Origin of the sequence: Modestobacter excelsi, from assembly GCF_005930495.1 — a bacterium.
Taxonomy (GTDB): Bacteria; Actinomycetota; Actinomycetes; order Mycobacteriales; family Geodermatophilaceae; genus Modestobacter; species Modestobacter excelsi.
In genome coordinates, this window is the sequence record NZ_SJEX01000021.1 from 1 (window position 1) to 56,760 (window position 56,760).

Annotated in this window: 57 protein-coding genes, 1 tRNA gene and 3 pseudogenes (1 of these 61 only partly in view); 24 read left to right on the forward strand and 37 right to left on the reverse strand. The window is 71.8% G+C overall.

Annotated features, from left to right (window positions below):
• Positions 1–367 (reverse strand): annotated as a pseudogene (locus FHL80_RS09500) (hypothetical protein); the annotation flags it as partial.
• Positions 368–739: 372 nt separating this feature from the next.
• A complete protein-coding gene (locus FHL80_RS09505) occupies positions 740–982 on the reverse strand; it encodes a hypothetical protein (RefSeq protein ID WP_138733185.1) in 243 nt (80 codons plus the stop codon).
• A 213-nt stretch (positions 983–1,195) separates the two neighbouring features.
• On the opposite strand from FHL80_RS09505, the gene FHL80_RS09510 reads away from it, so the two are divergent.
• Entirely contained in the window at positions 1,196–1,513 is a 318-nt protein-coding gene (locus FHL80_RS09510; RefSeq protein ID WP_246078575.1) for a DUF4190 domain-containing protein, read from the forward strand.
• Positions 1,514–1,536: 23 nt separating this feature from the next.
• Complete coding sequence (locus FHL80_RS09515) at positions 1,537–2,337, forward strand: CPBP family intramembrane glutamic endopeptidase (protein ID WP_138733187.1); 801 nt, start codon at positions 1,537–1,539, stop codon at positions 2,335–2,337.
• Between the two features lie 47 nt (positions 2,338–2,384).
• Here the strand turns inward: FHL80_RS09515 and FHL80_RS09520 are convergent, their stop codons facing one another.
• The 6 genes from FHL80_RS09520 to FHL80_RS25375 form a co-directional block, all read right to left on the reverse strand.
• The gene (locus FHL80_RS09520) at positions 2,385–3,236 is read right to left on the reverse strand and encodes a mycofactocin-coupled SDR family oxidoreductase (protein WP_138733188.1); all 852 of its coding nucleotides are present in this window, start codon (positions 3,234–3,236) and stop codon (positions 2,385–2,387) included.
• Positions 3,237–3,318: 82 nt separating this feature from the next.
• Entirely contained in the window at positions 3,319–5,268 is a 1,950-nt protein-coding gene (locus FHL80_RS09525) for a potassium transporter Kup (protein ID WP_138733189.1), read from the reverse strand.
• A gap of 144 nt (positions 5,269–5,412) precedes the next feature.
• Complete coding sequence (locus tag FHL80_RS09530; RefSeq protein WP_138733190.1) at positions 5,413–6,621, reverse strand: HNH endonuclease signature motif containing protein; 1,209 nt, start codon at positions 6,619–6,621, stop codon at positions 5,413–5,415.
• A 203-nt stretch (positions 6,622–6,824) separates the two neighbouring features.
• Positions 6,825–7,934, reverse strand: a complete 1,110-nt coding sequence (locus FHL80_RS09535; RefSeq protein ID WP_138733191.1) for an NAD(P)/FAD-dependent oxidoreductase — start codon at positions 7,932–7,934, stop codon at positions 6,825–6,827.
• Positions 7,935–7,986: 52 nt separating this feature from the next.
• The gene (locus FHL80_RS25370; protein WP_216870563.1) at positions 7,987–8,130 is read right to left on the reverse strand and encodes a hypothetical protein; all 144 of its coding nucleotides are present in this window, start codon (positions 8,128–8,130) and stop codon (positions 7,987–7,989) included.
• Positions 8,131–8,249: 119 nt separating this feature from the next.
• Positions 8,250–8,993, reverse strand: coding sequence for a response regulator (locus FHL80_RS25375; protein ID WP_216870564.1), 744 nt, complete (start codon positions 8,991–8,993; stop codon positions 8,250–8,252).
• Between the two features lie 754 nt (positions 8,994–9,747).
• On the opposite strand from FHL80_RS25375, the gene FHL80_RS25380 reads away from it, so the two are divergent.
• Genes FHL80_RS25380 through FHL80_RS09550 form a run of 3 tightly spaced genes read left to right on the forward strand, consistent with a single transcriptional unit; the run spans position 9,748 to position 12,093 of the window.
• On the forward strand, positions 9,748–10,008 hold the full coding sequence (locus tag FHL80_RS25380; protein ID WP_216870565.1) for a glycosyltransferase: 261 nt from the start codon (positions 9,748–9,750) through the stop codon (positions 10,006–10,008).
• On the forward strand, positions 10,005–10,994 hold the full coding sequence (locus FHL80_RS09545; protein WP_216870566.1) for a Gfo/Idh/MocA family protein: 990 nt from the start codon (positions 10,005–10,007) through the stop codon (positions 10,992–10,994). The genes FHL80_RS25380 and FHL80_RS09545 overlap by 4 nt, the downstream gene beginning before the upstream one ends.
• A complete protein-coding gene (locus FHL80_RS09550; RefSeq protein WP_138733194.1) occupies positions 10,987–12,093 on the forward strand; it encodes a zinc-binding dehydrogenase in 1,107 nt (368 codons plus the stop codon). Before FHL80_RS09545 ends, FHL80_RS09550 begins: the two co-directional genes overlap by 8 nt.
• Before the next feature lie 316 nt (positions 12,094–12,409).
• Here FHL80_RS09550 and FHL80_RS09555 read toward each other — a convergent pair whose 3' ends face one another.
• The 8 genes and pseudogenes from FHL80_RS09555 to FHL80_RS09590 form a co-directional block, all read right to left on the reverse strand.
• A complete protein-coding gene (locus tag FHL80_RS09555) occupies positions 12,410–13,108 on the reverse strand; it encodes an acetate uptake transporter (RefSeq protein WP_246078576.1) in 699 nt (232 codons plus the stop codon).
• 645 nt (positions 13,109–13,753) lie between these two features.
• Entirely contained in the window at positions 13,754–14,572 is an 819-nt protein-coding gene (locus FHL80_RS09560; RefSeq protein WP_246078577.1) for an alpha/beta hydrolase, read from the reverse strand.
• A 99-nt stretch (positions 14,573–14,671) separates the two neighbouring features.
• The gene (locus FHL80_RS09565) at positions 14,672–15,424 is read right to left on the reverse strand and encodes an alpha/beta fold hydrolase (protein WP_138733195.1); all 753 of its coding nucleotides are present in this window, start codon (positions 15,422–15,424) and stop codon (positions 14,672–14,674) included.
• Positions 15,425–15,583: 159 nt separating this feature from the next.
• The gene (locus FHL80_RS09570; RefSeq protein ID WP_138733196.1) at positions 15,584–16,180 is read right to left on the reverse strand and encodes a maleylpyruvate isomerase family mycothiol-dependent enzyme; all 597 of its coding nucleotides are present in this window, start codon (positions 16,178–16,180) and stop codon (positions 15,584–15,586) included.
• Positions 16,177–16,617, reverse strand: coding sequence for an SRPBCC family protein (locus tag FHL80_RS09575; RefSeq protein WP_138733197.1), 441 nt, complete (start codon positions 16,615–16,617; stop codon positions 16,177–16,179). The genes FHL80_RS09570 and FHL80_RS09575 overlap by 4 nt, the downstream gene beginning before the upstream one ends.
• Positions 16,614–16,973 carry an ArsR/SmtB family transcription factor gene (locus FHL80_RS09580; RefSeq protein WP_246078578.1) on the reverse strand — a complete coding sequence of 120 codons (360 nt, stop codon included), beginning with the start codon at positions 16,971–16,973 and terminating at the stop codon, positions 16,614–16,616. Before FHL80_RS09580 ends, FHL80_RS09575 begins: the two co-directional genes overlap by 4 nt.
• A gap of 239 nt (positions 16,974–17,212) precedes the next feature.
• Positions 17,213–17,741 (reverse strand): annotated as a pseudogene (locus tag FHL80_RS09585) (transposase); the annotation flags it as partial.
• A gap of 788 nt (positions 17,742–18,529) precedes the next feature.
• Positions 18,530–18,886 (reverse strand): winged helix-turn-helix transcriptional regulator, encoded by a 357-nt coding sequence (locus FHL80_RS09590; protein WP_246078579.1) that lies wholly within the window; start codon positions 18,884–18,886, stop codon positions 18,530–18,532.
• Between the two features lie 131 nt (positions 18,887–19,017).
• On the opposite strand from FHL80_RS09590, the gene FHL80_RS09595 reads away from it, so the two are divergent.
• Positions 19,018–19,884 carry an SDR family oxidoreductase gene (locus FHL80_RS09595; protein WP_138733201.1) on the forward strand — a complete coding sequence of 289 codons (867 nt, stop codon included), beginning with the start codon at positions 19,018–19,020 and terminating at the stop codon, positions 19,882–19,884.
• Positions 19,885–21,105: 1,221 nt separating this feature from the next.
• Here the strand turns inward: FHL80_RS09595 and FHL80_RS09600 are convergent.
• The 3 genes from FHL80_RS09600 to FHL80_RS09610 form a co-directional block, all read right to left on the reverse strand.
• Entirely contained in the window at positions 21,106–21,915 is an 810-nt protein-coding gene (locus FHL80_RS09600; RefSeq protein WP_216870567.1) for an alpha/beta fold hydrolase, read from the reverse strand.
• Between the two features lie 192 nt (positions 21,916–22,107).
• On the reverse strand, positions 22,108–22,932 hold the full coding sequence (locus FHL80_RS09605; RefSeq protein ID WP_138733203.1) for an SDR family NAD(P)-dependent oxidoreductase: 825 nt from the start codon (positions 22,930–22,932) through the stop codon (positions 22,108–22,110).
• A gap of 159 nt (positions 22,933–23,091) precedes the next feature.
• The gene (locus FHL80_RS09610) at positions 23,092–23,706 is read right to left on the reverse strand and encodes a TetR/AcrR family transcriptional regulator (RefSeq protein WP_138733204.1); all 615 of its coding nucleotides are present in this window, start codon (positions 23,704–23,706) and stop codon (positions 23,092–23,094) included.
• A gap of 103 nt (positions 23,707–23,809) precedes the next feature.
• Here FHL80_RS09610 and FHL80_RS09615 point away from each other — a divergent pair, with 103 nt between their 5' ends.
• The 8 genes from FHL80_RS09615 (at position 23,810) to FHL80_RS09650 (ending at position 32,227) form a co-directional block, all read left to right on the forward strand.
• Complete coding sequence (locus FHL80_RS09615) at positions 23,810–24,643, forward strand: SDR family NAD(P)-dependent oxidoreductase (RefSeq protein WP_138733205.1); 834 nt, start codon at positions 23,810–23,812, stop codon at positions 24,641–24,643.
• 203 nt (positions 24,644–24,846) lie between these two features.
• Positions 24,847–25,206: a DoxX family protein gene (locus tag FHL80_RS09620; RefSeq protein ID WP_138733206.1), complete on the forward strand. Its 360-nt coding sequence runs from the start codon at positions 24,847–24,849 to the stop codon at positions 25,204–25,206.
• 337 nt (positions 25,207–25,543) lie between these two features.
• Entirely contained in the window at positions 25,544–27,157 is a 1,614-nt protein-coding gene (locus FHL80_RS09625) for a family 43 glycosylhydrolase (RefSeq protein ID WP_138733207.1), read from the forward strand.
• A 605-nt stretch (positions 27,158–27,762) separates the two neighbouring features.
• Complete coding sequence (locus FHL80_RS09630; RefSeq protein WP_281283453.1) at positions 27,763–27,852, forward strand: hypothetical protein; 90 nt, start codon at positions 27,763–27,765, stop codon at positions 27,850–27,852.
• 405 nt (positions 27,853–28,257) lie between these two features.
• Positions 28,258–29,436, forward strand: a complete 1,179-nt coding sequence (locus FHL80_RS09635) for an FAD-dependent monooxygenase (RefSeq protein ID WP_138733208.1) — start codon at positions 28,258–28,260, stop codon at positions 29,434–29,436.
• Positions 29,436–30,419 (forward strand): quinone oxidoreductase family protein, encoded by a 984-nt coding sequence (locus FHL80_RS09640; RefSeq protein ID WP_138733209.1) that lies wholly within the window; start codon positions 29,436–29,438, stop codon positions 30,417–30,419. The genes FHL80_RS09635 and FHL80_RS09640 overlap by 1 nt, the downstream gene beginning before the upstream one ends.
• The gene (locus FHL80_RS09645) at positions 30,416–31,747 is read left to right on the forward strand and encodes an aminomethyltransferase family protein (protein WP_138733210.1); all 1,332 of its coding nucleotides are present in this window, start codon (positions 30,416–30,418) and stop codon (positions 31,745–31,747) included. The genes FHL80_RS09640 and FHL80_RS09645 overlap by 4 nt, the downstream gene beginning before the upstream one ends.
• Before the next feature lie 144 nt (positions 31,748–31,891).
• Complete coding sequence (locus FHL80_RS09650) at positions 31,892–32,227, forward strand: FAD-dependent monooxygenase (RefSeq protein ID WP_138733211.1); 336 nt, start codon at positions 31,892–31,894, stop codon at positions 32,225–32,227.
• A gap of 523 nt (positions 32,228–32,750) precedes the next feature.
• On the opposite strand, the gene FHL80_RS25385 is transcribed toward FHL80_RS09650, so the two are convergent.
• From FHL80_RS25385 to FHL80_RS09670, 5 genes are all read right to left on the reverse strand, one after another.
• Entirely contained in the window at positions 32,751–32,897 is a 147-nt protein-coding gene (locus FHL80_RS25385) for an SRPBCC family protein (protein ID WP_216870568.1), read from the reverse strand.
• Between the two features lie 535 nt (positions 32,898–33,432).
• Entirely contained in the window at positions 33,433–33,555 is a 123-nt protein-coding gene (locus FHL80_RS26705) for a hypothetical protein (RefSeq protein WP_281283454.1), read from the reverse strand.
• Between the two features lie 88 nt (positions 33,556–33,643).
• Positions 33,644–34,171 (reverse strand): Pycsar system effector family protein, encoded by a 528-nt coding sequence (locus tag FHL80_RS09660; RefSeq protein WP_138733212.1) that lies wholly within the window; start codon positions 34,169–34,171, stop codon positions 33,644–33,646.
• The gene (locus FHL80_RS09665) at positions 34,171–34,863 is read right to left on the reverse strand and encodes an adenylate/guanylate cyclase domain-containing protein (RefSeq protein ID WP_216870569.1); all 693 of its coding nucleotides are present in this window, start codon (positions 34,861–34,863) and stop codon (positions 34,171–34,173) included. Before FHL80_RS09665 ends, FHL80_RS09660 begins: the two co-directional genes overlap by 1 nt.
• Positions 34,864–35,197: 334 nt before the next feature.
• On the reverse strand, positions 35,198–35,734 hold the full coding sequence (locus FHL80_RS09670) for an adenylate/guanylate cyclase domain-containing protein (RefSeq protein ID WP_138733213.1): 537 nt from the start codon (positions 35,732–35,734) through the stop codon (positions 35,198–35,200).
• A gap of 1,087 nt (positions 35,735–36,821) precedes the next feature.
• Between FHL80_RS09670 and FHL80_RS09680 the strand changes: the two genes are divergently transcribed.
• Complete coding sequence (locus FHL80_RS09680) at positions 36,822–37,064, forward strand: helix-turn-helix domain-containing protein (protein ID WP_216870570.1); 243 nt, start codon at positions 36,822–36,824, stop codon at positions 37,062–37,064.
• 197 nt (positions 37,065–37,261) lie between these two features.
• A pseudogene (locus FHL80_RS27060) lies at positions 37,262–38,167 on the forward strand (site-specific integrase); the annotation flags it as partial.
• Positions 38,168–38,364: 197 nt separating this feature from the next.
• Here FHL80_RS27060 and FHL80_RS09690 read toward each other — a convergent pair.
• Positions 38,365–38,437: transfer RNA gene (locus FHL80_RS09690), tRNA-Ala, on the reverse strand.
• A 337-nt stretch (positions 38,438–38,774) separates the two neighbouring features.
• Between FHL80_RS09690 and FHL80_RS09700 the strand changes: the two genes are divergently transcribed.
• Positions 38,775–39,389, forward strand: a complete 615-nt coding sequence (locus tag FHL80_RS09700; RefSeq protein WP_138733215.1) for an SNARE-associated domain-containing protein — start codon at positions 38,775–38,777, stop codon at positions 39,387–39,389.
• A gap of 34 nt (positions 39,390–39,423) precedes the next feature.
• On the opposite strand, the gene FHL80_RS09705 is transcribed toward FHL80_RS09700, so the two are convergent.
• The 7 genes from FHL80_RS09705 to FHL80_RS09735 all read right to left on the reverse strand — a co-directional run bounded on the left by FHL80_RS09705 (position 39,424) and on the right by FHL80_RS09735 (position 45,277).
• Positions 39,424–39,846: a VOC family protein gene (locus tag FHL80_RS09705; RefSeq protein ID WP_138733216.1), complete on the reverse strand. Its 423-nt coding sequence runs from the start codon at positions 39,844–39,846 to the stop codon at positions 39,424–39,426.
• Between the two features lie 10 nt (positions 39,847–39,856).
• Positions 39,857–40,291, reverse strand: coding sequence for a helix-turn-helix domain-containing protein (locus FHL80_RS09710; protein WP_138733217.1), 435 nt, complete (start codon positions 40,289–40,291; stop codon positions 39,857–39,859).
• Between the two features lie 251 nt (positions 40,292–40,542).
• Positions 40,543–41,379, reverse strand: a complete 837-nt coding sequence (locus tag FHL80_RS09715) for a M23 family metallopeptidase (RefSeq protein WP_138733218.1) — start codon at positions 41,377–41,379, stop codon at positions 40,543–40,545.
• A 165-nt stretch (positions 41,380–41,544) separates the two neighbouring features.
• A complete protein-coding gene (locus FHL80_RS09720) occupies positions 41,545–41,856 on the reverse strand; it encodes a hypothetical protein (RefSeq protein WP_138733219.1) in 312 nt (103 codons plus the stop codon).
• Between the two features lie 284 nt (positions 41,857–42,140).
• A complete protein-coding gene (locus FHL80_RS09725; RefSeq protein WP_138733220.1) occupies positions 42,141–42,803 on the reverse strand; it encodes an SCO family protein in 663 nt (220 codons plus the stop codon).
• The gene (locus FHL80_RS09730; protein WP_246078581.1) at positions 42,800–43,486 is read right to left on the reverse strand and encodes a YcnI family protein; all 687 of its coding nucleotides are present in this window, start codon (positions 43,484–43,486) and stop codon (positions 42,800–42,802) included. Before FHL80_RS09730 ends, FHL80_RS09725 begins: the two co-directional genes overlap by 4 nt.
• Positions 43,487–43,543: 57 nt before the next feature.
• Positions 43,544–45,277, reverse strand: a complete 1,734-nt coding sequence (locus tag FHL80_RS09735; RefSeq protein WP_246078582.1) for a copper resistance CopC/CopD family protein — start codon at positions 45,275–45,277, stop codon at positions 43,544–43,546.
• Between the two features lie 197 nt (positions 45,278–45,474).
• Between FHL80_RS09735 and FHL80_RS09740 the strand changes: the two genes are divergently transcribed.
• The 4 genes from FHL80_RS09740 to FHL80_RS09755 all read left to right on the forward strand — a co-directional run bounded on the left by FHL80_RS09740 (position 45,475) and on the right by FHL80_RS09755 (position 49,807).
• Positions 45,475–46,092 (forward strand): DUF47 domain-containing protein, encoded by a 618-nt coding sequence (locus FHL80_RS09740; protein WP_138733222.1) that lies wholly within the window; start codon positions 45,475–45,477, stop codon positions 46,090–46,092.
• Positions 46,093–46,099: 7 nt separating this feature from the next.
• Complete coding sequence (locus tag FHL80_RS09745) at positions 46,100–47,101, forward strand: inorganic phosphate transporter (protein ID WP_138733223.1); 1,002 nt, start codon at positions 46,100–46,102, stop codon at positions 47,099–47,101.
• A gap of 9 nt (positions 47,102–47,110) precedes the next feature.
• Complete coding sequence (locus FHL80_RS09750) at positions 47,111–48,571, forward strand: MFS transporter (RefSeq protein ID WP_138733224.1); 1,461 nt, start codon at positions 47,111–47,113, stop codon at positions 48,569–48,571.
• A 237-nt stretch (positions 48,572–48,808) separates the two neighbouring features.
• A complete protein-coding gene (locus FHL80_RS09755) occupies positions 48,809–49,807 on the forward strand; it encodes a sulfite exporter TauE/SafE family protein (RefSeq protein WP_138733225.1) in 999 nt (332 codons plus the stop codon).
• 60 nt (positions 49,808–49,867) lie between these two features.
• Here FHL80_RS09755 and FHL80_RS09760 read toward each other — a convergent pair whose 3' ends face one another.
• On the reverse strand, positions 49,868–50,461 hold the full coding sequence (locus tag FHL80_RS09760; protein WP_138733226.1) for a helix-turn-helix domain-containing protein: 594 nt from the start codon (positions 50,459–50,461) through the stop codon (positions 49,868–49,870).
• Positions 50,462–50,561: 100 nt separating this feature from the next.
• Here FHL80_RS09760 and FHL80_RS09765 point away from each other — a divergent pair, with 100 nt between their 5' ends.
• Positions 50,562–51,578, forward strand: a complete 1,017-nt coding sequence (locus FHL80_RS09765) for an NAD(P)/FAD-dependent oxidoreductase (protein WP_138733227.1) — start codon at positions 50,562–50,564, stop codon at positions 51,576–51,578.
• A 9-nt stretch (positions 51,579–51,587) separates the two neighbouring features.
• Complete coding sequence (locus FHL80_RS09770; protein WP_138733228.1) at positions 51,588–52,220, forward strand: class I SAM-dependent methyltransferase; 633 nt, start codon at positions 51,588–51,590, stop codon at positions 52,218–52,220.
• Here FHL80_RS09770 and FHL80_RS09775 read toward each other — a convergent pair whose 3' ends face one another.
• The 4 genes from FHL80_RS09775 to FHL80_RS09790 form a co-directional block, all read right to left on the reverse strand.
• A complete protein-coding gene (locus tag FHL80_RS09775; RefSeq protein WP_246078583.1) occupies positions 52,221–52,754 on the reverse strand; it encodes a Rossmann-fold NAD(P)-binding domain-containing protein in 534 nt (177 codons plus the stop codon).
• A gap of 396 nt (positions 52,755–53,150) precedes the next feature.
• On the reverse strand, positions 53,151–53,636 hold the full coding sequence (locus FHL80_RS09780) for a DUF5994 family protein (protein WP_138733229.1): 486 nt from the start codon (positions 53,634–53,636) through the stop codon (positions 53,151–53,153).
• A 365-nt stretch (positions 53,637–54,001) separates the two neighbouring features.
• Positions 54,002–55,891 (reverse strand): translational GTPase TypA, encoded by a 1,890-nt coding sequence (typA, locus tag FHL80_RS09785; RefSeq protein ID WP_138733230.1) that lies wholly within the window; start codon positions 55,889–55,891, stop codon positions 54,002–54,004.
• Between the two features lie 144 nt (positions 55,892–56,035).
• Positions 56,036–56,380: a hypothetical protein gene (locus FHL80_RS09790; protein ID WP_138733231.1), complete on the reverse strand. Its 345-nt coding sequence runs from the start codon at positions 56,378–56,380 to the stop codon at positions 56,036–56,038.
• A gap of 263 nt (positions 56,381–56,643) precedes the next feature.
• Between FHL80_RS09790 and FHL80_RS09795 the strand changes: the two genes are divergently transcribed.
• Positions 56,644–56,760: part of a diguanylate cyclase domain-containing protein coding region (locus FHL80_RS09795; RefSeq protein ID WP_138733232.1), annotated on the forward strand (this coding region is incomplete at its 3' end). The annotated region continues 1,083 nt past the right edge of the window; the window shows 117 of its 1,200 annotated nt.

A 56,760-nucleotide genomic window follows, 5' to 3' on the forward strand; every position in this document is an offset into this window, starting at 1 on the left:
GCGTCGCGGGCGTGACGACGGCGGGCACGGCGGTGCCCGGCGCGGTCGCGGGCTGACCGCTGCCGGTCACCGGGTCGCTGGGGGCGGGCACCGGAGGAACGGGGACGGGCACGGTGGGGGTGGTCGGCGCCGGCGAGCTGACCGCGTCCGGGACGGGGCCCTCGTCGGAGTCGGCGACCGGGACCTCGGGCTCGTCGGCGTCGGGCGGAGCGGGCGCGGGATCGGGCGCCACGACCGGCGCGACGTCCTCGTCCGGCGCCGGAGAGGGAGCGGGCGGAACGTCCTGGACCGCTGCGCCCGGGGTCCCGACCGTCACCGGCCCCGGGTCCACGGTCCCCTCGTCGGCCTGCGCGGTGCCCACCCCCACGACCCACAGGCCGACCAGGAGGGCTCCGAGCAGCAGGAGGCGACGAGCCCAGGACGCCGCACGTGCGGTGGGGTCGCGTCGGCCGGACGGGCAGCGCACGGCAGCGGCAGACCGCTGCTCGGCGGTGCTCCCCACCACGCCTCCGCACCCCGCCGGAACTCCGACGGTGACCCCAGGTCATCGACTACCGCCGCACGAGGGACCCCCGGTGCGCTGAACGGCAGACTTTGATCTGCGGAGAGTCACAGGTCAACAGCTGAGCGGCCGGAGAGTGACCGGCACGCGGGTCGCGCTACACGGCGTGAACGACCAGACCTGCTGAGTGAGCGGCACGAGTCCGTTCCGTCCTCACGACGACGGGCTGCGAGGTCGTCAGGTCCGGCCGGCGCGCCGCTCGGCGAGGTTGCGGCCCTTGACGGTGCCGCGGTACTCGACGAGGACCTCACCGCGCGGGCCGTACGTTTCCTCGGGCCCGGTCATGCTCATGGTGGCCCAGTCCGGCTCCTCCAGGCCGCGCTCGGCGGTGGAGAGGCGGACCACCTCCTGCCGGATCGCGGCGATGGCTCGTTCCCGGTGGGAGAAGGGCAACGTGACCGTCGCGCGGTAGGTGTACATGCCCCGAAGGTCGGGACGCCGGGCCGGGCACTGGACGCCGGAGGGCGCCGTCTCCCCCGAAGGGGTCGGTCGGCGGCAGCGCAGTGCACCTCTGACGCTCCGTCACCGCACTCGTCCCGATGACCGCCGGGAACCTGCTGTCCAGCGCCTCGATCGACACCCCGGTCACACGATCGGGTGATTCGAGACTGCGACGGTCGTGACCGTGGGTAGATGACGTCCGCGGCAGTCCGCCGCGACAGCCGAGAAGGGAACGTCATGACCCACAGCGCGGGGTACACCGGGCAGCCGGCCAACGCCCAGCAGAACCACGTCGGGAACGGGCTGGCCGTCGCCGGCCTGGTCTGCGGCCTCGTCGGGCTCCTGTTCCTCCCGATCGTCCTCGGACCGCTGGCGATCATCTTCGGTGGCGTCGGTCTCTCCCGGGCCAACCGCGGGGCCGGCCACAAGGGCATGTCGATGGCGGCGATCATCCTGGGCATCGCCGACCTCGTCGTCATGGTGGTCTACGCGGTCGCCATCTCCAGCTGAGCGCCCCCGCTCGTCCCGACGTCATGACCACGGCCACCGACGGGGCGCCCCAGGCGCGCCGGTCGCTGATCGAGCGGACGGTGCTCGACGAGCAGATCCGCGCCGCCCGGCAGGCCGGTCCGCAGTCCTGGGGCGTGCGCAGCTGGCTCGGCCCGCTGGTCGGCCTGGCGGCGCTGATCGTCGGCTCCGGCGTCGTCGCGGGCGTCCTGCCCGAGCGGGGCACCGGCCGCACGATCGGCGTCGCTGCGCTCTCCATCGGCCTCGAGCTGGTGCTGCTGGCGGTGCTGGTCGCCTTCGGCCGGCCGCTCGCTGCGCGTGGTGGTGGCTGGCGGCAGACCCTCGGGCTGGACCGGGTGCGCCGGTCGGACTGGCTGCCGTGGATCACCGGCGTCGGCTTCGCCTACCTCGGGCGCACCGTGGTCAGCGTCGTGGCCCTGGCCCTCACCGGCGGCACGGCGCTGGCGGAGGCGAGCAACCTCACCGCGGGCGACCGGAGCGTCGTCTCGATCGTCGTGCTGGTCGTGGTGGCCGTCGTCCTGGCGCCGATCGCCGAGGAGCTGATGTTCCGCGGGCTGCTGCTGCGCGCCTTCATGCACCGGATGAGCTTCTGGCCGGCCGCGGGGTTGTCGACGTTCCTGTTCGGCGCCTTCCACGTCTACGAGGTCGACACCGTCGCCGGCGCCGTGACGCTGGCCTGCTCGGTCGGCGTGCTCGGCCTGGTCAACTGCCACCTGGTCCGGATCACCGGGCGGCTGACGCCCGGGATCATGGTGCACGCCACCTACAACGCGCTGGCCGTCGCGGTCGTCCTGCTGCTCGGCTGACCGAGCGGTGCGCGGCCGACCCGGGAGCCGGCCGCGCACCCCGGTGCTCAGCGGTTGGTGCGGCCGAGGTCCACCGGCAGCTGGATGCCGGTGACGTGCCGCGCCTCGTTGGAGGCCAGCCACGCGACGGCGGCGGCGATGTCGTCGGCCTGGCTGACCGGGTCGGGGAGCTGACCCATGTACAGCGTGCTCAGCGTCGGGCTGGCGTCGGAGATCATCGGGAACAGCTCGGGCACGGTCAGGCCGGTCTGCACGCCGTGCGGGTGCACCGTGTTCACCCGGATCCGGTGCTCGGCGAGCTCGTTGGCCAGCGTCTTGGCCAGCCCGGTCACCCCGTGCTTGGCGGCGACGTAGCCGGCGAGGTACGGCAGACCGCGCAGCCCGGCGACCGAGCTGGTGAAGACGATCGCGCCGCCGGTGCCCTGCTCGATCATGATCGGGATGGCCGCCTTGGCGGTGTGGAACGGCCCGTTGAGGTTGGTGTCGATCTGCTCGGCCCAGTGCGCGGCGTCGATCTCCCAGGCCCGGGCGGCGGTCGTCGTCCCGGCGTTGGCGATGACGACGTCCAGGCGCCCCAGCTCGGCGACGCCGGCGTCGAGCGCCGTCTTGAGTGCCTCGTAGTCGCGGATGTCGGTCTGCGAGGCGACGATCCGGCGGTCCAGCGCCTCGACCAGGCGGACGGTCTCGGCGAGGTCCTCCGGCGTCGACCCCGCGTACTGCGTCTCGGGCACCTGCGCGGCGATGTCCACGGCGATGATGTCGGCGCCCTCGGCCGCGAGCCGCACGGCCTCCGCCCGCCCCTGGCCACGGGCGGCGCCGGTGATGAACGCGACCTTGCCCTCGAACCGGCGGGCGATCGGGTCGTGCGGGACGGGCGCTTCGGGGACCGGGGTGGTCATCGGGTTCTCCTCCAGGATCGGTGCGGCGACTGCCTGCCCCGACTCTGTCACCCTCGTGGCACTGTGTGCCACGAACCTCCGATCAGACCTCGACGTCGCTGCCCATCGTCACCGTCGCGTCCGGCGGCAGGCCGAAGTAGGCGGCCGGGTTGGCCGCGGTGTGCGCCAGCCCGACGAACAGCGCCTTCCGCCAGCGCGCCATGCCCGGCGCCGACGTCCGACGGATCGACCCGCGGGACAGGAAGTAAGAGGCGTCGTCCAGGTCGGCGGTCGGGGGCTCGATCATCCCGGCCGCGTGCGCCTGGCGGAGCGCCGCCGGCAGGTCCGGCGGGTCGGCGAACCCGAGCCTCACGGAGAGGTGCTGGATGCCGTCGTCCTCGTAGCCCAGGTCGTCGACGGTGAGCCGGTCCTCCGGCGGCACGTGTGGCACGTTGGCCGCGCCCATCGACACGATCACCACCGTCTCGTGCAGCACGTGGTTGTGCTGGGTGTTGGCGCGCAGCGCGAGCGGCACGGTCTCCTTGCTGGGGTGCGGGAACACCGCGACGCCGCGCACCCGCGGCTTGCCGTGGTGCCGGGCCTCCTCGACGAAGTCGGCGAGCGACCCCTCCATGGTGCGGCGGTTGGCGCTGACGATCTCCCGGCCGCGCCGCCAGGTGGTCATCACGGTGAAGACCAGGACGGCGATGAGCAGCGGCAGCCACCCGCCGTGCAGCACCTTCGACAGGTTGCCGGCCAGGAAGACCAGCTCCACCCCGCCGAACGCGACCGCGGCGAGGGCGAGCTTCCACGGCTGCCAGTGCCACAGCACCCGGGCGACGATGAGCAGCAGCAGGGTGTCGATGACGAGCGCGCCGGTGACCGAGACGCCGTAGGCGGTGGCGAGCCGCTCGGAGGACCGGAAGCTGAGCATCAGGACGAGCACGCCGACGAAGAGGATCGCGTTGACGCCGGGCAGGTAGATCTGGCCGCTCTCCTCCTCCGAGGTCTGCCGCACGGTCAGCGGCGGGAGCAACCCGAGCTGCATCGCCTGCCGGGACAGCGAGAAGGCGCCGGAGATGACGGCCTGGCTGGCGATCACCGTCGCCGCGGTGGCCAGCACGACCATCGGGACCCGCGACCAGTGCGGGAAGAGCAGGAAGAACGGGTTGGTGGCCGCGCCGGGGTGGTGCAGGATCAGCGCCGCCTGGCCCAGGTAGTTGAGCACCAGCGCGGGGAAGACCAGGAAGAACCAGGCGCGCAGGATCGGGGTGCGACCGAAGTGCCCCATGTCGGCGTAGAGCGCCTCGGCCCCGGTGATCACGAGGACGACGGCGCCGAAGGCGACGAACGCGATGCCCGGGTGGTCGATGACGAACAGCAGGGCGTACGTCGGCGAGAGCCCCTTGAGCACCTCGGGGTGTGGCAGCACCTCGCTCAGTCCACCCACCGCCAGGGCGGCCAGCCACAGCGCGGTGACCGGGCCGAACAGCCGTCCCACCCGGCCGGTGCCGAACCGCTGGGCGGCGAAGAGCACGGTGAGGATGGCGGCCGCGATGGGCAGGACGACGTGGCTCAGGCTCGGCGCGGCGACCTCGAGCCCCTCGACCGCCGAGAGCACGCTGATCGCCGGGGTGATGACCGAGTCGCCGTAGAAGAGCGAGACGCCGACGACGCCGATGAGCAGCAGCCACTTCGTCGGTCGGTCGCGGTCGGCATAGAGCCGCCGGGCGAGCGCGGCCAGGGCCATCACGCCGCCCTCGCCGTCGTTGTCGGCGCGCATCACCACGCCGACGTACTTCGCCGACACGATCAGCGTGACCGACCAGAACATCAGCGAGATGACGCCGTAGACGTCACCGGGCGTGGGCTGGACGGCGCCGTTGTCGATGGAGAAGACGGTCTGCAGGGCGTAGAGCGGGCTGGTGCCGATGTCGCCGAACACGATGCCGAGCGCGGCGAGGACCAACCCCCGCCCGGCATGGGCAGCCGGCGACCGGTGCGGCGGCCGCGCGTCCTCCGCGGCGTCCGGCGTGGCGACGGACTCGGTCACGAGTCACTCCTCGGTTGCACGACGAACCAGTGTCGTCCCACAACCTGTGCTGCGCTCCACCAGATCACCCGCGCGGGTCAGCCGGCAGCTGACCATCTCCTCAGGTGAGCGGGGCAATACTGCCCGGCACGCCCAACGGGTCGATCAGACCTGGAGGAGTGGTCCGATGAGGATCTCGGTGCCCTCGGGGCGGTAGGTGTGCCATCGGCCGTCGGGATCTCGTTCGATCCGGAAGCCGTGGTGGACCTTGGTGTGGTGCCGTTCGCACAGGAGCGCGGAGTTCTCGAGTGAGGTCTCGCCGTGGTCGCGGAGCCATTCGAGGAGGTGGTGGACGTCGCACCAGTGGGTGGGGGCGTCGCAGCCGGCGAACACGCAGTGCCGGTCGCGTTGCTCGACCGCCCGCCGGATGTGCGCCGGCACGACCCGCTTCTCCCGCCCGACGTCCAGCGGGAGCCCGTCGGGGTCCAGCACCATCCGGGTGATCTCGGCGTCACAGGCGATCCAGCGGGCCGCGGCGGCTGAGATCACCGCCCCGAACCCGGTCTCGGCAGCCCCCGGGCCGGTTCCGCCGTCGAGGAGGTCCTCGATGTCGACGGTCACGATCACCCGCGGCTTCACGGTGCGCAGCAGCGGCAGGTTCCCGGCGGCGAGGGCGTTGTCGCACAGCTGGACCAGGGCGTCGGCCTGCTGCTGGGCGCGGCTGCGGTCATCGCCCTGGGGGCGGGATGCCTGCACGATCGACTCGATCGCGGCCCGCACCTTCTCCAACCCGACCGCGTCCAGGTCGAAGCGGCCGGTGCCGCTGCCCTCGGCGTGCCGGGTGAACGACAGCCGCCGCCCCTCGGTGGGGTCGGGTTCGGTGCCGTCGGGGTCCAGGGCCTGCCGGTAGTGGTGCACCACCTGCGGCAGCCGGTCGTGCGCCTCACCCTCGGCGACGGCGACCAGCGCCCGGTCCACCGCCCCGAGGTCGACGTCCTGCTCGGCGGCGGCGGCCCGCTCCGCGTCTCCGGCGATGGGGGCGATGGTCGCGACCTGGGCGGCGGTGAGCGTGCCGGCGGCGAACGCCGCCGCGGTGGCCGGCAGGTGCTCCAGCGCCCGGCCCGACCGCACCAGCCGCCCGGCGTCGCCGGCGGTCAGGTGGCCGTGCCCGCGCAGCCAGGAGGCCACCGTCTTCTTGCCGTCGTGCTCAGCGGCGCCCGTGGAGTCGGCGTGCCGGACGGTGCGGGTCAACTCCGCGTTGGCCCGGTTGACCACGGTCACCAGCAGGGTGGCCCGGTCCAGCACCGCACCCGGGGGAAGGGCGAAGAGGTCCTCAGCGGCCAGGGCGTCCAGCGCGGACTGCAACTCCCCCACCGGACACCTCCTCCACCGCTTCGAACAGGTGTACGAAGTCTAGCGGTGGCGGGGGTCTCCGACAAGGCATATCCCCAGCTCAGAGGGCTGTCCACAAATCACGCTGAGCGGTTGACAGGAGCCGCGACAACCGACGCGGACGCCACAGGCAGGCCTTCGGTGAACTCGGACAGACGGGCGGACGGGCGGACGGACCTCGAGGTTCAGTCGCCCGTGAAGCGGTCGGGTCGGAAGGCGTCGAGCAGCGGGCTGGGGGTCCCGCTGACGACCTCCTCGGCGAGCAGCTCACCCGCGATCAGCCCGATCGTGGCGCCGCTGTGCGTGAAGGCGACGTGCAGGCCGTCCACTGCGGGAACGGCGCCGAGCACCGGGTGCCCGTCGCCCGGGACGGGCTTCCGCCCGACACCGCAGGACTCCGCGATCAGGTCGGGGTGGCCCGCGAGCACCGCGGATGCCTCCCGGAGCAGGCCCTCGACCGTGGAGTCGCGGACCTCGAACGTGCCGCCGTCCCGCGCGACGACCTCCTCCTCCGCCCAGCCCGCGTCGAGGACCACGCCTCCGCCTGGTGACGGTCGGACCGCGACGCGCGGGGTGTTGAGCACGGCGCGCAGCCGGTGGTCGAACGGCGGGGTGCGGACCAGCAGCGCGTTCGTCGTCCCGTCCGGCACGTGGATGCCGAGCTCGGCGAGGCTGCCGGGGACAGCGTCACCGGTGGCGAGGACCACCACGTCGGCGGGGAGGACGTCGCCGGTGCCCGTGGCGACCCCGGCGACGTGGTCCCCGTCGCGGACCAGCGCGCACCGGCCGGCGCCGGTGCGGACCTCTCCCCCGGCGTCCACCAGGTCGTGCACGAGCTCGTCGACCAGCGACGGCAGGTCGACCCAGCCCTCGGCCGGGTTGAGCAACGCGCCCTCGGCGGCCACGGCGGCCGGGTCGACGCCGGGCACCCGGCCGGCCACGTCCTCGCGGGAGAGCCACTCGGCCGGGTAGCCGATCGCGCGCTGGTGCTCGAAGGACTCCCGGACACCGACGCCCCAGCGCAGCCCGCCGTCGAACGCGATGGCCGCTCGGGGGTCGTCGCGCGCGGCGAAGGTGCGGTACCGGTCGAGGCCGAGCATCCGCAGCCGGTGGTACGCGGGCGGGTAGGAGCCTGCGGAGTTCAGCCAGGACAGCGACCGTCCCGTCGCGCCGCTGGCCAGCCGACCGTCGGTGACCAGGGTGACGTCGACCCCACGGGCCGCCAACTGCGCCGCGGTCGACGTCCCGAGCACTCCCCCACCGACGACGGCGACCCGTCGACCGTCCTGTCCCATGCCGTGCAGGTAGCCAGCCGGGCGGCGACAGGAACACGACACGGCGCTCCGCTCAGCGCGACGGGCCGCCGACCTCGGTCATCCCCACCGTCCGGATCAGGTCGAACCGGGACGCGTCCTCGGTGCCCGGTTCCGCGGTGTAGGCGACGATGCGCAGGTCGGTGCAGGAGGCGGTGAACACGTCGCGAACGGGCACGAGGCGAGCGCCTCCCCCGTCCGCCGGTCCCAGCCGTGGAAGCGCGAGCGGTCAGCGGACTCCTGTGCCTCGGGGACGCCGGGCGCTCAGATGGGCGGCGCGCCGGTCGAGCTCGTGGATCACAGGCAGTGGGGGCAACCCGTGCCCCTGCGGGCGACCGTGCGAACGCAGCGGAGCAGGGCAGCGGGACCGGCATCCTCGGGGACGAGCGCGTCTGCGCCGGCGAGTGCCATCTCGCGCCGTGCCTCCGAGCCGGCGCTCAACAGGACGATCCGGACCTCGGCCCTGGCCGCCCGTAGGGTCTGCGTGGCGGCGAGGCGACCCCCGATCGGCACGGAGCGGTCCATGCAGACGACATGCGGACGGAGCCGTGCGGTGGCCTCCACGACCTCCGGACCGTTCTCGCACTCGCCCACGACGCTGAGGTCGGCTTGACCGGCGAACATCTCGACCAGCCTCAGCCGGACCACCGGGTGATCATCGACGACGAGCACGCGGATGTGATCCCGGGCGTCGCGGACGTTCCGCGGACCTCCTGCGACCTGCCGACGATGCAGGTGGTCCCCGACCTCCCGGACAGCCGCGGTGGTGAGCTCGACGAGCCGAGGCGGCCGACCCTCCTGACGCAGGATGTCCGCCCATGCACCGGCCACGAGCTCGGCGGCGACTCGGGGGTCGGTGAGACCGAAGGCCTCTGTCGTGTCCAGGACCGCGCGTTCGAGGATGGCCGCCATCTGCTCGACATCGCCGAGCATGCCGGCACGGTCGCGACCGACGGCGGACACGACCTGTTCCACGCGCAGTGGGCAACCATCGATGCAGTAGACCGCGATGGGGTCCCCGTCCATCCAGCCGACGGCCACGAGTCCGCCACAGTTCGGGCAGTCCGTCCAGCTGACCCGCTCGCTTGCGTCCATCGTCGCGCGCTTCCCATGCCGTGTCGGTGACCCGACGGAGGACGTCCGGCGCTCTCCCTGGACACCCGCTGGACACCCGCTGACCTCGAGGGTGGACAACGGTAGCCAGGCAGTCGGCCTCCGAAACGTCCTACCGAGGCGGGGAACCGCCTCGATACGTCGTCGACGACAAGGGTCAGCAGGAACGGCCGCAGCGGCAGCCGACGGTGACGGCGACGAAGGCCGCGGACCTGCCACCCATCGACGGCGGCAGCCGTGGGCGGAGCTGCCCGGACCACGTCCGCTGCGGTCGTCGACCATCTGGCCGCAGACGACGCAGGTCGGCCCGTCGGGTGCCATGACGCCGGCGGTGCTGCAGGCGAAGCAGAGCGCAGGGGTCCCCGCCCGCCGGTAGGCGCACGACGTGCAGGCGTCGAAGCCCGCGGGGTGTCGGCTCGAGCGGCCGCAGGTCGATGGCATCGTCACCTCTCCGGACAGCGGCACCGCTCGATGGGAAGGCGGGCTGTAGGGCATGAACCGACCGCGGTCATCCCGCGAGCGTCGCGTGCGCCCCCACGGCCGCCACGGCGGCGGGGGCTTGGGCTGACGGTGATGGCCCCCGACGAGATCCGGCGACGATCGGGCGTGCACGTGGCCAGGTCCGCCGATAGTTTGCACGCCCCTACCCCCGACGGTGGGCCGGTGATCGGTGGAGGCGTGGATGGCGAGAGTCGGCAGCGACGAGGTGGTCGTGGACGGCGTGACCGGGGTGTTGGTGAGAAACGGACCTCCGGCCGAGCTCGGAGCGGCGCTCGCGTCGTTGCTCGCCGACCCGGGGCTGCGTCGGCGGCAGGGCGCCGCTGGACGGTGCCGGTACCTGGCCAACTCCACCCGCGATCGCATGGCCCTGGAGACGACAGCGGTCTACGAACGGCTGCTGCAGGCATCGGCCGGGCCGGCGCTGACCGGGAGCCGGACGTGACACGGCTGCGGGTGGCCTGCGTGGGCACCGGGTTCATCGCGGGCGAGCACCTGCGGGCGCTCTCGGCGATGGCGGACGTGCAGATCGTGGCGGTCGCCGACACGCAGCTGGAGCGCGCGGAGCAGGTCGCCGCCCGATACGGCTCTCGCGCCCATGGCGACGGTCTCACACTGCTGAACACCGAAGAGCTGGACGCCGTCTGGCTGTGCGTACCGCCGTTCGCGCACGGCGCGCTCGAGGCCGCTGCGATCGCCCGGGGGCTGCCGTTCTTCGTCGAGAAGCCGCTGGCCAGCGACCTGTCCACCGCGCAGTCGATCGCCGACCAACTGGCCGGTACCGGGCTGACCACCGCCGTCGGATACCACTGGCGGCACCTGGACGTCGTGCAACGGGCCGCGGAGCTGCTCGCCCGGACGCCGGCCCAACTGGTCACCGGCTACTGGTGGGACAAGACACCCCGCGTCCCGTGGTGGCCCCAACGGGCGCACTCCGGCGGCCAGGTCGTGGAGCAGACCACCCACATCTTCGACCTGGCCCGCCACCTCGCCGGGGACGTCGCCGAGGTCACGGCGGCCGAGCGGTCTGCTCCCGCCGGACCGGAGGACGTCCCCCTGGCGGCCTCCTCGCTGCTGCGGTTCGTCTCCGGCGCGGTCGGCAGCATCTCGTCGGCGCGCGTCCTGGACGGGAGGCACCGGGTCGCGCTGCACGTCGTGGCGGAGAGCCATGTGCTGGAGATCTCCGAGCACGGGCTGACCGACCACGAACTGCGGATCGGAACCGGGGACGGCGCGGAGGTGGTGCGTTCCAGGCAGGATCCGATCGCCGTCGAGGACCGGGAGTTCCTCGACGTGCTGCTCGGGATCACCCCTCGTGTGCGCGTTCCCTACCAGGAGGCACTGCGCACGCACACCCTGGCCTGCGCCGCCGACCGCTCGGCTCGAGACGGGACACCGGTGCGCCTCGATGCCGGGGCCGCCGGTGCCTGAGCGCCAGGTCCGGTCGATCGCGGTGTCCCGCCCCGGTCGCGCGATGATCATCGACGACACCGAACCGGAGCCCGGCCCCGGTCAGGCCTGGGTGGCCACCGAATGGTCCGGGATCAGCGCGGGAACGGAGGTGGCCCTCGTCCGCGGTACCGATCCGCAGCACCAGCGGGGCTGGGACCCCGACCTCCGGGCCTTCGGGATCAGCCCCGTGGACCGCTACCCGAAGCGTGGTCTCGGGTACATGGAGGTCGGCCGGGTCACCGAGAGCCGCACCGACGTGCTGGCCGTGGGATCACTGGTGGCGATGGCCTACGGCCACCGCACCGGCGCCTGCGCCGACCCGACCCGGACGACGGTGATCCCGGTTCCCGACGACCTCGACCCGCTGCTGGGCATCTACCTGGCGCAGATGGGGCCGATCTGCGTCAACGGCCTGCTGCACGCCGCGGCGGCGCTCGGAGGGCCGCAGGCCGGGATCGACGCCGGCGTCCGGGCCCAGCACGTCCTGGTCGTGGGGGCCGGCGTCGTCGGCCTGCTCAGTGCGCTGCTGGCCGTTCGACACGGCGCGGCCGAGGTGTGCGTCGCCGATTCCTCAGCCGAACGACGCGCGGTCGCCGAAGCCCTCGGCCTCGTCGCCGTGGACGACGCGGACGGGCGCGCGTGGCTGGCGATCAAGCAGCGCTGGCGACACGGCCCCGGGGATGCCGGAGCCGACGTCGTCCTGCAGTGCCGCGGCCACGACGCCGCGCTGGCCACGGCCCTCAAGGCACTGCGGCCGCAGGGCGTCGTGGTGGACCTGGGCTTCTACCAGGCCGGAGCCGAGGCCGTCCGGCTGGGCGAGGAGTTCCACCACAACGGCCTGGCGCTGATCTGCGCCCAGATCGGGCGGGTGCCCCGGGGGATGAGCGCGACGTGGCCGCGGCCGGCCCTTGCCGCGGTCACCCTCGATCTGCTCCGAGAGCGTGGCGAGGACATCCGTACCCACCTGGTCACCGACGTCGTCCCCTTCGAGGACGGTCCCCGGCTGCTGACCGACATGGCGGAACGCCGACTGGCGAGCCCGCCGCTGCAGGCCGTGCTGCACTTCCCACTCGGATGATCGGTGCGTCGGGCAGCGCCACGTGAGAAGCGGAGTCGCACATGGCGGCTCGGACGGCCGACCAGGCGATCCTGCGCCCGCTGCTCGAGTTCGGCTGGCGCCATGGATGGCCGCGGTCAAGTCCGCCACCCATGCGTCCACCTGACGCCGGTGCCCCGGAGCAGCGATCAGGTACGCCACGGCGGCGAGCACCCGCGTCCGGGTTAGCTTGGCGACGACCTCGACCCGGCAGCCGACCACGCCCGGCACGGCCACCCGGCGCTCTCCCTCCCACCGTCCGACCGTGGAGCCGTCGGTCAGGCGACCGCCGCTCGAGTCACAGCTTGTACAGCGGCGGGTTCGGCAGCACCGCGCGGCCGAAGGTCGACGCACTCACCCCGGCGAGGCATGCGTACCAGGCGACGGCGGCGGTGAGGAGGCCCAGATAGCCGCCGATCGTCGTCAGGCCCTCGTTGTGCGCCACATCCCCGGAGCCGAGGAGGAAGAACGTCACGGCGAGCAGCGTGAACAGCAGGGCCAGCGCCGTCGTGGTCTGCAAGGACGCGACCCACAGGACGAGCGTGAAGAGGCCCCAGCCGATGAGGTACCAGCCGACCGCGGTTTCCCGGTCGGTGGCGTCGGGGATGTCCGCTGCGTAGAAGGTGACGAAGGCCCAGAACGAGATCCAGAAGGCGCCGTAGGAGGTGAAGGCAGTCGCGCCGAAGACGTTGCCCTTCCGGAACTCCCACATGCCGGCGAGCACTTGGGCCACGCCTCCGTAGGCGAGTGCGACGCCGAAGACGATCGGCTCGCCCGCCGCCGGCAACAGGCCTGCGTTGAACAGGCTGAGCAGGAACGTGGTGAGTGCGAAAGCGGCCAGGCCGAGCGGCGCCGGGTCGGCGATCATGCGGACGTTCTCGGAGGCGAGTTCTCTCGCCATGGCCATCCGACCCGCGGTCGGGTCGCTCCGGTCGGCCATGAAGTCGGTGCCGAGGTCGGTGGTCTGCGTTCCTGGCTGCGCTGGCTTGACTGCCACTGCCGGACCCTCCTGATCGACGCAGGGAGAGAGAACAGCTGGACGTCGGCAGCGGTCCCCGGCCCAGCGGAGCGCGACCTCGGTCCCGAGTCGACGAACACGCTCGGTCCGGGCCGGTCGATCGGAAGACGCCGTCCACCCCGACAGTGACGAGGGTGTCATCCGACCGTCAAGACAACTCCGGCGTGTCGTGGACGTCGGCGGAAACCCGACGCCGACTCGTGTCGGCCTGGATCCGGCTCGCTCGTCGGGTAGGCGCGCCGTCACTCAGCTCGAGCCCCCGGGAAGCTGTACCTGCACCAAGCCCGGGTGAGCCATGGCCGCCCCAGCCGTCCAGGCGACCCGGCAGCGTTGGGCGCGCGTCGCCGCCAATGTCCTGGCCCAGACTCGATGCACTTTGGGCCGGACAGACCACGAGCGTCTTGCCGGCCTGGGTGCCACCCGAGACCGGGATGTACAGCCCAGCCCCGACCGAGGCCTCCAGGAACCGGGACACCTGCGGGGTGAAGCGTGCCCAGGACGACCAGCTCGTCGGGGCTGTGCGCCGGAGAGCACGAGCGGGTTCCGCGCCGAGGCCCTGTGGACGAACCGTGACGATCCACAGGTCACGTTCACCGTTCGGGTGACAACGGGTAGGCGATCGGGTCAGTGCCGCGGCACCAGCTCGACGACGGCCTGCACCAGCGCCTCGCCGTCCAGGAGCACCGCGTCGTTGTGGTCGGCGCCGGGCACTTCGACCAGGCGGTGCAGCTGCGCTGCCGCATCGGCGACCCGCCGGCTCTGCTCCGGCGGCACGATGGTGTCCGCTGTGCCATAGACGACCGTGGTCGGCGCCCGCACCGCGGCGATCAGGTCCGCCACCGGGTACCGGTCGCGCAGCAGCGCCCGCACCGGCAGGAACGGGTAGTGCTCGCTGCCGACGGCGGCCAGGTCGACGAACGGTGACCGGAGCACCAGCCCGGCCGGCGGGTGCTCGACGGCCAGCTCGGTCACCACCGCGCACCCCAGGCTCTCGCCGAGGTAGAGCAGCCGGTCCTCCGGGACGCCGGCCTCCTCGAGCAGGTAGGAGCGCGCGGCGCGGACGTCGAGCGCCAGCCCGGACTCGGTGGGGCTGCCCGGGTTCCCGCCGTAGCCGCGGTAGTCGAACAGCAGCACCGCCAGGCCGGCCGCGGAGAGAGCGCTGGCCAGGGGGGCGCGCATCCCCCGGTGGCCGGCGTTGCCGCTGGCGACCAGGACCGCGGGGGCGTCGGGCGCCGGCCCCGGGACGAACCAGCCGCTGAGGACGAGCCCGTCCGCGGTGTGCAGCTCGACGTCACGGGCACCGCGGATCACCTCGGCCGCGGCCGGCACCGGACCGGCGGAGGGCAGGTAGACCAGGCGGCGTTGCAGCGTCCAGAGCAGCCCCACCAGCACAGCGAACAGCACCGCGAGGACCACCGCCGTCCGGAGCGCCGTCCGCAGCACGATCCCATGGTCCCTGACCGGCACGCCACAGCCGACGTCCTCCTGCGAGTCCACGATCACGGTCGACTTCGAGGCGGTGTCCTACGACGGCGCTGACTGTCATCGCAGGAATTCCGCGAGGGCGGCGGCAAGGAGAGTGCCGTCAACGGCGTGCCCCTGTGCTTCCAGGATCTGCAGCGTGCCGTGGGGGGCCGCGGCGGCAATCGCTTCCGCGACGCCGACTGCCCACGGGCTTGCACCACCGGCAAGGGCAAGCAAGGGTGCCTCGATCAACTGCAGCCGTTCGGCTGGCACCACCCCGCCGTTGCACACCCTCACGTCGGCCGACAGGGTGCCTGCCAACCTCTCCAGGTGGCCCCAGAACGGTCCGGCCTTCATCTGCTCGACCGCCTCCGGCGGTGTGCCCATGAGGGCCAGGAATGCGGTCACCGCTTCTCCCGACTGGTCGGCGGCCACGAGATCGTCCAGCTGGTCCGCCAGCTCCAGGGTCGGCCCGTCGGTATAGGGCACCTCGTAGACGGCCAGCCCTCGCATCGGGACACCTGCGGCCGCGGCCTCGATGGCGAGCGCACCGCCCGAGGAGTCCCCGAAGACGATCGCATCGACAGCCACGGCGAGAACGGCGGACAGGTCCTCGACTTCCTGGGCCGCGGTGGACGCGGAGGTTCCGCCGCTGTCCCCGCGGCCGCGCCGGTCGTACTCGTACACCGTGTACTCGCGACCAAGGACTGCAGTCAGTTCCCGCTTCGACGTTCGGTCGCCGAAGGCTCCGGCCACGATCACCAGCGGCAGCCCGTCGCCGGAGCAGTCGTAGGCGATCGTGGTCCCGTCGGACGACTGCACTGTCTTCATGTGATCCTCCCGATAGGCGCTGCATCCTGTGGTCTCTCCGGCTGAGTCGAGGAGCTGGCCCGCGCCTCGACGGTGCAGACCTCCGCAGGAGAGGTCTGGTGTTCGCGTACTTCCCTGCGTTCGTTGGGCTCTCGGTGGACGAGTTGTCGACTGAGTGGCTCAGCCGCGAGGCAGGGTCCGGCCGTCGGGCAGGGTGCGGGCGCTGAGGAGCGCCACGAGATCACCGCTGTCGGCCCGCACGACGTCACCGCTGCCCCAGCTCGACTCGGTGTCGGCAGCCTCGAAGCGGACGCCGGTCAGGTCGAGGCCGAAGAGTGCGCCGTTGGCGGCGGTGAGCTGGTCGAGGACGGCGATCACGGCCTCCTTGGGCGCGACTGACGGCCGGTCGAGCGCGACGGTGACGTCGAGGGAGTGGATGACGGCGTGGCTGAGCGCACCGGCCGCGCCGCCGCCCGGTGGCTGCCACGCGTGCAGCAACGGGGAGCGCAGCGCGTCGAGCTGATCGGCGATCGGCAGGGAGGCGTCGCGCGCGGCCACGGTGTCGGAGAGCACGGTGAAGTCGCCGCCGGCCGCTGCCATCTCCGCGCCGAACCGCTCGGGCGTCAGCCGTGCCGGCATCGTCACGTGCGCGACCACGTGCCGGACCTGCCAGCCCTCGCACAGCGACGGGGCGTCCCAGATCTCGGCGGGCGCGCCGGCGAGCAGGTCGGCGAGGCCGTTGCAGGTCGGTGCCACCCAGGACTGCAGGTCGGTCACGGTCGTTCCTCTCGGATGAGGCGGGCGACATGCTCTTCGAGCGCGTCGAGGGAGGTGAGGAAGCCGGCACGGGCCTCCGGCGAGCGCATCGCTCCGGGCACGTGCCGCTGGTGGATGACGACCTCGGTGCTGCCGTTCCCGAGGTCGGTGAGCGTGCCGGTCGTGTGCATCCCGCTGGCCGGCTCGACCCAGGCGAGCCGTTCGGGCGGGACCACCTCGGTGAACGTGGCGACCATCCGGTGGCTGCCGGAGTCGCCGACCATCAGGGTCTCGAAGCGGCCTCCGACGGAGAGTTCGACGACGATGCCGTCCAGCGGGGTGATCGTGCCGCGCGGACCCCAGAACTGCGCGAGCTCGGCCGGCTCGGTCAGGCACCGCCAGACCAGCACGCGCGGCGCGCGCAGAACCCGCCGGTAGACCAACTCGTCGACGCTCACCGCTGCTGGCCGTCCTGCAGGCGAGCCAGATGCGCCTCGAGCCGGTCCATCCGCTCAGCCCAGGCCCGCCGGCTCTCCTCGATCCACGACACCGCAGTCTCCAGCGTCTGCGGTTCCAGCCGGCACGGGCGGGTCTGCCGGTGCCGGCCGCGGCTGACCAAGCCGCACCGCTCGAGCACCCCGATGTGCTGCGAGACGGCCTGCAGGGTCATGGCGTACGGGGCCGCGAGCTCTTTGACCGTCGCCTCGCCCTCGCTCAGCCGGGCCACGATGTCCCGCCGGGTGCGGTCGGCGAGCGCCGCGAACACCGCATCGAGCCGCTCGTCGTCGATGGTGATCGCCATGCGTGTACTCAAGCATCTACTTTATCAAGCGTCAACTGGACTACTCCTCCTTCCAGGCGCGGCAGGAACTGGAACGCCCGGGAGGACTGTTGGGGCGATTGCCGTCGGCGCTGGAGCGGCCAGGAGCGAGTCGGGACAGGGCCAGCTCGAACCTGGCTGGGTCCACAACCCCTCTGTGACGTACGCACGTCGAGGTGAGTGGCCGGCACGCTGTGAACGCGAGGAAAGGCCAGCGCGTGCAACGTGCCCGTTCAGGCGGGGGCGGCCGGAGCGTCGAGCCGGCGGAGGCCGCCCAGGGCCAGGCCGGTGAACGGGGCCGGTCGGGCCAGGTGCAGCCGGGCCCGTCGGCCGGTTCGGGCGAGACGTCCGGCGATGGAGAGCAGCCGTAGCCGGAGGCGCTTGGTCCCACCGCCGGGCGGCGTGCCCGGTCAGGGCGAGGGTCCGCATCCAGGCCACGAGGTCGGCGGCGTGGGCGACGATGGCGCACCAGATCTGGTTCCGGGCGAAGTCGTGCAGCGCCAGGTTGGTCTGCCCGCTGTCTCTCGCGCAGCGGATGCGGGGCTCGGCGCGGGCCCGGCGGCGGTGCCGCAGCTCGAGGTCGGCCAGCTGCCTGCGGCTGGTACTGGTATCGAACGCGGTGATCCGGTGCCCGCCGTAGTCGGTGATCCGCAGCTGCCCTGCGGGGTGCGGGCGATCCTCGCGCACGATCAGCCGCACTGCGGCCGGCCACCCGGAGAGGTCGAACAGGCCGGCGACCTCGGCGGCCCAGGCGCCGGGCCGGACTCGGCCCGTCGGAGTCCCGGCGTCCACCCCGGGTGGTCATGGAGGTCCTCGGCCACTCGCAGATGCGGACCACCACCGACACCGACAGCCATGTCATGCCCGCGCTGGGCAAGGACGCGGCCGACCGGATGGGGCGGGCGCTGTGGGACTGACGGGGCACCGCTTTGGCGCCACTCGCCACCACGCTGGCACCAGAAACGAGTCAGGCCGCTCTCCGGGATGGAGAACGGCCTGCTCAACGGGGTGGAGCTGAGGGGACTCGAACCCCTGACCCCCACACTGCCAGGCCGACCTGACGGCGTTCGCCGACGTTCGCGGATGTCCGGAAGGGCCTGGTGAGCAGGGAGTTCACCGCTTGGCCGAACGACGGCGAACGAGCGCGAACCAAGATCGATCTGACCCAACTGCAACCAGAACTGCAACCAGATACGCCACTCCCTAGCTCGGCTCAGAATCCTGACAGCAGTCGCCGGTGGAGCGTCGTGGGGATGCTCGACGGCCGCGGGCATCGCGCCCGATGGAGTGATCTCAACGGCTGCTTGGACCGACGCCGAGGTGTCGTTTCGTGGGTCGAGACTGGCGGCAGCGTTGACAGCAGCCTCACGAGCAGGACGCCGAACGCAGCGGGCGCGGCCATGAACAGAGCGGTTGCCTCTGCCAGGGCTGTGACGGCGGCCCCTAGGTCCACCCAGCGAACTCCGCGGCGAGGAGCGCGACGCTGCGCTTCCTCTGGGCACTCACCGGCGAGTGCTAGTGGTGAGAGGTGGCGGACCTGCAGATTTGGGTCAGGTCGCCGTGGAGTTCTGCCCGGCGATGATGTCCTGTGCATTCTGGATGGCCCAGGCAGCGAGGGGAACGAGCAGCGCGCTCAGCTCGTGGCCGCGGTCGGTCAGGCTGTAGTCCACGCGCGGCGGGATGATGGCCTGGGCCTGACGGCTCACGAGACCGTCTCGCTCGAGGGTCTTCAGGGTCTGAGCCAGCATCTTCTCGCTGATGCCGTCGGCACGCCGGCGGAGGGTGCTCCAGCGCTGCTCGCCCTCGGACAGGGCGATCAGTAGGAGAAGGCCCCACTTGCTCGTGACGTGTTCCAGCACTGTCCGACTGGGGCAGCCCGCCAGGAAGACGTCGTCGGTGGCGATCACGGGGGTCGCGGAAGAAGTACTAACTGCCATGCATGCACCTTACTTCAAGGTGCGTACTAACTCTCGGGAAGCAAGTCGTGGGCGCAGAGATTGTGACCAGTGACCACGTACGAACCTCGAGAGGAAAAACCATGAGCATCGTCATCACCGGCGCGACCGGCAAGCTCGGCCGCCACGTCCTTCAGGTGCTGCTGGAGCGCAACGTCCCCGCGGAAGAGATCGTCGCCGCAGGCCGCTCCATCGAGAAGCTCGAGGACTTCGCCGCCCAGGGAGTCCGGGTCACCGCGATGGACTACGACGACCCGGCCTCCGTCGCCGCGGCCCTCGCCGGTGCCAGCAAGGTCCTCCTGATCGCCAGCTCCGAGGTGGGCAAGGATCGGCCGGGTCAGCACCGCACCGTGATCGAGGCCGCGAAGGCGGAGGGCGTCGAGTTGCTCGCGTACACCAGCAACGCGAACGCAGACATCAATGCGACGGTGCTGGGAAAGGACCACAAGGCGACCGAGGCGATCCTTGCGGACGCCGGAGTCCCTTACACCCTTCTGCGCAACGGCTACTACTTCGAGAACTGGACCGATCAGATCCAGGGAACCCTCGCTCAGGGTGCGCTTGTGGGTAGCGGCGGCGATGGCCGGGTCAACGCGGCCACCCGCCGTGACTTCGCGGAGGCCGCCGTGGCCGTCCTGCTCGGCGAGGACCAGGCGGGCAAGGTCTACGAGCTCGGCGGCGACGTCGCTTTCACGCTGACCGACTTCGCTGCGGAGATCACGGCCGTCACCGGCACCACCGTCGTCTACAACGACCTCCCCGCCGAGGAGTACGTGGCCCTGTTGACCTCGTTCGGCCTCCCGGAGGCCTTCGCGGGGATCCTGGCGGACTCGGATCAAGGACTCGCCCGCGGCGACCTCCTGGTCGAGGGCGATGACCTCCGCACGCTCATCGGACGACCGACCACCACCCCGGCAGACGCCGTGCGCACGGCCGTCGCCGCCTCGTAGCGTGGACATCGCTGTCATCGGCGCCTCTGCCGGCGTCGGAATCACGACCGTGCACGCCGCGCTGGCCCGCGGACGCAGGTTGAGCGCCCTGTAGCGATCGGTCGACGCGTAGTCGACCGGCGAGGACCTGACCGTCGTGTAGGGCACCCCAGATCAGCGGACGACGTCCGCCGAGGGACCGTCGATGCGGACGCCGTTCTCATCACCCTCGATATAAGAAAGCTCGGTGCGACGACGCTGTTCAGCGACACGGCGTCCGCTCTTGGAGGCGATGGCAAGGCGAGAAGAACCAGTGGTCGTGGTGACCGGGTTTGGGGCTGGCGACAGCGGTTCGTCCTGCCCATTGCCCGTTCCTAGCGGCCGACGTCTTGGCGGCGCGCCGACGGTCCGGACGCGAGAAGCGGGAGGGGGGACGGCGATCGATCGCCGCCCCCTCTCCCGTTGTTCTGCCGCGGGACTCGAAACGAACCCACGGGGGCTCGTGACCGCGCGGGGGGTCGGTCTCGTGTTGTCCCGGCGATGGCCCGCGAAGCCGCCGACCGGATGAGCGCCCTGCTGCTGCCAGGCGAGGGTGGGCAAACTGCGACCAGAGACGACTCAGGCCGCTCTCGCAAAGGAGAACGGCCTGGTCATTCGGGTGGAGCTGAGGGGACTCGAACCCCTGAGCCACACACTGCCAGGGCGGCTTGAGGGGGTTCGGAGGCGTTCGTCGAAATGCATATCCGCAGCTCAGGCGCCCGCGGAAACTATGGCGAACCCTCTCGAACAGCCCTGAACGACGCGCGTTGGCCACCAGCGTGGCACCACGACGGCCGCCTGACGCGACGGTTTGAGGCGTGCACTTAGCGTCGCGGAGCGGGGCGGGCTGGGCCGCATCGGCCGGAGAACCCTCCGGCCGATGCGTTGTCGGAGCCGCAATTCGCCCCCAACCAGCGGTTCAACATCATCCGCTCACTGCCGGTGCGGCTGACTGTCGCGTGAGGTCCCGGCGGGCACCAGGTGGTCTCCTCCGCGCCCGGTACCTGCCGCAGCCCACGCGCTGCTCGCACACTCACAGCCCAGGACCACCTGGCGCGAGGCACCAGTCCCAACGAGCCACCTGGAGGACCCAGAGAGTCGGATGGACAGGACCGGGCAGAACTGCGGGAGCCTGCGTAGTCGTGCGGGCTATCTGTCAGAGCCACCGCGCGTGACCGGCGGCAGAAATGTTGGCGGTACGGCTCATGCCAGCGCGTCTTTCGAACCGAAAGCAAAGGTGATCACGTCGGCGACGAGCCGGTCCCCCTCCTCGAAGGTGAGCATGTGACCGGAGTGCTCGTACACCTCGAAGCGGGCCCCGGGGATGCCTCGGGCGAGCTCTTCGCCGGCTTCGGGCGGGTTGAGGCCGTCAGCGCGTCCAGAGATGACGAGCGTCGGCGCCGCGATCGCGGCCAGGTGCGGGCGCAGGTCGAACCCAGCCAGGGATGCCTCGACTGCGGCGCGCTCCTCGGCACTGAGTAGAACCTGATCCTGCAGTGTTGAGTTCAGGATCTCCTCGCGTCGCTGCGGGGAGGTGGCCGGTGACCACAGTGCGCCGGCCATGAACGTGAGCATCTCCTCCGGAGCTGCGGTGACGAGGTCGAAGCCCTTCCGCTGGGCGTACGCCGCCACCGACGACGTCGTGCCGTGGGCTTTGGGGACGATGAGCAGCAGTCGTGAGGTTCGGGAGGGGTCCAGGATGGCCGCCTGGGCAGCGATGTAGGAGCCCATGGAGACCCCCATCAGCGTTGCCGACTCGTAGCCGAGGGCAGCGACCAGCTCGTTGAGGGTCCGGCCCTGGTCAGCGAGGCTGAACTGACTGGGGTGTGCGGAGTGACCGTGGCCGAGCATGTCGGGGGCGATGACGCGGAAGCGGGCCGCCAGTGCGGTGGCCAGCGACTGCACCGCCGACGAGTCGCTGTAGAGGCCGTGGACCAGGAAAAGCGGCGGGTTTCCCCCCTCGCCGAACTCCCGGTAGAAGACCGACGAACCGTTGATCTCGACTGTTGTCACGCGCGATCCCCTCCGATGGACGTAACGGCGCACCGTCCGTGGTTCTGGGGTGCATCCAGAATGAACCAAGCGTCGATCTGTGGACCAGCAAGCCCGCACCACGCCGGGGCCGGCCGTCTGCGCTGCTTTGGACTCAGCGGTCGGGTTGGCCTTCGATCGAGATGCCCGACCGCCCCGTCCCCCGTTGTCAGGTCAGGACGTGACGAACTGAGCGCTGGTGTCCCAGAGCTTGGTCGCCAGCGCTGGGTCGTGGGCCAGGTCGTTCGTCTTAGCGATCTTCTTCTTCTCGTAGTACTCACCCGACGTCCAGGTGGTGCCAGGGGTGCCTTCGGCGAGCCAGGTTAGTGCCCTGCCTCCTTCGTCCGCGCTGATGAGGAGCAGGTGCTTGAGCGGGGTGTTGTAGATAAAGCGCATGCCGCTGGTGGTGTCGCTGGCGAAGCTGGTAGCGACGTTGCCGGGGTGGAAGGCGACGGTGGAGATGCCCTGGTGGTGGTAGCGACGGTGGAGCTCTTTGGTGAACAGGATGTTCTCCAGCTTGGCGTCGCCGTAGGCCCGGGTGGGCGTGTAGTTCTTCTCGTTCCCCAGGTCGTCGAGGTCGAGCTTGCTGAAGGACCGGGCAGCGACGCTGGAGGTCTGGATGACAGTGGCTGAGCTGCTGATGAGGGTGGGCAGCAACAGGTTCGTGAGCAGGAACGGCGCGAGGTGGTTGACCTGGAAGGTCTTCTCGAACCCGTCCGTGGTGACCTCGCGGTCGCCCATGATCCCGCCGGCGTTGTTCGCCAGGACGTCGATGCGCGGGTAGGCCTTCAGGAGCTTGTCGGCGAGGTCTCGGACCTGCGCGAGCTCACTGAAGTCAGCGATGTAGGAGTCGGCCTTCAACTCCCCCGCGATGGCCTCGGTCTTGGCCTTCGACCGGCCGACGATCACGACCTTCTCGCCCGCAGCCGTCAGCTGGCGGGCTGAGGCAGCACCGATGCCGTCGCTGGCGCCGGTGATGATGATCGTTCTGTTGCTCATGATGTCCTCGCTCGGTTCGTCTGATGGGGAGGGTGTGCTGCCTTGGTGGATCGCGTCCGATCCAGCGACTGGCCGGTCGGTTTCTGCGACCGTGTGATGCCGCGGGTCGCAGACGGCCTGGGTGATGGGACGATGACGATCACCGCTGGATGGCCCTGCCTAGCGGTCGAAGGTCCACAGCTCTGTCATGGCCCGGTCGAGCAGTCCGTCCAGCGGTTGGTCACTGAACTGGGTGGCGGTCCGGCGGGCTGCTGCCATGCAGGCGAAGGCCGCGCCCACGATGGCTTCGGGTGCGGGGTCGGTGCTGGCCCGAGGGCGGCCGGCCTGCGCCTCGCGGTTTCGGACGATGGTGGCGATGCCGGTCTGGATCTGGTCCAGGCGCTGCAGGTAGGCGGCGTTGAGGGCGGGACTGGTGGACACGATGCGCTCCATCTCCTCCATCCGGGCGCTGTTGTCCCTATCCCCGGTATAGGTGACGACGTCGTCGAACATGCGTCGCAGTGCGGTCCACACGGGCTCCTCGGCCGGCCGGGCGGCGAGGCTGGCCTGCAGCTGCTCCCCCAGGAGGTCGTACTTCCCCAGCACGAGGTCTTCCTTGGAGGCGAAGTAGCGGAAGAAGCTGCGCTTGCTCAGGCCGGCCGCCTCGGTGATCGAGTCGACGGTCGTCGCCTCGTACCCGTGCTCGACGAACAGCCGCTGCGCCACGTCGACCAGCTCGGCCTGGACGGCGCGACGCGTGCGTTCCCGCAGCGACAGGTGCAGGTCTTCGGCCATGGGTGCCAGCCTACACCCATACGCGCAAGTGGCACTTGGTGTCAGATTAGGCGTACGGTGCGAGCAGTCGTCAGAGGAGAGCTGACGTTGACAGAGGAGTGACATGTCCAAGGTCTGGTTCATCACCGGCGCTGGCCGCGGGTTCGGCTTCGAGTTCGCCAAGTCCGCCCTCGAGCGGGGCGACAAGGTCGCTGCTACGGCCCGGGACACCGCCGCGCTCGACGGGCTGCTGTCGGCGCACGGCGACGCTGTGCTGCCCCTTCGGCTCGACGTCACGGACCGCGCCGCCGCGTTCGCCGCCGTCAAAGCGGCACACAAGGAGTTCGGGCGGCTCGACGTCGTGGTGAACAACGCCGGCTACGGCCTGTTCGGCGCGGTCGAGGAGATCACCGATAGCCAGCTCCGAGACCAGCTCGAGGTCAACCTGTTGGGAGTCCTCCACGTCACCCAGGCCGTGCTGCCGATCCTGCGGGAGCAGGGGGCCGGCCACATCATCCAAATCTCGACCATCGGGGGTGTGGCTGCGTTCCCCAGCCTGGGCGGCTACCACGCCTCGAAGTGGGCCCTCGAAGGCCTGACGGAGTCCCTCGCCCAGGAGATCGCCGGCTTCGGCATCAAGGTCACCCTCGTCGAGCCCGGCGGCTACGCCACCGACTGGGGCGGCAGCAGCGCCACCCACGCGGTACCGCAGCCGCAGTACGACGGCCTCCGCGCCGCGATGGCCGAGCAGCGCAGGAACCCGGCCCCGGGCTCGATCGGTGACCCGGTCGCTGCGGGCCAAGCGATCCTCAAGCTCGCCGACGCCGAGCAGCCCCCGCTGCGGGTCTTCTTCGGCAGCTTCCCCACCCAGATCGCCCCGCACATCTACCAGCAGCGCCTGCAGACCTGGGAGCAGTGGAAGTGGCTGTCCGACGAAGCCAACGGCGCCCAGCAGTAACTCCCCCGCCCGTCCACGACCCATCGGCCAGACCCGCAAGTCTGGGCCCCTGGTCTTCCTGCGAACAGGACCCCATGAAATGACACCGACCGACCCTGCTCCATCCATCCCGAGCGGCACCGTGACCGGCGGCTCCGGACCGGAGCTCACCCGCAGGGCGGCGGCCCCGCTGACCGCAGCGCTGCGGCGGGGGTGAACTGAACATGGATGTCCTGCGGATCGTGCTCAGCGTCGTCCTGGCGCTGCTGCTGCTCAGCACCGGAGGCGGCAAGCTGGCAGGCATCAAGTCCTCACTGCAGATCCGCGACAGCCTGCACCTCGGCGCCGGACAGTGGAAGGCGATCGGCGCAGCCGAGATCCTCGTCGTGATCGGGCTGGTGGTGGGCATCTGGGTGCCGGCGCTCGGCCTGGCGGCCACCATCGGCGTGATCGTCCTGATGGTGGGCGCGATCGCCGTCCGGGTCCGCGCAGGGGGAGAGCAGCGATCCCGGGGTGTCCCCGCCGACGCCGTCGTCCTCGCCGTCGGGATCGTCGCCGCCATCGCCAGCGCGGCCAGCCTCTGAGCCCCGGTCGGGCGCGGGCCGCCGCCAGCAAGCCAGCCTCAGCGCGGTCTGCGTGGTCCAGGAACCAGGCCGGCAACGACCGGGAGTTCTTAATCCTGGCCTCTGCAGATGCGCAGGGCGGGCGACGTGCAGCCGCGGTGTCCCAGACCCACCGCGGTTTCGCCCGCGACACGCTCACACCACCACTCGTCCTGGCCTTCGCCCGCGGGTGGAAACTCATGAGTGTCGGACGGCGTCATCGACCCGATCGAGAGCGACCGCTGACGCTGTCGCTCACCGATGCAGCGGCGCCGGGGCGGTTCTTACCCCAGGCCGCGCCGACGAGAGGACGCTGGCAGTGACCATCACCTTCCGGGGCCTGCCCCTCGGCTCCGACGAGCGGTCGGTGAATCCGTTCCTGCCGAGCAACGAGTTCATTCCCGACGGCGAGCCGCGCGTGTTCGGCGAACGCGTCTACCTCTACGGATCGCACGACGTCGCATCGTCGCCGACGAGCATGTGCGCGGGAGACTACATCTGCTACTCCGCGGCGCTGGACGACCTCGCGACGTGGCGGTACGAGGGAATCATCTACCGGCGGCTGCAGGACCCGTACATCCGCAGCATCGCGCACAAGCGCGACCGGCTGGGCACCGTGCACGGGCTGTTCGCACCCGATGTCGTCGAGGTCGACGATACGTACCACCTGTACTACGGCGTCGGGACGTCGCGGTCCGGCTTCGGTATGGCCACCGCCACGTCGCCTGCGGGGCCATTCGAGTACGTCGGACGCGTGCGGTACCCCGAGGCTGACCGGCCGGACGGGCGGCGGGACGACCTCGACGGCATAGACGACGGAGACCGGGCGTTCGGAGAGGGCATCGGGATGTTCGGCCGGCGCTCGAGCGAGTACGCCTACGACCCTGCGTTGCTCCACCACGACGGGCGCGTCTTCCTGTACTTCGGATCGTTCAACTGCTCCGTCGTCGAGCTGGACCCGGCCGACATGCGTACCGTCATGCGGAACGCCGAGACGGGCGAGTACGTGACGCCGATCTTCCGGCAGGGGATGCTCGGGGCCGCACGCGCCATGGCGTCGCGCCGCCGGCGCTGGACGTCGTACATGAACGGCCCGTCGATCCGCTGGATCGACGGGCGGTACTGGTTGTCCTACTGGGCCGTGGGCGGCGAGAAGTTCTTCGGCATGTACCACGCGGTCGCCGACAATCCACTCGGGCCGTTCGAGCCGGCTGGACCGCTCGTCTCGCTGGGCAACGCCTGGAAGAACGCCGGCCCGGGCCCGACCGACCGGATAGGCAACACGCACGGCGGCATGTTCGAGGCAGACGGCACCTCGTACCAAGTCTACCACCGGCACACCGCCGACGGCCGGCAGGCCTGCGCGACCCCGCTGCAACGAGCGCCGCACGGCGGTTTCGAGCAGGCCGAGTACACCTCGCGAGGCCTCGACCCGTCCGACCTCGACGCGTTCCGGACCTGGCCGGCCTCCATCGCGTGCCACCTCACCGGACCGCGCGGGCTACCAGGCCGGTCCCGGCGTCCGACCGTCGTCCTGCGCGAGGACGCCCGTGGCACAGAGGACGAGTCGGGGCGGCGCACGCTGCAGGTCGTCAGCAACACCCACCGGGGTGGGGTCCTCGGGTTCAAGTACCTCGACTTCGGCGCCGCGGTCGCCCACCGGACGGTCCTGATCGAGCTCGACGCCCGCAGCACCGGCCGCCTCCTGGTCTATCTCGACGCGCCCGTCGGCACGCCGGTCGCGGCGGTGCCGGTGACCGCTCCTGCCGTCGGTGCGGGATGGACGACCCTGGAGGCGCGCACGGCGCCGGTGGCCGGCTCGCACGCGGTGTTCCTGCTCTTCGAGCCCGACCGCGGACAGCTCGGTGACGTCTCCTTCTTCGGCTTCGGACGCGACGACGAGCCCGTCGCTGGCCGGCCGCTGTCGCCCTGAGGTCCAGAGGCGGGTGCAGAGCAGGTCATCAGGCCGGGTCCCGCACGGCATGTGGCCGGGTGGCGGCGTGGTGATCGCTCCGCTGGAGGGGCCTGTCGGCAGACCAATGGGACGCCGTCGAGCGGCAGGCGTGCACGTGGGCCCACATCTGTGGATCGGAGTCGCGCTGTGCACGAGCAGTCGAGAAACGAAGACCCGCGCGGGGCATAGCTGGAGACCTACCGGAGAAGGTCAGGAGCAATCCCTCAGCCGAGCCTTTGGTCAGGGGACAACCCGGTGGCTGTTTCGTCCCGTTCGATTTCGCCGCCACGCCAGCGCATCGCCAGCGACCCTCACCAGTCCGTCGTTCATGTCGGTGCTGAACTGTGGTGCCGCATGGGCACGCCTGAAGCCTGTGCCCCTCAGTCACCTTCGATCGGTCCGCCAGGATTCGCGGACGTACCGAAAGCGCAGGTCACAGGGTTGCGGCGCCCTTCCCCGTTCGTCCCCATGCGCGGCCGTTCCGAGCGCGTTGCTGTACGGACTGCTGTATTGCTCCCCGCCTTCGCGCGGTTGGCGGCCCGAGCGCTGGCCCCCGAGTCGTAGACCAGTGCGCCCTGACCCCCGTGCCTGGTGGAGTTGGCCCGATGACGATCGCCATGCTGCTGGCGAACACGTTGCAGGCGGCGAGGACCCAACAAGGCATCACGAGCTGATGACCCCCACCGACGGCAACGAGGTTCCGACGCCCGTCATCGCACGGCGGCAGTGGCCCCACTCCGACGGTCAGCGCGCCGACGGAGCACTGCGGTACGCCCCGCCGCACCGCGTCCTCACCGTCCGGGCCGATGCAGCTGGCACGTGACGCCGACCCGGTGGACGTCGCGGACCTGGTCGTGTGACGCACGCCATGCACCGGATGGATCGGAGCGATATCAACACCGCATTTCCGCACCGCCCCCGCTGTTCATAGCGTGCGCTGTGACACGGGTCGCACACCTTCGCCGAGGTCGTAACGCACGGGTCATCCCGCCATCGCGCTCCCCACACCCGCCTCGCCACCCGATCGGACATCTCATGATCGCTCGCACCGGACACCATGCAGAACTGCGGACGCCCAGATGACCGCAGTGCGCAGGGTTCTGATCCAGGGCGGCGGCGTCGGCGGCCTCGCGCTGGCCGCCGCCCTCGGCCGGCGCGGCGTCGAGGTCGACGTCCTGGAGGCTGCCGGCCCGGAGGCCGTGCTCGGCGTGGGACTCAGCCAGCCGAACAACGCCCTCGCCGCCCTGGACGAGATCGGGGTCCGGGACGCCTGTCTGGAGGTCGGCTTCCCCTTCGAACCGCTGGCCATCTGGAACCCCGCCGGCGTCGAGGTGGCAAGAATCCCGCCGGCGGAGGGTCGGTACGGCAAGCCGTCGAACAACGCGATCAGCCGTCCGGTCTATAACGCCATCCTGCGCGAGGCCGCCGAGAAGGCGGGCGCCCGGATCCGCACCGGCTCCACGGTCTGGAACCTGACCGAGGACCTCGACGGGGTGGAGGTCGAACTGGCCACCTGGACCGGCAAGCGCACCCCACCGGTCCGCGACCACGGCGCGAGCAGCAACCGCTACGACCTGGTCGTCGGCTTCGACGGCGTCAACTCCAAGATCCGCGAGCACCTCTTCGGAGACCGGTACACACCTCAGTTCACCGGGTCCGCGTGCTGGCGCATCACAATGCCCCGCCCGGCCGACCTCACCCACATCGCCTTCGCCATCAGCGGCCCGGCCAAGGCAGTGCTGACCCCGATCAGCGACGAGCAGATGTACTTCGGGCTCGTCACCCCCGAGCCCGACAACCCCAGGTTCGACCCCGCCGACTTCGTCCGGCTCGCGAAGGAGCGCATGCAGGGGTTCTCCGGCCGGATCGGCGAGATGCGCGACAGCATCACCGCCGACAACTACGTCAGCTACGCGCCGCTATACCACGTGACAGTGCGCGAGCCCTGGTTCCGCGGCCGGATCGCGATCGCCGGCGACGCAGCCCACACCGCTCCCCCGCACATGGCGCAGGGCGCCGCTATGGCGGTGGAGGACGCCGTCACCCTCGCCGCAGCCCTCGACGAGCACCCGACCCTGGACCGGGCGTTGCCGGCCTGGTTCGAGCGCAGGCGGGACCGCGCGCTGTTCGTTGCCGACATGTCGTTGGCCTTGCTCAAGCAGGAGACCGGTGGCGCCGACCTGACCCCCGCAGAGGCCGAACTGCTGTCCCTCGGCATCCCCGGGGCGCAGGCCCGCATCGCGCAGGAGGCCTATTGATGCGCGCCTACGTGCTCCCGGCCGAAGGGGCCTCCCCGGTCTTCGCGGACGTGGCGGCACCCCAGCCGGCCGACGACGAGGTCCTCCTGCGGGTGACCGCGTCCTCGGTCAACCCGCACGACGCGATGGTCGCCAACGGCGGCGCCGCCCGCTACATGACCTACCACTACCCCGTCGTGCTCGGCAGCGACTTCGCCGGCACGATCGAGGCTCTCGGTGCCGGTGTCGACGACCTCGCGGTGGGCCGGCGGGTGTTCGGCCTGGTCCGCGAACTGGTCGCCGGGCGCGGCTCGTTCGCCGAGCTGGTCGCCGTTCCGCGCACGTGGGTGGCGCCGGTCCCCGACGGCGTGGACGATGCAGCCGCCGGGGCGCTCGGGCTGGCCGCGCTCACCGCCCTCCGCTGCGTCGAGGCAGTCACGCCCACAGCGGGCGACGTGGTCCTCGTCAACGGCGCCACCGGAGGCGTCGGCAGCTATGCCGTGCAGATGCTGGTGGCCCACGGCGCGACGGTGCTGGCCACGGCCCGGCCGGGCGAAGAGGAGAAGCACGTCCGGAAGAACGGTGCAACCGACGTCGTGGACTGGTCGACCGCCGACCTCGCCGAGCGGGTCCGCTCGCTGCACCCCGCCGGCGTCGCCGCGGTGATCGACCTGGTCAACCGCGACGAGGACGCGTTCACCGCTCTCGCCACCCGGGTCCTCGCTCCCGGCGGGCGGGTCGCCTGCACCGGCCACGCCGCCGACGCTGACCGCCTGCCCGGTGTCGTAGCGACGAACGTGCGAGCCGCTGTCGACCAGGAGGCGCTGCGCACCATCGCCGAGCTCGCCGGAACCGGTCAGCTGCACGCGCCCATCACCGCGACCTTCCCCTTCGACGAGATCCCCCTGGCCTTCGAGGCACTCCGGGCGGGGGCTGTCGGAAAGCTCGCGATCGACCGGACCGCCGCCCCGTCAACCCCACCCCACGAACAGAGGACGACATGAACCTGCCCTCCCTGCAGAGCGGTATCGACCAGGCCGGTAGCCCGGTGAAGCTGCTCTGGAAGCCGGGTGCCCCAGCCGTCACCGTCCCGGTGGTGCCGCCGGAGATCACCGGCTGGCGGGAGGAGCAGCGCGCCTGGTACGACGGCGTCGCCTACCTCGAGCTCTCCCACCACATGGCCGACCTGTTCGTGGAGGGCCCGGACGCCCTGCGCCTCCTCTCCAGGGTCGGGGCGAACAACTTCGAGAACTACGCCATCGGTCAGGCGAAGCAGTTCATCGTGGTGAACGAGGAAGGCCTGCTGGTCCAGGACGGCATCCTGACCCGCCTTGCCGAGGACCGGTTCAACCTCGCCGGCATCGGCACCGCGGGCACCTGGGTGCAGCACGAGGCCGAGCGAGGGGACTACGACGTCACGCTGACGGTCGACCCCGACTCCGCGTTCCGCGGCGGTGCCGACCCGGTCCTCTTCCGGTTCCAGGTCCAGGGCGCGAAGGCAATACCCTTCCTGGAGTCCGTGTTCGGCGGGCCGATGCCGACGGTGAAGTTCTTCCACTCCGCCGAGGTCTCGCTGGCGGGCAGGACGTTCCGAGCGCTCCGGCACGGCATGACCGGCCAGCCCGGTTTCGAGTTCTTCGGGGCGTGGGAGGACTACGCACCGGTCCGCGAGGTGCTGCTGGCAGCAGGTGAGCAGTTCGGCCTCGTCCAGGTGGGCGGGCTGGCCTACTACACCGCCGGCGTCGTCGGCGGGTGGCTGGCGACTCCGGTGCCGGCCATCTACACGTCCGAAAGCACGGCTGGCTTCCGCGGCTTCACCAGTCTGTTCTCGTACGAGGGCCAGGGCGCCCTTCGGGGCAGCTTCTACTCCGACGACATCGAGGACTACTACCACTCCCCTTACGAGCTCGGATACGGCCGCTCGGTCTCGTTCAACCACGACTTCATCGGCAAGGACGCCCTCGCCGCGGCGAAGGACCAGGTGCACCGGCAAAAGGTCACCCTGGTCTGGTATTCCGACGACGTGGTGACGGTGTTCGGGCCGGAGCGCGACTTCTTCCTGAGCTACACCAAGGACCGCGTGGAGAAGGACGCCCGCCTCATCGGGCTGTCCGAGTACGCCACGTACATCGACCCTGCGGGCGCCATCCACTCCATCGCCGTCATCGACCGCGAGCACGCCGAACCCGGCACCGAGGTCGAGCTGGTCTGGGGCGAGCACCCCGGGCCAGGAACGGCCCCCGACGCGGACCTCGGCTTTTCGCGGATCAGGGCAACTGTGCAGCCCGCGCCGTACGACAGCTACGCCCGCACGCAGTACCGGAAGTCCTGAGCCGGACGGTCGGGGCCTGTCGAGGGGGCGACGGGCCGCGACCACCGCCCTGCCGACCGTGGCCACACGTTCCGCTTCGCGCCCAAACGAGGACGTTCACCCCCTACCAGCCCTGAACGCGTCGGCGGACGAAGGAGTCTTGCTGTGCCCGCTGTGAACAACGTCCTGGTCGTCGGTGCCGGCGCCGCCGGAGCCACGACGGCGATCCTGCTCGCCGATGACGGGATCGCGTCTGACCTCGTGGAGATCAAGCCCGAGGTCTCCGCTCCCGGGTCCGGGATCACCCTGCAAGGCAACGCGCTGCGGGTGCTGCGGCAGCTGGGGTGCTCGACGAGTGCCTCGAAGACGGCTTCCCGTTCTCGCAGCTGGTGGTCCGGGTGCCCAACCCGGCGGGCGACGATCGTCGCCCGCGTCGACGACATCCCGTTCGGTGCGGCCGCAGATCGCTGCGCGACCCTGCGGCTGAAGTCCGATGACTAGCTACGGGTTCGAGGCCGCTCCGGACCGGACCGGGCCGGACGCGCGGCGAGGTCGCGAAGTACGGCTCGTACCCGTCTGCTGCTGGGACAGCGGCCGTGTCGTCGGGTGAGCCGACTCAAGGTCGCGCCGAGCGTCCGAGTGCAAGGCCGGACAGTCCCAGCGACGACGGCGGACGCCACATGCCGGAATTCACACCTGTCTCTCGCTCCTGGCCTTGATGCCCTCGGCTCGGCGGTCAGGTAGCGATCGGTGAGGCGGCGGTGGAACCGTCTGATCACCACGCCCACGGGCCCGGCTTGCTCCACCGCCAGTGTCACACGCATGCCGCCGGTTCCGACTTCCTCACGCAGCTTCCGAGCGGAGGTATGGACGCCCCGACGACGATCGAGGTGCTGCTGGCTAGCGATTCGCCGGAGGACCTGCTCGACCGTGTGACCGGCGGCCACGCAGGTTGATGATCGGCCCGGCGCGAAGTCGGTCACCGTGGGCTCAGCAGGAGGGATCCGAGGCTGCTCCACCCGCGCTAGGACCCGACGGCGAGCGGCCCGTCGTCCAGGCGTCGCACCGAGGTCACCGTCGGCGCCCACTCCGGCCGCCGCTCGACCTCACGCAGCACCCCCCAGACCCGTTGGACCGGGGCCTCGACATCGATCCTGATGCTCTGCTCCACCGGGCCATCCTGCTCCTCATCGCTACTGGAGATGGAGCAAGATCAAGCCCCACACACGTCTTGCATTTCAGGTGGCCGGACTCGTTGTGACGCACGAGCAGCGATGGCGGACCCAGTCAACCGGAACTCGGGCCGGACAACCGGAACCGAACGGAAGAGGCGTATCGCCGATCCACCGACACGGGCCACGGTCCAACCAGACGTAGAAGCGGAACGAAAATCGGGTGATTGGCGGATGACGGTCGTCGACGGAATTGGCTCTTGACCTGCGGTTCTACGTTTGGCCACCGTTGGCTTCGAAGGGCCGAGATCGACCGACTTGCGGACTGTGTGCGGACTGACGCTCCCGCGTCGGGCGAGTCGCCCACCTAGCCGGTTCCTCACACGCAGTGAGCGACTGAAGGCGCCGGCTCACCAAGAGCGCCGACGAGCGGCCCACCGAAAGCAGAGGTACGCCGGGACGAGCAGCAGAGTGAACACGGCGAAGAAGGCCGCCATGAAGCCATCGCCGAAGGCGAGGAACCGTCCACGCCATCTACCACTTCTCGCTCACGCGGGCGACCGTGTTCGAGTGCTCGGTCGGGGAGCAGGACAGCTTCTCGACGGAGGTCCAGGTGACCGACTGGTTCCTGGCTGCCCGCTGGGCGGTCTTCACCATCTCCGATCGAGAAGCGCGAGGTCAGAGTCACGCCCCGCCTGGCTTAGAACCGTAGGGAAAGCCTGCTACATCCGATAGCAGGCTTTTCTCATACCTCGACGAAGGCCGCCATCATGAAGGCGACGCCGATCAGCACGACGCCGACCACCGCCATGAAGATGGACGTCTGCAGCCAGATGTGCTTGGTCCAGGCGATACCGCCAGTGACGCTGATCTGCCGGCTCAGCTGGTCGAGCATTGTTGGCCCTTCGATGAGGCGCTTGACGTCGTTCGCGTCCTGACCGACCACATGCCCGAAGTAGATGGCGTTACTGCCGCGCTCGGCCGCCAGCTCCTTCGAGCGGAGCCGGGGGACCACCACGAAGATCAGGCTGCCGATGGCACCGAGGACGCAGAGCAGTCCCAACGCGTACAGGATGAACGCCAGGGGGGAGAGAGCCGCATCCGTCAGCCGGTCGATGAGTGAGAAGTCGTTGGCCGCCAGGCGGCTGCTGAAGAAGACCATCAGCGCCGACTGGATGGTCAGCAGGAAGCTGGCCTTCGTCTCAGCGTGCTTGATCCACTCCTGTATCGCCGCATGGATGCGCCAGGCGTGCTCCTCGGCCTCAAGGGTCATCAGGGCTCACGCCACCACGTCGCACCGTGAACGGTCTTCTTCAACCCGCCGATGACGGGCCAGTAGGTATTGCCCCACAGGAAGGTCTTTCCGTCGTTCGACCACGTGACGGAGTACCCCATGTCCTTGTAGACGGCGTCGGAGATGTAGATGTCCGACTCGTGCCGCAGGTCGCTCAGCTTGGCGGCCACGTTCGGCGCTGAACCGATGGACACCAGGTCGTTGTTGTTCCGCACCCCGCCGCGGACGATCATGGCCTCGCCCATGTCGATGCCGACGCCGTGGTGCATGGTCCAGTCGCTCAAGGTGGACGGCCAGCGCTTCTCGATCTTCGGCCTGATGACCTGCTTGACCGCCCAGTTGATCGCCAGGGCAGCCTTGACGGCCTTCGTCGACTGGTCGGTGCCGATGAAGATGCCCATCACCCGGTCACCGTCGAAGCTGCGAATCTCGCCGCCGTAGTGCCTGATGAGCCGCGTCGCGGCGTTCAGGTAGGTACGGATGACCTTGGCGACCACCTCGTCCGGGGCTGTTTGCGCCAGCTTCGAGCTGCCGGCCATGTCGGCGTAGAGGTAGGTCGCATCCAGCATCACCGCACCGTTGCTGAGGGAGACGTCAGACGTCTCGGGGACCGTGCGACCTGACCGCGTGTTCCAGCTGGTCGTGATGATGTCGTCGATGGCCGACTTCACGTCGGCAGAGATCCCCAACTGGTTTCCCCTCTGTTGATAGCTGCCGATCAATTGGCGCCCGGCGTGCTCGGTAGGCAGGAGGTCAGACGGATCAACTGGCGGGTGCTGTGGTTGGGCTCGAGCCCGGAGCGGGGCCAGCAGGACGACGAGCAGCCTCAAGCGATCGACCAGTTGAAGCTGGACCGGTAGTAGCTGTGCTTGTTGCCGCCCACCTCCAATGAGTACAGACCGTCCCACATGTTCTTGCCACCCTTACCGATCTTCCCGGCGTCGGTGAGGCCCTTGTACGTCGCCGTGTCGATGCGGACGTGATACGGGTCTGTCCGCTGGTCGCTCAGTTTGGCGGCCAGGTTGGTGCCAGGCCGACGGACACCAGGTCGCTACCCGTCCGGCGGACGCCGCCCCGGATGATGAACGCCTCACCGCTCGAAATGCCGGTGCCGGGCTTGAGCAGCCACCCGGACTTCTGGATGCTGCCGTACCGGCTGTTGAGCTCCGGCTGGATGATGTTGAGGCAGGCCCACTTGATCTGCATCGCGGCCTTGACCGCCGTGTTGAAGCGCCCGTCGTCGATGAAGATGCCCATGACTCGGTCGCCGTCGAAGCTGCGGATGTGGCCGCCGTTCTTGCGGATGATGCGGACGGACAGGTCGAGGTAGAGGCGCAGGACCTTGCCGACCGTCTCCTTGGGGCTGATCGCCACGAGGCCGCTGCTGTTGGCCATGTCGGCGTAGAGGTAGGTCGCCTTCAGCTTGACCGCCTCGTTGAAGCCGACGTCGGTGGAGACGGGGACGACCGTGCCATCCCTGGTCACGAAGTCTTTCTTGACGATGTCGTCCTTCGCGGCGACCAGGTCATCCTTGAACGTCACGTGTTTCCCCCGCTCACTCGGCTGTCAGGCGGGGGCAGGCTAGCGGCGGCAGGTGACGGTCCTTGACCCCTTAGCTGCCACCGCCCACAGATCGCTCAATGGACGCCATGGAGACCAGCGTGTCAGCGGCGTCGCGGAGGCTGACTGCGCCGCAGACGGCATGCTCCGCCTCCGGTCCATGGCCATGCAGGGGTCCGCAGAGTCCCATCCCTGAGTCGGGTATCCCATAGGCCGCCTTCAGGGACGCCCCTAAGGCGAGTCCGCACGCAGACACCACCCCGACTATTGCGGAGTCGCGACACGCGAGACGCCGCCCCAGCCAACGCACTGGAGCTCATCACATCACGAGGCATCACACCTCATGCACCTGCCGTATGCCGAATCGTGGTGACGGGTTCCAGGAGACTCCTCCGGAGCCTTGACGGCATGGGAACCAGCGGTAGCCCCGAATATCGAGCACGCCGGCGTGAGCGCGAGCGGCAACGGCGTCAGCAATCCCAGCGGACGACTCCCGAAGCCCGCGCGGACCCGGCCGCAGCGGACGTACACGGTCGCGAGCGGAGGACCGCGGCGACGGCGTGCGGTTGGTGCGGCGGGCCGATCAGCCCGCGGAGCCGAGGGCCGATCCCGAAGTGGTGCTCGGCTACCTGCCGGCACGGCGCCTGGGAGCAGGCCCGAGCCGCGGCCTCGGGGCTGTCCGCGGTGGAGGTCGTCGAGCGGCGCGTCGATGTCCAGGTTCCACTCGTGCCCACCCGCCGCGACTGGCCCAGACTGCTCGGCGAGCTCGTAGGCCAGCTTGACGACGGGCGGGTCCACGACCGCGACCTGCCCGCCCTGGCGCGGGCTCTCCAGCCCGTACTGGAGAGCTACAGGAGACGCGCCCACCCCACCGGCGCTCCCCACTTGCGCTGACCGATGCTGCAGCGGCTCTGCAGTAACGAGGGGCATGTGCTCGCGTCTCCAGTCAGCAGCGGTCACCGCTCGGTGCGCGCCACGGGAGAGGAACAGGAGATGTTCGGGAGGCCGCTCCCCCACCGTCGTGCAGCAGCCTTTACGCAGCCACGCCACTGATCCGGGAGATGTCGACATGGGTGATCCGCAGCCGCTCCGCGAAGTCATGGCGGCCGATCGGCTTCTCCTCACGCCCGAGGAGGCGGCGGAGGTCCTCCGCGTCGGCCGCACGACGGTGTACGCGCTCATGAAGAGCGGGGATCTGCGTCCCGTGCACATCGGCCGCAGCTGCCGGATCTCTCAGGCGGAGCTCGGCCGCTACGTCCGCCGGCTCGAGGCTTCTTCGTCCCGTCCACAGCCTTCGCCGGACGCTGCGTGAATCCCCAGCGAGCCTGCCCCTTACGTCAGCGCTCCGGGACACTCAGCCTCCGAACGAGCGCCAAGGGGTAGCGGATGGCCGGACGCGCGTCGAACGGCGAGTCGACGATCTACAAGGGCGCCGACGGGCGCTGGCACGGCTACGTCTCCGTCGGGTTCACGCTCGACGGCAAGGTCGACCGCCGGCACGTCAGCAGCATGAGCCGCGGCGTGGTGGTGGCGAAGGTCCGAGAGCTCGAACGCAAGCGCGACACCGGGACGGTCAGCGAGACGTCGACCCCGACAGTCGCCTGGTGGCTCGAGCACTGGCTGACGGAGATCGCCCCGCGCCGGGTGCGACAGCGGACGCTGGAGAGCTATGAGTCGGCCGTCCGCAAGCACCTGATCCCCGGCATCGGCCGGCACCGCCTCGACCGGTTGCGTCCGGAGCACCTCGACCAGCTCTACAGCGCCCTGCTGGACGAGGGCTACTCCCCCGCCTCGGTGCTGCGGCACCACCGCATCCTGTCCCGGGCCCTCACCGTCGCCGTCCAGCGCGGCCACGTCCCCCGCAACGTCGCCGCCCTCGTCGACCCGCCCGCCCAGCGCCACAGCGACATCGCCACCGCACTCGACCTCGGCGAGGCCCGCGCCGTCCTGGAAGCGGCCGCCACCGTGCGCAACTCCGCCCGCTGGACCGTCGCGCTCGCCCTCGGCCTGCGCCAGTCCGAGGCGCTGGCGTTGCAGTGGAAGGACATCGACCCGCTGGCCGGCACCCTGAGCGTGCGGCGCAGCATCCACCGGGTCCGCGGCGGCGGGCTGGTCTACGAGGAGCCCAAGACCCGCCGCAGCCAGCGCACGTTGGCGCTGCCGCTGCCCCTGCTCGCCGCGCTGCAGGAGCACAAAGCCGCCCAGCTCGGCGAGCGGATGCTGGCCGGCTATGAGTGGCACGACGGGGACCTGGTCTTCGCCCAGCCCAACGGCCGGCCGATCGACAAGAAGACCGACTACGACGACTGGACCCGTCTGCTGCAGAAGGCCGGCGTCCGCCACGTCCGCCTGCACGACGGTCGGCACACTGCGGCGACCCTGCTTCTCAGCGAGAACGTGCATCCGCGGGTGGTCATGGAGCTGCTCGGCCACAGCCAAATGCGCACGACGATGGACATCTACAGCCACGTCATGCCGGCCATGGCCCGCGAGGCCGCCGACCGGATGGGCGCCCTGCTGCTGCCAGGTAAGGGTGGGCAAACTGCAACCACAACTGCAACCAGAGACGACTCAGGCCGCTCCCCAGAAGGGGAACGGCCTGGTCATCGGGGTGGAGCTGAGGGGACTCGAACCCCTGACCCCCACACTGCCAGTGTGGTGCGCTACCAGCTGCGCCACAGCCCCTTGCCGACCCGGTCTGGTGTGTCCGAGCCGTTGACAACCATACAGACCCCCGCGGCGGCGCCTGGCGAGGGGTCCTCTCCCAGGCGCCGCGTGTCGGGAGGCGGTCGCCCCTCGTGCCGAACTCCCCGTCCAGCGCCAGGTCGAGCTCCAGCACGTCCACGTGGGGCGCCTCGATGACACCCAGGGCCCGGCCGTAGGTCGCCTGCGCCACCAGGGCCGTCACCTCGCACCGGGTGCCCGCGACCGTTCTTGACGGGTTCCTGACGGGTGCTGCCGCGTACCTTGACGGCGTCTGACCCCGCCGTCCGGCCGGGGTGGCCGCCCCCGGGAGGGCACCGTGCTGACGACGCTGCTCGACGCCGTCGGCAGCTGGCCGGCCGCGGTCGTGCTCGCCGTCGGCGCGGCGGTGCTGTTCCTGGAGACCGGCGTCGTCCTCGGCGTCCTGCTGCCGGGCACCACGACGTTGGTGGTGCTGGGTCTGTGGTCCGCCGCAGCGGACACCGGAGCCGTGCTGCCGATCGCCGTGGCGGCGCCGGCGAGCGCCGCGGGCGCGCTGGTCGGCTGGTCGCGCGGGCACCGCCGGCAGGACGTCGCCCCCGCCGGGCACAGGCGGTTGCGGGCCCGGGTCGACCCGGTCGTCCGGCGGGCCCGGCGGTGGCTGGCCGCTCAGGGGCCGCTCGGCGCCGGCCTGCTGGTGGTGGGGGCGCACTGGGTGGCGGTCACCCGCACGCTCACCCCGCGGGTGGCCGGCGGTGCCGGGGTGCCGCTCCGCCTGGCCGGTCCGGCGATCGTCGTCAGCGCCACCGCCTGGGCCACCACCTTCGTGCTGCTCGCCCGCTCGCTCGGTGCACAGGTGGCCGGCGACGTCGGTTGGGTGACCGCCGGCGTCCTCGTCGTCCTGGTGCTCCTGCTGGGGGTGCGGTCCTGGCTGCACCACCGCTCCGCCACCTGACGGGGCCATGTTGGCCACCATGGCCCCGCGGATGTCAGGCGGAGGGCGGCGGGGTCAGCTGCGCGACCCGGACGGAGTTGCCGAACGGGTCGCGGAAGCCGAAGTCGATGCCGTAGGGCTGGACGATCGGCTCCTCGGGCAGGTCGACGCCGCGCTCCTCGAGCTCCGCGTGGGTCTTGTGCGCGTCGTCGGTGCGGAGGAACAGGTGCCCGCCGCCGGCCCCCTTGCTGACCAGGTCGCGCACCTGCTCGGCGACGTCCGGGCTGACCGAGGGCGGGGCCGGCAGCTCCAGCAGCACCGCGTGGTCGGGGTCCTCGGGCAGGGCGACGGTGAGGAAGCGCATCGGGCCGAACTGCTGGTCGACCTTGACCTCGAAGCCGAGCTTCCCGACGTAGAAGTCGAGCGCGGCGTCCTGGTCGAGCACGTAGATGGAGGTGATGGTGATGGCGTTCAACATGCCCGGAACGCTAGGGCGGGGACGCCGCCCCGGGCTTCTCCGAAACTGCGGTGTTCGAACCGGGCCGCAACCAGCGCATGCCGAAGCAGCTGGGCACCGGGGCCAGCGGCCCGCGCCGGCGGTAGACGCTCGGCGGCTCCCCCACGACGTCGGCGAACACCCGGCTGAAGGTGCCCAGGCTGCTGAGACCCACGGCCATGCAGATGTCGGTGACGGTCCGGTCGGTGCTGCGCAGCAGGAACATGGCCCGCTCGACCCGCCGCCGCTGCAGGTAGCGGTTGGGCGTCTCGCCGAACGTCGTCTTGAAGGTGCGGATGAAGTGCGCCTCCGACACGTGCGCGATCCGGGCCAGCGCCGGGACGTCGAGCGGCTCGGCGTAGGAGCGGTCCATCGCGTCCCGGGCACGCAGCATCCGCCGGTTGGAGTCCTCGCTCGCCCGGCTCACCCGGCCATCATCGCAAGGCCGGAGCCGTACCTCGGCATGGCTCGCGGCACCGTGCACACCTGGGCGCCGCCCCCGGCGGCGGGACCGAGCTGGACGTCGACGCGCCCACCCCCGGTACCTGCACACCGAACCCGGCATGGGCTACCGCTTCCTCCCTGACCCGCGCTCCCGCGCGCGGAACTACAGACCCCGGCCTCCGTGCAGGAGCCCGCCGCGAGCGTGCGAGCGGTGGGAGGCACGGGGGTCCTTGCTCAGAGGTCGACGCCGCGGGCGCGGAGCCAGGCCACCGGGTCGATGCGCTTGCCGTCCATGCCGCCCGAGTGCACCTCGAAGTGCAGGTGCGGGCCGGTGGACTGGCCGCGGCTGCCCTCCAGCGCGATCGTGTCGCCGGCCTCCACGACGTCGCCCGCGTCGACGAGGATCTTCTCCATGTGCCCGTACACGGTGACGTCGCCGCTCACGCCCAGGATGTAGACGGCGTAGCCGAACCCGGTGGCGGCGCCGGCCCGCAGCACGACCCCGTCCTCGGCGGCGTACTCAGGGGTCAGCTTGGGGGCGGCCAGGTCGACGCCCCAGTGCATGGTGCCCCAGCGCATGCAGAAGCAGGTGGTCATCCGGGCGCCCTGGATCGGCATCACGGCCTTGGGGCGGGCGGCCTCGGCGGCGGCCTGCGCCGCGGCCTCGGCGGCCTCGGCCTCGGCGGCGCGCTGGGCACGGCTGGCGGCGACCTCGTCCAGCCGGGCCTTCGCCTCGACCTCGGTGATCGCCTCCTGCGGGCTCATCTCCGGCTCGAGCATCCCCTCGGCGTCCGAGCCCAGCAGCTCCGTGACCGAGAGGGGCTCCTCCGCGTCGGCCGAGGGCAGCGCCTGGGTGCCGATCACGGCGGCGGCCATGCCGCCGACCACCAGGGCGGCGAGCAGGGCAGCCGGACGGCGCCGGCCGACGGCGCTGCGGCGCGCCCGCGGAGCGGCGGTCCCGGTGGTGGCGGCCTCCGAGGTGGCAGGCTCCGGGGAGGCAGTCTCCGAGGACAGGGGCCCGACCTGTGCACCGCGGCTGCGGACGGTCGTGCCGGTGTGCCTCGAACCCACGGTGCCTGCCCTTCGCTCCCCGTCCGACGCCCCGGTGGGCCGGATCGGGTGTGCGTGCATCCAAACATCGAATGACAGAGTTGTAATTCGTTGCACGGCGTGTTCCTCCGAACACGCCGTGCAACCGCCGTGGGATGGACGATCCCGCTCCGGGACGTCGACCGGTCAGCCCGCGACGGCGTCGGCCGCGGGCGCCGTCGGCTGCCCGTGACCGGCGGCCCAGGAGCGGCGCACCGTCCCGAGCCCGCCGACGACCAGGCCCAGGCCACCGGCGACGAGGACCGCGACGGCGGCCCGGGCCAGCGGCTGCGGGCCGGTGGTGAGGGCGTGCGCGGTCCACAGCACGTCGATGTCGGGCAGCCCTCGACCAGCAGCAGCGCGTACAGCGGCCGGACCAGCCACCCCGGTGGCAGCGGGCTCCAGGTCAGCTCCCCGGTGACGACGTCGGCGCGGCCGTAGGTCATCGGCACCGTCCACCGGCTGACGGTGTGCGCCGATCCCGGGTCCGCGGCCACCACCGGCGGCAGCTGTCCCTCCGTCATCCAGTGCGTGCGGTGGTCGTGCCACGCGTACCGGGGCTGCGTGGAGACCTGCTCCCAGCGCGGCGCAGCGGCGATGTCGACGTCGTCGGGCACCTGGGTGCGGCCGTAGCGGTCGAGGTCCAGCCGCCGACGTGCGCGCTCGCCGGACCCGCCACGCCCAGGGTGGCGAGCAGCCCGAGCACGACCACCCGGGCGGCGGCCCGCCACCTGCCTGCGGGCTCACTCGGCGGCGACGACGGCCAGGTCGTGGGCGATGTCGGCGCCGGTGTTGCCGGCGTCGAAGGCGACGTCGGCCTCGCCGTCGGTGCCGTAGAGCAGCAGCAGCGCCGAGTGCGTCTGGCCCATGTCCTCGGCCAGCGGCACCCCGGCGGCCAGCTGCGCCTGGTCGATCTGCTCCTGGTCGCCGGTGAGCCCGATGAACGGGGTGGGCAGGTCGGCGTCGAACTGGTCGAGGTAGGCACCGAGCACGTCCGGGGTGTCCCGGGTCGGGTCGGTGGTCACGAAGACCACCGAGGTCTCCGCGGCGACGGCCGGGTCGACCTTGCGCAGGGCCAGCGCGATGTCGGCCATCGTCGTGGGGCAGACGTCGGGGCAGTTCGTGTACCCGAAGAAGAGCAGCGTCGGTCCGGTGCCGGTGCGGTCGGCGAAGGCGAACGGGGCACCGGCGCTGTCGGTGAGGGTGAACTCCGGCTTCTGGTACGGGTCGGCCAGGTGCAGACCGTCGTAGGCGTCGTCGTCGGCGCTCTCGACCGTCGCCGGTGCGGAGGTGGCGGAGTGGTCGTGCCCCCCGCCCGTGGCGTCGGCGTCCCCGCTGCAGCCGGCCAGCAGCAGACCCGCGGCCAGCCCGAGGGCGGCCAGCGCGGGCCGGGTCACAGAGCTCACGAGGACACGGTACGTCGGCGCGCGCTCAGCCCGAGGCCGAGACCGGCCAGCCCGGCGAGCAGCCCGAGGACGGCGAGCACCAGGGCGACGGTGGCGGTCGTGTCCCCGCCGTCGTCCGCAGCCGCGCTCGCGGAGCTGATCGTCGGAGCGGCGCCGTGGGCGTCGGTGCCGGCCGCGGCGGAGAGCGACAGCACCGGCGCCGGGTGCTCCGGCTCGGGCTGACCGTCGACGGTCGGCTCGATCCACGCGGCCTCGCTGCCGTCGCTGTAGGTCTGCACCACGTTGAACGTCAGCCGGTCGACGTCCGGGAACGGGCCACCGGACAGCGCGAACTCCTGGAACTGCCCCGGCGCGATGCCGGTCCCCGGGTCGGCCTGGAAGTCCACCACCGAGACCGCCGAGTCGACGGTGCCGCCGTCGTCGGAGGTGACCGGCGGGTCGAGCGCGACGGTGGTCAGGGTGACCGTCCAGCCGGGCACCGGCTGGGCCCGCACCGAGGTCAGCGGCGGGTCGGTGGGCAGCTGGATGCGCAGCCCGACGGTGCTCGCGGCATCGCTCTCGTCGGGCACGCTGAAGGTGACCTTGCCGTAGCCGCCCGGGGAGGCGTCCGCCGAGGAGACCGTCACGTGCGCGGAGGCGACGCCCGTGCCGGCCAGCAGCAGGGCGCCGGCGGCCGTGAGCACGACAGGCAGTCGACGGAGGGGGCGGACCAGGGACACGGTTCTCCTCGTTCTCAGGGGTCAGCGGACCGGGAAGACGGTGCTGGCGGTGACGGCGGTGAACTCGTCCAGCCGGACGGTCACGGTGAGGGTCCAGCTTCCGGCCGAGGGCAGGTCGGGATCGCCGGTGTAGTGGCCGGGGCCGGCGGCGGCGAGCCCGACGTCCAGCGGGCCGATCTGCTGCGGCACCTCGGTGAGCGAGACCGCGATCTGCTGCGGCTGGGTGAGCTGCCCGTCGGCGTCGTAGAGGTACACGTGCACGGTCGTCGGTCCGGGGGTCGCCGGGTCCACCGACACCTGGACGCTGCCGTTCCCCTCGGTGCCGCTGGCCGACTGCAACGGGAGGGTGACCTCCACCGGCATCGCGACCGACGCCTTGGCCGGGTACTGGCTGACCAGCACGGCCGACAGCGCGAGGACGACGACCGCCCCGGCGCACTCCAGGAGCACCGAGCGGCGCAGCACCCCCAGCGTGGCCGGCGGTGGATCCGCCTCCTCGGTCGCGGAGAACGCCTGGGCGACCACCCGGCGACCGGAGCCGGGACGGCGGCCCCGCCCGGCCCGCTGCTGCACCCAGTCCCGGCTGACCAGCGCGGCGACCAGCACGAGCAGCACCACCGCGAGCTTGGCCAGCAGCACCCAGCCGTAGCTGGTGGAGACCAGCGCGGAGAAGGAGCCGACCTCGCGGACCGACTGCAGCACCCCGGTGACGACGAGCGCGCCGATGTACCCCCCGGCCAGGTGCGACCAGCGGGGCAGCGCGGCGTCCAGCTCGCGGGTCGGGGTGCCGTCGCGCAGCAGGCCGGTGAACAGCACGACCAGGCCGCCCAGCCAGCCGCTCATCGCGGCCACGTGCACCGCCGACACGGCGACGGCCAGCCCGGGGAGCGCGCCCGCGACCGGGTGCCCGACCCCGGCGACCGCCACCACCAGCCCGGCGGCCAGCAGCCCGGCGACGGCGAGCGCCGGGGCACCCGGCCGTCGGCCGGACCGCCAGCTCCCCGCCAGGACGGCACCGAGGAGCACCGCCAGCGCCATGCGGACCAGCAGCGTCCGGCCGTAGCTCGAGTCGACGGTCGTGCCGACCAGCTGCCCGTCGAACAGCGACCCGAGCCCGGTGGCCGCTGCGTAGGGGCCCTGCACGAGGAGGGACAGCGCGCCGCCGACGACGACCGCGGCCAGCCCGCCCAGCGTGCCCCGGCGCAACCGCCCCGACGACCAGCCGCCGGGCCAGACGGTGGCCAGCGCCAGCGGGATGCCGAGGCCCGGCGCCACCCCGGCGTAGCCCAGCCAGCGCGCCAGCGGCAGCACCAGCGCCACCCCGGGGTCGATCGTGTCCCCGGTGCCCACCGACCCGGCCGGCACGAGCTCGCCGTCCCCGACGACGAAGGCGAAGGCACCCGAGACCGGGTGCGAGTCCGCCGACACCACCCGGTAGGTGACGACGTACCCGGCGTCGGGCAGGTCCGCGCGCAGCGGCACGGTGACGACGTCGTCGCGCACCCCGGCCGTGCCGGTGTCGACCCGCTCGCCGTCGCCGTCCAGCACGCGCGCGTACCCGGCGCCGAGGGAGACGTGCTCGTCGAACTCGATGGTCACCTGCGCCGGGGCGACGTCCACCCGCTCGCCGTCGGCGGGGGTCGTCGTCACCACCATCGCGTGCGCCGCGGCGGGCGGCGCGGTGACGACGTCGAGCAGCAGACCGGCGCCGAGCAGTGCGGACAGCAGCAGGACGGCGGGGAGCAACCGCTTCACGCCGGCGGCTGCCCGGGTCGGGGACGGGTGGTCGCACGGTGCACGGGAGAACAGTCGTCGCCCGAGCCCGTCCAGTTCCCGGAAGGCGGGGGCAACCCGCTGAACGGACGATGGACCGCAGGGGACCTATGCTCCCCGAGGTCGCCATGCCCCGCGGGGAGACGGCCACCCCGTCGCCGTCACCCCCGGAGCACTGCGTGGCCTTCCGTCTGACCCCCAAGGACTCGAGCTTCTACGACATGTTCACCGCCTCGGCGGAGAACCTGGTCGAGGCCACCGACGTCCTGGGCACCTTCGTGCACGAGCACACCCGCCGCGAGGAGCTCGGCCGCACCCTGCGCGACCTGGAGCACAAGGGCGACCAGGCGACCCACGCGATCTTCCGGCAGGTGAACTCCAGCTTCGTCACGCCGTTCGACCGCGAGGACATCTACAACCTGGCCAGCGACCTCGACGACGTCATGGACTGCATCGAGGCCGCCGCGGACCTGGTGGTGCTCACCAAGCTGGGGACGCTGCCTGCGGAGATGGGCCAGCAGGTCGCCCTGCTGCAGCGCTGCGCCCAGGTGACGGCGGAGTCGATGCCGCGGCTGCGCTCGATGAAGGACCTCTCCGACTACTGGATCGAGGTCAACCGGCTGGAGAACGAGGCGGACAAGCTGTACCGCCGCCTGCTCTCCCGGCTGTACTCCGGCGAGTTCGACGCGCTGGAGATCCTCAAGCTCAAGGAGGTCGCCGACCAGCTCGAGGAGGCCGCCGACGCCTTCGAGCACGTGGCGAACGTCGTCGAGACCATCGCCGTCAAGGAGTCCTGACCACCCGATGGACGGGGCACTCCTGGCGCTGGTCGTCATCGTCGTCGTCGCGCTGGCCTTCGACTACACCAACGGCTTCCACGACGCGGCCAACGCGATCGCCGTCGCCGTCTCCACCAAGGCACTGACCCCGCGCGCAGCGCTCGGGCTGGCCGCGGTGATGAACCTGATCGGTGCGCTGATCTCCACCAAGGTGGCGGCCACCGTGGGGAGCGGGATCATCGACCCGCCCACCGGCGGCGGCGGCCTGCAGGTGGTGTTCGCCGCGCTCATCGGAGCGATCGTCTGGAACCTGATCACCTGGTACTTCGGGCTGCCGTCGTCGTCCTCGCACGCGTTGATCGGCGGCCTGGTGGGGGCGGCGCTGGCGGCTGCGGAGTCGGTGAAGTGGCTGGGCATCGTCGACAAGGTCGTCATCCCGATGGTGCTCTCGCCGCTGATCGGGTTCGGCCTGGGCTACCTGTTCATGCTGGCGATCCTCTGGTCCTTCCGGCGGGCCAACGCGCACAAGGCGCACCGCGGCTTCCGCTACGCGCAGATCGTCAGCTCGGCGACGATGGCCTTCGGCCACGGCACCCAGGACGCGCAGAAGACGATGGGCATCATCACCCTGGCGCTGGTCACCTCCGGCGAACTGGACGACTTCGACGTGCCGCTGTGGGTGATCCTCGCCTCGGCGCTGGCGATCAGCGCCGGCACCTACGCCGGTGGTTTCCGGATCATGCGGACCCTGGGCCGGCGGATCATCCAGCTGACCCCGGCCGGCGGCTTCGCGGCGCAGACCGTCGCCTCCAGCGTCCTGATCGCCACCGCGACGGTGTTCGCCGTCCCGGTGTCGACGACGCACATCACCACCGCCTCGATCATGGGTGTCGGGGCGACCCGGCGGCTCTCGGCGGTGCGCTGGGGCGTCGCGGGCAACATCGTCGTCGCCTGGGTGGTCACCCTCCCCGCTGCCGGCGCGGTCGCCGCGGTGGCGTACTTCGTCACGCACGCGATCGTGGGCTAGGAAGGACCGGTGACGTCGTCCCCCGTGCCGGAGGGGACGACGCCCGGCCCGGTCGAGCCGGTCGGGCCGGCCGCCGCCGACGCGGTCCGGCTGGGCACCGCACCCGGCCGCTGGGTGCTGCTGGCCACCGTGCTGGCCTCGGGCATGGCGTTCCTGGACTCCAGCGCCGTCAACGTGGCGCTGCCGGCGATCGGCGAGGACCTCGGCGCCGAGCTGGCCGGGCTGCAGTGGACCCTCAGCGGCTACACGCTGGCGCTCGCGTCGCTGATCCTGCTGGGCGGCGCGCTGGGCGACCGCTACGGACGGCGGCGGGTCTTCGTGGTCGGCGTCATCTGGTTCGCGGTCACCTCGCTGGGCTGCGGCCTCGCCCAGACCACCGGCCAGCTGGTCGCCATGCGGGTGCTGCAGGGCGTCGGCGGCGCGCTGCTCACCCCGGGCAGCCTGGCGATCATCCAGTCCTCGTTCCCGCACGCCGACCGGCCGCGGGCCATCGGGCTGTGGTCCGCCCTCGGTGGGGTGGCCGGGCTGGTCGGACCGTTCCTCGGCGGCTTCCTGGTCGACGCGGTCAGCTGGCGGTGGGTGTTCCTGGTCAACGGGCCGCTGGCGGTCGTGGTGGTGCTGGTCGCCGTCCGGCACGTGCCGGAGAGCCGCGACCCCGGGCGCACCGGGCGGTTCGACGCCCTCGGGGCGGTGTGGGGGGCGCTGGCGCTGGCCGGGGTGACCTACGCGCTCATCGCGGCCGGTGACGGTCCCGGCCGGCCCCAGGTCTGGGTCGCCGCGGCGGTCGGCGCGCTGGCCGGGGTGGCGTTCGTCCGCCGCGAGCGGCGGGCGCGCGAGCCCATGCTGCCGCCCGCGGTGTTCGGCGACCGGGAGTTCACCGGCGCCAACCTCAGCACCTTCCTGGTCTACGGCGCGCTGGGTGGCTGGGGGTTCTTCCTGGTCGTCGAGCTGCAGACCGTGCTCGGCTACAGCGCCACCGAGGCGGGGGCGGCGATGATCCCGTCGACCGTCGTGCTCATCCTGCTGTCCTCCCGGGCCGGTGCGCTGGCGCAGCGCACCGGCGCCCGGCTGCCGATGGCGGTCGGTCCGCTGGTCACCGCCGCCGGCCTGCTCTGGTTGTCCCGGGTGGAGGCGGGCAGCTCCTTCCTGCGTGACGTGCTGCCACCGTCGCTGGTCAGCGGGATCGGGCTCGCCCTGCTGGTGGCCCCGCTGACCGCGACCGTGCTGGACGCCGCGCCCGACCACCTCGCCGGCGTCGCCAGCGGGGTGAACAACGCGGTCGCCCGGGCGGCGCAGCTGCTCGCGGTGGCCGCGCTGCCGGTCGCGGTCGGCCTCTCCGGGGACGACTACGCCGACCCGGCCAGCTTCAGCGACGGCTTCCGCACGGCGATGGTGGTCTGCGCGGGGCTGCTCGTGGGTGGCGGCGCGGTCGCCTGGGCGACGATCAGGACCGACACGCTCAGGGGGTGAGCGAGGCCTGCGGACCCGCCGCTCGACAAAGCCCACCGGGATGGTAGGAATGACGTCGTGCCGACGTCCGCAGAGCTCCCTGGCGACCTGCTGGTGAGCCGACTGCACGTCGACCTGCTCCGCGTGACCACCACCGCCTGTCGCGGCTGCTGACCCCTGCGCGCTCCCGCGCGCCTCCCCTCAGCCCTGCGGCCCGCGTCTGCGTGCGCGACCGTGCCCTCACCTCGGAGCCTCCCCGTGAAGACCCTCATCGTGCTCGCCCTGGCCGGCCTCGGCGCCCAGCTCGTCGACGGCAGCCTCGGCATGGGCTACGGCGTCACCTCGACGACGCTGCTGCTCGCCCTCGGCACCAACCCGGCCGCCGCCTCCGCCACCGTCCACCTGGCCGAGATCGGCACCAACCTCGCCTCGGGCGTCTCCCACTGGCGGTTCGGCAACGTCGACTGGGGGGTCGTCGCCAAGATCGGCGTCCCCGGAGCCGTCGGCGCCTTCGTCGGGGCGACCGTGCTGTCGAACCTCTCCACCGAGGTCGCCGCACCGGTCATGCAGCTGATCCTGCTGGCCCTCGGCCTCTACCTGCTGGCCCGCTTCACGCTGCGCGGGATCGACAAGCGGCACCTGGGCAAGCCGATGCGCAAGCGCTTCCTCGCCCCGCTGGGGCTGGCCGCGGGCTTCGTCGACGCCACCGGCGGCGGCGGCTGGGGCCCGGTCAGCACCCCGGCCATCCTGGCCAGCGGCCGGCTGGAGCCGCGCAAGACGATCGGCTCGATCGACACCTCCGAGTTCCTCGTCTCGGTGGCGGCGAGCCTCGGCTTCCTCCTCGCCCTCGGCGACCAGGGCATCGACGTCGGCTGGGTCGCTGCGCTGCTGGTCGGTGGGCTGGTCGCCGCGCCGATCGCGGCCTGGTTGGTGCGCTACGTGCCGCCGCGGCTGCTCGGCGCCGGCGTCGGCGGGATCATCGTGCTGACCAACGCCAAGAGCCTGCTCACCAGCGACTGGATCGACGCCGGCGACCCGGTCCGGTACACGGTCTACGCGGTCGTCTACCTGGTCTGGGCCGCCGCGGTGACGTGGTCCTACCGCGAGTACCGCAAGGACCGCGCCCAGGAGTCGGCCGACGCGCTGTCCGCCGAGGCGGCCCGGCTGGCCGAGGCGGAGGGGGCCGCCGCCCCGAACGGGGTCGCCCCGGTCGAGGAGTCCGTCCGCTCCGGCCGGCCGAGCGCCCCGCGCGACTGAGCAAGCACCCTCCTGCCCCCACCGCTCGCAAGCTCGCGGCGGGCCCCTGCAGGAGGGCCGTCAGCTCCCCTTCGGGCGGGCGCGGACGTGCATGCGCTCGCCCTGCGGCCCGAAGAGCATCAGGACCTCCACCGGCTGGTCGGTGACGTTGCCGAACCAGTGCGGGGTGTGGGTGTCGAACTCGGCGACCTCCCCGGGGCCCAGGACGAGGTCGTGCCCCCCCAGCAGCAGCCGCAGCCGACCGGACAGCACGTACATCCACTCGTAGCCCTCGTGCGACTGCTGCTCCGGCTCGCGCCGTCCCTGCGGCGGGATCAACGCCCGGTAGGCCTGCACCCCGCCGGGCCGGCGGGTCAGCGGCCACATGGTCATGCCGTTGCGCTGGACCGGCTGCGGGTGGACCCGCGGATCGGCCGCGGACGGCGCCCCGACCAGCTCGTCCAGCGGCACCTGGTGGACCCGGGCGAGCGGCAGCAGCAGCTCCAGGGTGGGCCGGCGCTGCCCCGACTCGAGCCGGGACAGCGTGCTCACCGAGATGCCCGTGCTGGCAGAGAGCTCGGCCAGCGTCGCCCCGTGCTGCCGGCGCAGCTCGCGCAGCCGCGGCCCCACGCCGTCGAGCACGCCGTCAAGGTCGCCGTCCAGGTCGTCGTCCATGCGTCCATTTGCTGCTCCGGCAACGGAGTTTGTCAAGTGCACCCCCACGGGTGCACCGTCGTCCCTGCCGGGCCCACCCGGCGGTCGAGAGGAGCAGACGATGGACGAGCGGCACGACGTGGTGGTGGTCGGCGGCGGCGCCGCCGGCCTGAGCGGGGCGTTGGCGCTGGGCCGCGCCCGGCGGTCGGTGCTGGTGGTGGACGGCGGACAGCCGCGGAACGCCCCGGCCGACGCGATGCACAACTACCTGGGCCGCGACGGCACCCCGCCCGGCGACCTGCTGGCCGCCGGACGGGCGGAGGTCGCCGGGTACGGCGGGCGGGTCGTGACCGGCGAGGCCGTCTCCGCCCGGGCCGAGGACGGCGGGTTCGTCGTCCGGCTGGCCGACGGGCAGGAGGTGCGGAGCAGGCGGCTGCTGGTCACCACAGGACTGGTCGACGAGCTGCCCGACCTGCCCGGACTCCGCGAGCGGTGGGGTTCCGACGTGCTGCACTGCCCGTACTGCCACGGCTGGGAGGTCCGCGACCGGGCCGTCGGGGTGCTGTCGACCGGGCCGGCGGGCGTGCTGAAGGCGCTGCTCTGGCGGCAGTGGACGGCGGACGTGACGCTGTTCCTGCACACCGGACCGGAGCCCACCGACGAGGAGTGTGAGCAGCTGGCCGCCCGCGGCATCGCGGTGGTGACCGGGGAGGTGGCCGCGGTGGAGTCCGCCGGCGACCGGCTGACCGGCGTCCGGCTCGCCTCGGGCCGGGTGGTCCCGCGGGACGCGCTGGTGGTCTCCCCCGTCTTCACCGCCCGCTCCGCGGTGCTGGCCTCGCTCGGCCTGCCGGTGGAGCCGGTGGAGGCGATGGGGCACACCGTCGGCACCGCCGTGCCCTCCGGGCCGATGGGCGCGACCGCCGTCCCCGGGGTGTGGGTGGCCGGCAACGTCACCGACCTGATGGCCCAGGTGGTCACCGCGGCCGCGGCGGGGCTGCAGGCCGGTGCCGCGATCAACGCCGATCTGCTGTTCGAGGACGTCCGCCTGGCGGTGCAGGAGCGGCGGGCACCGTTCTCCGCTGCCACCGAACGCGAGTTGTGCGACATGGTGCTGGGCGACCGGCGCCACGGGATCTGAGGAGCACCGGTGCAGGGACACGAGCACGGGCCGGTGTCGACCGGCCACGACCACGCCTCCTGGGAGGAGCGCTACCGGGACGCCCCGGCGCTGTGGAGCGGACGGGTCAACCCGCCCCTGGTCACCGAGGCCACCGGGCTGACCCCGGGCCGCGCGCTGGACGTCGGCTGTGGCGAGGGGGGTGACGCGCTGTGGCTGGCCGGCCAGGGCTGGCAGGTCACCGGCCTGGACTGGTCGGAGGTCGCGCTGGCCCGCGCCGCGGAGCACGCGGCCGCGGCCGGGGTCGGCGAGCGGGTGACCTGGGTGTGCGGCGACGTCGACACCTGGCAGCCGCCGGTCGCGGCGTACGACCTGGTCACCGCCCACTTCCTGCACCCGACGGCCGCGCAGCGGCACGCCCTGGTGCCCCGACTCGCGGCCGCTGTCGCCCCCGGCGGGACGCTGCTGTGGGTCGGCCACCCCTACGACGAGGAGCGCGCCGCCCTCTGGGGTGGGGAGCGGTTCGCCACCGCCGCCGAGGTGGCCGCCGACCTCGATCCCGGGGAGTGGGAGGTGCTGGTGGCTGCCCAGCGTCCGCGGGCCGGCCAGGACGCCGGTCACCACCACGCCGACGAGGTCCTGCGGGCCCGCCGGCGGGGCTGATCAGCCGTCAGCGAGCAGCGCGGCCTCCAGCTCCGGCGGCAGCCGGGCAGCTCCCGGGCGGCCGGGGGCTCCGGCCGGTCGGCGGCCTGCATCCAGGCCCAGCTCCCGGGCGCGGGTGGTGTCGACCTCCCACGCGGTAGGGGCCGTCTCCGGCGCCAGCCACAGCGGCAGGTGCACCCACTCCTCGACACCGGCGGCCAGCAGGTGGGCGTCGGGGACGCGCACCCACTCCGCGTCGCTGCCGGTGACCGCACGGCAGGTGTCCAGCAGCCCGCCCAGCGTCGTCATCCCGGCCGGCCCGGTGGTGTTCACCGGGCCCGACAGCCCCCGCTCTGCCACCTCGACCAGCCAGCCGGCCAGGTCCCGGGCGTCGACCAGCGCGATCGGCTGGGCGGTGTTCCCCGGGACGACGACCCGGCCACCCGCGGCGATCCTGTCCAGCCACCAGCCGAGCCGGTACAGCGGGTCGAACGGGCCGACGATCAACCCGGCCCGGGCGGTGAGGAACCGGTCCCGCAGCGCCGCGCCCAGCACCCGCTCGGCGTGCGCCTTGTCCTGGCCGTACCCGCGTTCCTCGGTCTGCCAGGTCGGCTCGTCGTTCTCGCTGCCGATCGGGCCGGGCGGCCAGTTCTGGTAGGCGTTGAGGCTGCTGGCCCCCGTGCAGGGCGCGGGCCCCGTCCGGCGGGGCGCCGGACACGCCGCGGGTGAAGGTGGCGACCTCGTGCCCGCGCTCGAGCCCGGCGCTGACCACGTGCCGCCCGAGGAAGAGCGTGCCGCCGAGGACCAGGAGTCGCATGCGCCGACCTCAGCGCACCCGCCCGCCGCCGTCCACCCGGTTCACCCCCGGCGTACCCGGTGACGTGCTGGAACGGCCCCCTTCCAGGGGCCCGCCCCGAGCGTGCGAGGGGTGGGGAGGAAGGGGGTCCTTCCTCAGCCGGCGCGGACGCCGCGGAGGGGGACGACCTCGGGGCGCGGACGGGAGCCGGCCGCGGCGAGCACCCGCTGCGGGCTCCCGGAGTCCTCGCGCAGGCCGGCCATCCGCAGCGCGCGGACGCCGGTCAGCGCGTCGGCCTCCGGCGGCACGACGAGCAGGTCGAGCCGCCGGTCGCCGTCCACGGTCAGCGAGACCAGCTGCGGGTCCATGCTGCGGAAGGCGCCGGTGCGCACGGTCCGCCCGGAGACGGTGACCTTGCGCTGCACCGGGTGCTCCCAGGCCTCGACCGGGTAGGTGAACCGCTCCACCCGGACGTCGAGCATGGACAGGGCGGCGATCAGCTCGGGGAGCTCGGCGCCCAGGTCCCGGCTGCGCGGCCACCAGGCACCGTCGACCGCGGCGTCACCCGCCGCCCCCTCCCGGCGCAGCCGCACCCGCACGTCGATCCCGTTCCGGAAACCCGCTGCCCGCTGGACCGTCATCGACTGCCCGACCACCTCTCGCCCTCATCCCCCAGGTGTCGTGCGGCCTCCCCAGCCGCGCACACCTCTCGCGACGGGAACGTACGACCGGCACCGCGACACCCCCGCGCGCCACGAGGGACGCCGCAGTGGCTGTCCGGCCAGGGCGGCCTGTCATCACCTGACGTGATCATCCGGCCACTGTCACCACAGGAGCACCACCTGTATCGGCAGGTGTGGCCCGCGCGCCGTCGCCGACACCCCCCGGAACGCCGGACGCCGCCGTCCCCGAGGGGACGACGGCGTTCGCGGTGACGTGCTGGAACGGCCCCGCTGCAGGGTCCCGCCGCGAGCTTGCGAGCGGTGGGGGGCAGTGGGGTCCTTCGTCAGGGCTTGGGCTTGCGGTTCTTCGTCCGGCCGCGGACGGTCTGGTCGAGCTCGACCTTGCGCACCCGCACGAAGCCCGGGGTGACCTCGACGCACTCGTCCTCGGCGCAGAACTCCAGCGCCTGCTCCAGGTTGAGGATCCGCGGCGGGATGAGCCGCTCCAGCTCCTCGGAGGTGGACTTGCGCATGTTGGTGAGCTTCTTCTCCTTGGTGATGTTCACGTCCATGTCGTCCGGACGGGAGTTCTCACCGACGATCATGCCCTCGTAGACCTCGGTGCCCGGCTCGACCATCATCTGGCCGCGCTCCTGCAGCGAGAACATCGAGTACGTGGTCGCCACACCGGAGCGGTCGGCCACCAGCGAGCCGGTCGGGCGGGCGCGCATGTCGCCCAGCCACGGCTCGTAGCCCTCGAGGTTGTGGTTCAGCACGCCGGTGCCACGGGTCTCGGTGAGGAACTCGGTGCGGAACCCGATCAGGCCGCGCGAGGGGACGATGTACTCCATCCGCGCCCAGCCGGTGTCGTGGTGCACGAGGTTCTCGATCCGCCCGCGACGGGTGGCCAGCGCCTGGGTCAGCGTGCCGACGTAGTCCCCCGGGGTGTCGATGGTGACCCGCTCGACCGGCTCGTGCAGCTTGCCGTCGATCTCCTTGGTGACCACCTGCGGGCGGCCGACGGTGAGCTCGAACTCCTCGCGGCGCAGCTGCTCGACCAGGATGGCCAGCGCCAGCTCGCCACGGCCCTGCATCTCCCAGGTGTCGGGGCGCTCGGTGGGCAGCATGCGCACCGAGACGTTGCCGACCAGCTCCTGGTCGAGCCGGTTCTTGATCAGCCGGGCGGTGAGCTTCTTGCCCGACCTGCCGGAGATCGGCGAGGTGTTGATGCCGATGGTGATCGAGATCGACGGCTCGTCGACGGTGATCGCCGGCAGGGGGCGCGGGTCGTTCGGGTCGGCGAGGGTGTCGCCGATCATGATGTCCTCGATGCCGGCGATGGCGATCAGGTCGCCGGGGCCGGCGCTGTCGGCCGGGGTGCGGGTGAGGCCCTCGGTGACCAGCAGCTCGGTGATCTTCGTGCGGGTGATCGTGCCGTCGGCCTTGCACCAGGCGACCTGCTGACCGCGCTTCATCTCACCGGAGTGGATGCGCAGCAGCGCGAGCCGGCCGAGGAACGGCGAGGCGTCGAGGTTGGTGACCTGCGCGCGCAGCGGCTCCTCGGCGTCGTACTCCGGGGCCGGCACGGTGTCCAGCAGCGTCTTGACCAGCGGGCCGAGGTCCGGGCTGTCCGGGACGGTGCCGTTCTCGGGCTTGTTCAGCGAGGCCTGGCCGGTGCGGCCGTTGCAGTAGACGATCGGGAACTCGAGCGTCTCGGCCGGGAGACCGGCGTCCTCGAGCAGTTCGAGGAAGAGCTCGTAGGTCTCGTCGACGACCTCCTCGATGCGGGCGTCGTGCCGGTCGGTCTTGTTCACCGCGAGGATGACCGGCATCCCCTTGGCGAGCGCCTTGCGGAGCACGAAGCGGGTCTGCGGCAGCGGGCCCTCGGAGGCGTCGACGAGCAGGACGACGCCGTCGACCATGCTCAGCGCGCGCTCCACCTCGCCACCGAAGTCGGCGTGGCCGGGGGTGTCGACGATGTTGACCACGACCGGGTTGCCGTCGTCGTCGTGCAGGTGGATCGCGGTGTTCTTGGCGAGGATGGTGATCCCGCGCTCGCGCTCCAGGTCCATGGAGTCCATGACCCGGTCCTGCGTGGAGTCGTTGTCGGTGCCCTCGCCCTTCGCGCGGCCCAGGGCACCAGCCTGGCGGAGCAGGGCGTCGACCAGGGTGGTCTTGCCGTGGTCGACGTGGGCGATGATCGCCACGTTGCGCAGGTCGTTACGGGTGGGCATGCGGAGAGGCACCTCAGGAGATCGCGTGGGGGTCTGCGCGCTGCGGCGCGCGACACTGGGTCAACGACCGTGCGGGCCGAGACCTTCCCGCCCAGGGTACGGGACGTGCGGGCGCCCCCAGACCGGTTGTGACCGGTCCCCCACTCAGACGGTGGGCACCGGCCGGTCCGCGACCGCCCAGGCGAGAGCCGCGGCGGCGGCGGTGACCACCCCGACGGCGAGCCAGGCCGGCCAGCCGACGCCGAGGGCCAGCACGTGGGCGAGGACGAACGCGGCGACGTAGGCCACACCCAGGGCGGCGGCCACGGCCGCTCCGCGACGGCGGTACCAGAGCCACCCGGCGGCCAGCCCGCCGGCGGCGAAGACGACGCCGCCCAGCGCCCGGACCCCGGTGCCCTGCGCGATGCCGAAGCCGGCGGCCAGCCCGACGGCGACCGCGACGGCCGACGGGAAACGGGTCTGCACGCGGGCCAGGGTGGAGGTCGACATGGGCCCAGTGTCCTACTGCTGTGCAGCGGAGACGGCGGCGGTCAGCACGACCGGGGCGACCACGCAGCCGAGCAGCAGCGTGCGGCGGTCGCCGCCCAGGGTCCGGGGGCCCTCACGCCGCCACGGTCGTCCGCGGAGCTGGCACGGTTCCCGGACACCCCCTGGGAACTGGCTGGGACCCGCCTCGGTGCGGCGGTCCACCGCGTACGACGTCGCCGGGCGGTACCGTTCGCGGACTCCTGCACTGCTGAGGGCGGAGGCCGATGACCGAGCCCGACGACCGGCCACCCCGGGTGGTGGACGGGGCGTGGCGCGCGCGGGTGACCGACGCGCTCGGGTCGATCACCGAGGCGGTCTACGTCCTGGACGCCGACGACCGG

Bases quoted from the DNA above. Each gene is read 5' to 3' on its own strand.
- FHL80_RS09780 (WP_138733229.1), bottom strand. From the start codon at position 53,636: ATGACGGTCCAGCGGGCAGCGGGTTTCCGGAACGGGATCGACGTGCGG.
- FHL80_RS25380 (WP_216870565.1), top strand. From the start codon at position 9,748: ATGGCGAGAGTCGGCAGCGACGAGGTGGTCGTGGACGGCGTGACCGGG.
- FHL80_RS09515 (WP_138733187.1), top strand. From the start codon at position 1,537: ATGACCACGGCCACCGACGGGGCGCCCCAGGCGCGCCGGTCGCTGATC.
- typA (WP_138733230.1), bottom strand. From the start codon at position 55,891: ATGCCCACCCGTAACGACCTGCGCAACGTGGCGATCATCGCCCACGTC.
- FHL80_RS09640 (WP_138733209.1), top strand. From the start codon at position 29,436: ATGCGCGCCTACGTGCTCCCGGCCGAAGGGGCCTCCCCGGTCTTCGCG.
- FHL80_RS09760 (WP_138733226.1), bottom strand. From the start codon at position 50,461: ATGGACGACGACCTGGACGGCGACCTTGACGGCGTGCTCGACGGCGTG.
- FHL80_RS09645 (WP_138733210.1), top strand. From the start codon at position 30,416: ATGAACCTGCCCTCCCTGCAGAGCGGTATCGACCAGGCCGGTAGCCCG.
- FHL80_RS09535 (WP_138733191.1), bottom strand. From the start codon at position 7,934: ATGGGACAGGACGGTCGACGGGTCGCCGTCGTCGGTGGGGGAGTGCTC.
- FHL80_RS09790 (WP_138733231.1), bottom strand. From the start codon at position 56,380: ATGTCGACCTCCACCCTGGCCCGCGTGCAGACCCGTTTCCCGTCGGCC.
- FHL80_RS09620 (WP_138733206.1), top strand. From the start codon at position 24,847: ATGGATGTCCTGCGGATCGTGCTCAGCGTCGTCCTGGCGCTGCTGCTG.
- FHL80_RS09610 (WP_138733204.1), bottom strand. From the start codon at position 23,706: ATGGCCGAAGACCTGCACCTGTCGCTGCGGGAACGCACGCGTCGCGCC.
- FHL80_RS26705 (WP_281283454.1), bottom strand. From the start codon at position 33,555: ATGGTGAAGACCGCCCAGCGGGCAGCCAGGAACCAGTCGGTCACCTGG.
- FHL80_RS09680 (WP_216870570.1), top strand. From the start codon at position 36,822: ATGGGTGATCCGCAGCCGCTCCGCGAAGTCATGGCGGCCGATCGGCTT.
- FHL80_RS09765 (WP_138733227.1), top strand. From the start codon at position 50,562: ATGGACGAGCGGCACGACGTGGTGGTGGTCGGCGGCGGCGCCGCCGGC.
- FHL80_RS09660 (WP_138733212.1), bottom strand. From the start codon at position 34,171: ATGACCCTTGAGGCCGAGGAGCACGCCTGGCGCATCCATGCGGCGATA.
- FHL80_RS09520 (WP_138733188.1), bottom strand. From the start codon at position 3,236: ATGACCACCCCGGTCCCCGAAGCGCCCGTCCCGCACGACCCGATCGCC.
- FHL80_RS09595 (WP_138733201.1), top strand. From the start codon at position 19,018: ATGAGCATCGTCATCACCGGCGCGACCGGCAAGCTCGGCCGCCACGTC.
- FHL80_RS09605 (WP_138733203.1), bottom strand. From the start codon at position 22,932: ATGAGCAACAGAACGATCATCATCACCGGCGCCAGCGACGGCATCGGT.
- FHL80_RS09635 (WP_138733208.1), top strand. From the start codon at position 28,258: ATGACCGCAGTGCGCAGGGTTCTGATCCAGGGCGGCGGCGTCGGCGGC.
- FHL80_RS09565 (WP_138733195.1), bottom strand. From the start codon at position 15,424: ATGAAGACAGTGCAGTCGTCCGACGGGACCACGATCGCCTACGACTGC.
- FHL80_RS09745 (WP_138733223.1), top strand. From the start codon at position 46,100: ATGGACGGGGCACTCCTGGCGCTGGTCGTCATCGTCGTCGTCGCGCTG.
- FHL80_RS09510 (WP_246078575.1), top strand. From the start codon at position 1,196: ATGACGTCCGCGGCAGTCCGCCGCGACAGCCGAGAAGGGAACGTCATG.
- FHL80_RS09505 (WP_138733185.1), bottom strand. From the start codon at position 982: ATGTACACCTACCGCGCGACGGTCACGTTGCCCTTCTCCCACCGGGAA.
- FHL80_RS09615 (WP_138733205.1), top strand. From the start codon at position 23,810: ATGTCCAAGGTCTGGTTCATCACCGGCGCTGGCCGCGGGTTCGGCTTC.
- FHL80_RS09705 (WP_138733216.1), bottom strand. From the start codon at position 39,846: ATGTTGAACGCCATCACCATCACCTCCATCTACGTGCTCGACCAGGAC.